The sequence below is a fragment of the Streptomyces sp. NPDC086835 genome (genome assembly GCF_044745705.1).
Classification (GTDB): Bacteria; Actinomycetota; Actinomycetes; order Streptomycetales; family Streptomycetaceae; genus Streptomyces.
In genome coordinates this window covers 215,015-271,459 of record NZ_JBIVAU010000006.1, presented here as the reverse complement: position 1 = coordinate 271,459, position 56,445 = coordinate 215,015, and the positions used below count along the sequence as shown (strand labels likewise).

Annotated in this window: 49 protein-coding genes and 1 pseudogene (1 of these 50 running past the window's edge); 17 read left to right on the top strand and 33 right to left on the bottom strand. The window is 71.5% G+C overall.

Features of this window, described 5'->3' with window-relative positions:
- Both ACIPJI_RS21295 and ACIPJI_RS21290 read left to right on the top strand, forming a co-directional pair.
- Positions 1 to 248, top strand: partial view of a hypothetical protein gene (locus tag ACIPJI_RS21295; protein ID WP_402247993.1) — the 3' portion only. It extends 523 nt beyond the left edge of the window; the window shows 248 of its 771 coding nt (coding positions 524-771); the start codon falls outside the window, past its left edge; its stop codon occupies positions 246 to 248.
- Positions 245 to 1,471: pseudogene (locus ACIPJI_RS21290) on the top strand (lytic transglycosylase domain-containing protein); the annotation flags it as partial. The gene ACIPJI_RS21295 and the pseudogene ACIPJI_RS21290, both read left to right, overlap by 4 nt.
- On the opposite strand, the gene ACIPJI_RS21285 reads toward ACIPJI_RS21290, so the two are convergent.
- Complete coding sequence (locus tag ACIPJI_RS21285) at positions 1,466 to 2,536, bottom strand: ATP-dependent DNA ligase (RefSeq protein ID WP_402247991.1); 1,071 nt, start codon at positions 2,534 to 2,536, stop codon at positions 1,466 to 1,468. The pseudogene ACIPJI_RS21290 and the gene ACIPJI_RS21285 sit on opposite strands and share 6 nt — an antisense overlap.
- Before the next feature lie 54 nt (positions 2,537 to 2,590).
- Here ACIPJI_RS21285 and ligD point away from each other — a divergent pair, with 54 nt between their 5' ends.
- Positions 2,591 to 3,604 (top strand): non-homologous end-joining DNA ligase, encoded by a 1,014-nt coding sequence (gene ligD / locus ACIPJI_RS21280; protein ID WP_356625402.1) that lies wholly within the window; start codon positions 2,591 to 2,593, stop codon positions 3,602 to 3,604.
- Between the two features lie 87 nt (positions 3,605 to 3,691).
- On the opposite strand, the gene ACIPJI_RS21275 is transcribed toward ligD, so the two are convergent.
- The 8 genes from ACIPJI_RS21275 to ACIPJI_RS21240 form a co-directional block, all read right to left on the bottom strand.
- Positions 3,692 to 4,603: an NAD-dependent epimerase/dehydratase family protein gene (locus ACIPJI_RS21275; protein ID WP_402247989.1), complete on the bottom strand. Its 912-nt coding sequence runs from the start codon at positions 4,601 to 4,603 to the stop codon at positions 3,692 to 3,694.
- On the bottom strand, positions 4,600 to 5,724 hold the full coding sequence (locus ACIPJI_RS21270) for a cytochrome P450 (RefSeq protein ID WP_402247987.1): 1,125 nt from the start codon (positions 5,722 to 5,724) through the stop codon (positions 4,600 to 4,602). The genes ACIPJI_RS21275 and ACIPJI_RS21270 overlap by 4 nt, the downstream gene beginning before the upstream one ends.
- On the bottom strand, positions 5,721 to 7,196 hold the full coding sequence (locus ACIPJI_RS21265) for a class I adenylate-forming enzyme family protein (protein ID WP_402247985.1): 1,476 nt from the start codon (positions 7,194 to 7,196) through the stop codon (positions 5,721 to 5,723). The genes ACIPJI_RS21270 and ACIPJI_RS21265 overlap by 4 nt, the downstream gene beginning before the upstream one ends.
- A 55-nt stretch (positions 7,197 to 7,251) precedes the next feature.
- Positions 7,252 to 8,007: a glycosyltransferase family A protein gene (locus ACIPJI_RS21260; RefSeq protein WP_307709539.1), complete on the bottom strand. Its 756-nt coding sequence runs from the start codon at positions 8,005 to 8,007 to the stop codon at positions 7,252 to 7,254.
- Entirely contained in the window at positions 8,004 to 9,026 is a 1,023-nt protein-coding gene (locus ACIPJI_RS21255; RefSeq protein ID WP_356625410.1) for a ketoacyl-ACP synthase III, read from the bottom strand. Before ACIPJI_RS21255 ends, ACIPJI_RS21260 begins: the two co-directional genes overlap by 4 nt.
- 125 nt (positions 9,027 to 9,151) lie before the next feature.
- The gene (locus ACIPJI_RS21250; RefSeq protein ID WP_356625411.1) at positions 9,152 to 9,841 is read right to left on the bottom strand and encodes a hypothetical protein; all 690 of its coding nucleotides are present in this window, start codon (positions 9,839 to 9,841) and stop codon (positions 9,152 to 9,154) included.
- A 197-nt stretch (positions 9,842 to 10,038) separates the two neighbouring features.
- Positions 10,039 to 12,204 carry an OmpL47-type beta-barrel domain-containing protein gene (locus ACIPJI_RS21245; protein ID WP_356625417.1) on the bottom strand — a complete coding sequence of 722 codons (2,166 nt, stop codon included), beginning with the start codon at positions 12,202 to 12,204 and terminating at the stop codon, positions 10,039 to 10,041.
- A 53-nt stretch (positions 12,205 to 12,257) separates the two neighbouring features.
- Positions 12,258 to 14,669: a ThuA domain-containing protein gene (locus ACIPJI_RS21240; protein ID WP_402247983.1), complete on the bottom strand. Its 2,412-nt coding sequence runs from the start codon at positions 14,667 to 14,669 to the stop codon at positions 12,258 to 12,260.
- Positions 14,670 to 14,945: 276 nt separating this feature from the next.
- Between ACIPJI_RS21240 and ACIPJI_RS21235 the strand changes: the two genes are divergently transcribed.
- Positions 14,946 to 15,947 (top strand): multicopper oxidase domain-containing protein, encoded by a 1,002-nt coding sequence (locus ACIPJI_RS21235; protein WP_402247981.1) that lies wholly within the window; start codon positions 14,946 to 14,948, stop codon positions 15,945 to 15,947.
- A 53-nt stretch (positions 15,948 to 16,000) separates the two neighbouring features.
- On the opposite strand, the gene ACIPJI_RS21230 is transcribed toward ACIPJI_RS21235, so the two are convergent.
- On the bottom strand, positions 16,001 to 16,870 hold the full coding sequence (locus ACIPJI_RS21230) for a hypothetical protein (RefSeq protein WP_307709544.1): 870 nt from the start codon (positions 16,868 to 16,870) through the stop codon (positions 16,001 to 16,003).
- Between the two features lie 454 nt (positions 16,871 to 17,324).
- On the opposite strand from ACIPJI_RS21230, the gene ACIPJI_RS21225 reads away from it, so the two are divergent.
- Complete coding sequence (locus tag ACIPJI_RS21225; protein ID WP_307709545.1) at positions 17,325 to 17,750, top strand: STAS domain-containing protein; 426 nt, start codon at positions 17,325 to 17,327, stop codon at positions 17,748 to 17,750.
- Between the two features lie 111 nt (positions 17,751 to 17,861).
- Here ACIPJI_RS21225 and ACIPJI_RS21220 read toward each other — a convergent pair whose 3' ends face one another.
- The 7 genes from ACIPJI_RS21220 to ACIPJI_RS21190 all read right to left on the bottom strand — a co-directional run bounded on the left by ACIPJI_RS21220 (position 17,862) and on the right by ACIPJI_RS21190 (position 23,045).
- Positions 17,862 to 19,208 carry a PP2C family protein-serine/threonine phosphatase gene (locus ACIPJI_RS21220; protein WP_402247978.1) on the bottom strand — a complete coding sequence of 449 codons (1,347 nt, stop codon included), beginning with the start codon at positions 19,206 to 19,208 and terminating at the stop codon, positions 17,862 to 17,864.
- Positions 19,205 to 20,212, bottom strand: a complete 1,008-nt coding sequence (locus tag ACIPJI_RS21215) for a SpoIIE family protein phosphatase (RefSeq protein ID WP_356623590.1) — start codon at positions 20,210 to 20,212, stop codon at positions 19,205 to 19,207. The genes ACIPJI_RS21220 and ACIPJI_RS21215 overlap by 4 nt, the downstream gene beginning before the upstream one ends.
- Positions 20,209 to 20,589 (bottom strand): ATP-binding protein, encoded by a 381-nt coding sequence (locus tag ACIPJI_RS21210; protein WP_373465363.1) that lies wholly within the window; start codon positions 20,587 to 20,589, stop codon positions 20,209 to 20,211. The genes ACIPJI_RS21215 and ACIPJI_RS21210 overlap by 4 nt, the downstream gene beginning before the upstream one ends.
- Positions 20,590 to 20,759: 170 nt before the next feature.
- The gene (locus ACIPJI_RS21205) at positions 20,760 to 21,176 is read right to left on the bottom strand and encodes an STAS domain-containing protein (RefSeq protein WP_307709548.1); all 417 of its coding nucleotides are present in this window, start codon (positions 21,174 to 21,176) and stop codon (positions 20,760 to 20,762) included.
- The gene (locus ACIPJI_RS21200; protein ID WP_356623591.1) at positions 21,173 to 22,081 is read right to left on the bottom strand and encodes an STAS domain-containing protein; all 909 of its coding nucleotides are present in this window, start codon (positions 22,079 to 22,081) and stop codon (positions 21,173 to 21,175) included. The genes ACIPJI_RS21205 and ACIPJI_RS21200 overlap by 4 nt, the downstream gene beginning before the upstream one ends.
- A 176-nt stretch (positions 22,082 to 22,257) precedes the next feature.
- Positions 22,258 to 22,521 (bottom strand): DUF5133 domain-containing protein, encoded by a 264-nt coding sequence (locus ACIPJI_RS21195; RefSeq protein WP_402247976.1) that lies wholly within the window; start codon positions 22,519 to 22,521, stop codon positions 22,258 to 22,260.
- 119 nt (positions 22,522 to 22,640) lie between these two features.
- Positions 22,641 to 23,045 (bottom strand): ATP-binding protein, encoded by a 405-nt coding sequence (locus ACIPJI_RS21190; protein ID WP_307709551.1) that lies wholly within the window; start codon positions 23,043 to 23,045, stop codon positions 22,641 to 22,643.
- A gap of 207 nt (positions 23,046 to 23,252) precedes the next feature.
- Between ACIPJI_RS21190 and ACIPJI_RS21185 the strand changes: the two genes are divergently transcribed.
- Positions 23,253 to 23,507: a WhiB family transcriptional regulator gene (locus ACIPJI_RS21185; RefSeq protein WP_356623593.1), complete on the top strand. Its 255-nt coding sequence runs from the start codon at positions 23,253 to 23,255 to the stop codon at positions 23,505 to 23,507.
- A 117-nt stretch (positions 23,508 to 23,624) separates the two neighbouring features.
- On the opposite strand, the gene ACIPJI_RS21180 is transcribed toward ACIPJI_RS21185, so the two are convergent.
- The 4 genes from ACIPJI_RS21180 to ACIPJI_RS21165 all read right to left on the bottom strand — a co-directional run bounded on the left by ACIPJI_RS21180 (position 23,625) and on the right by ACIPJI_RS21165 (position 28,486).
- Positions 23,625 to 24,536 (bottom strand): chitosanase, encoded by a 912-nt coding sequence (locus ACIPJI_RS21180; protein ID WP_402248244.1) that lies wholly within the window; start codon positions 24,534 to 24,536, stop codon positions 23,625 to 23,627.
- A 154-nt stretch (positions 24,537 to 24,690) separates the two neighbouring features.
- A complete protein-coding gene (locus ACIPJI_RS21175; RefSeq protein WP_189464809.1) occupies positions 24,691 to 25,665 on the bottom strand; it encodes an acyl-ACP desaturase in 975 nt (324 codons plus the stop codon).
- Positions 25,666 to 26,063: 398 nt separating this feature from the next.
- Positions 26,064 to 27,707, bottom strand: a complete 1,644-nt coding sequence (locus tag ACIPJI_RS21170; protein WP_402247974.1) for an ABC-F family ATP-binding cassette domain-containing protein — start codon at positions 27,705 to 27,707, stop codon at positions 26,064 to 26,066.
- A 362-nt stretch (positions 27,708 to 28,069) separates the two neighbouring features.
- The gene (locus ACIPJI_RS21165; protein ID WP_356623596.1) at positions 28,070 to 28,486 is read right to left on the bottom strand and encodes an SsgA family sporulation/cell division regulator; all 417 of its coding nucleotides are present in this window, start codon (positions 28,484 to 28,486) and stop codon (positions 28,070 to 28,072) included.
- 211 nt (positions 28,487 to 28,697) lie between these two features.
- Here ACIPJI_RS21165 and ACIPJI_RS21160 point away from each other — a divergent pair, with 211 nt between their 5' ends.
- Complete coding sequence (locus ACIPJI_RS21160; RefSeq protein WP_402247972.1) at positions 28,698 to 29,801, top strand: WD40/YVTN/BNR-like repeat-containing protein; 1,104 nt, start codon at positions 28,698 to 28,700, stop codon at positions 29,799 to 29,801.
- Positions 29,802 to 29,820: 19 nt separating this feature from the next.
- Here ACIPJI_RS21160 and ACIPJI_RS21155 read toward each other — a convergent pair whose 3' ends face one another.
- The gene (locus tag ACIPJI_RS21155) at positions 29,821 to 30,120 is read right to left on the bottom strand and encodes a YciI family protein (RefSeq protein ID WP_356623598.1); all 300 of its coding nucleotides are present in this window, start codon (positions 30,118 to 30,120) and stop codon (positions 29,821 to 29,823) included.
- A 72-nt stretch (positions 30,121 to 30,192) separates the two neighbouring features.
- On the opposite strand from ACIPJI_RS21155, the gene ACIPJI_RS21150 reads away from it, so the two are divergent.
- Complete coding sequence (locus tag ACIPJI_RS21150; protein WP_402247970.1) at positions 30,193 to 30,888, top strand: endonuclease V; 696 nt, start codon at positions 30,193 to 30,195, stop codon at positions 30,886 to 30,888.
- Between the two features lie 130 nt (positions 30,889 to 31,018).
- On the opposite strand, the gene ACIPJI_RS21145 is transcribed toward ACIPJI_RS21150, so the two are convergent.
- Positions 31,019 to 32,218, bottom strand: coding sequence for a saccharopine dehydrogenase family protein (locus tag ACIPJI_RS21145; protein ID WP_402247969.1), 1,200 nt, complete (start codon positions 32,216 to 32,218; stop codon positions 31,019 to 31,021).
- Between the two features lie 247 nt (positions 32,219 to 32,465).
- Here ACIPJI_RS21145 and ACIPJI_RS21140 point away from each other — a divergent pair, with 247 nt between their 5' ends.
- From ACIPJI_RS21140 to ACIPJI_RS21125, 4 genes are read left to right on the top strand one after another with little or no spacing between them, the layout of a single operon-like run.
- Positions 32,466 to 33,599 carry a CaiB/BaiF CoA transferase family protein gene (locus ACIPJI_RS21140; protein WP_402247967.1) on the top strand — a complete coding sequence of 378 codons (1,134 nt, stop codon included), beginning with the start codon at positions 32,466 to 32,468 and terminating at the stop codon, positions 33,597 to 33,599.
- Positions 33,596 to 34,738, top strand: coding sequence for an acyl-CoA dehydrogenase family protein (locus ACIPJI_RS21135; RefSeq protein ID WP_402247965.1), 1,143 nt, complete (start codon positions 33,596 to 33,598; stop codon positions 34,736 to 34,738). Before ACIPJI_RS21140 ends, ACIPJI_RS21135 begins: the two co-directional genes overlap by 4 nt.
- A gap of 20 nt (positions 34,739 to 34,758) precedes the next feature.
- On the top strand, positions 34,759 to 35,973 hold the full coding sequence (locus ACIPJI_RS21130; protein ID WP_307709560.1) for an acetyl-CoA C-acetyltransferase: 1,215 nt from the start codon (positions 34,759 to 34,761) through the stop codon (positions 35,971 to 35,973).
- A gap of 36 nt (positions 35,974 to 36,009) precedes the next feature.
- Complete coding sequence (locus tag ACIPJI_RS21125; RefSeq protein WP_402247963.1) at positions 36,010 to 38,211, top strand: 3-hydroxyacyl-CoA dehydrogenase NAD-binding domain-containing protein; 2,202 nt, start codon at positions 36,010 to 36,012, stop codon at positions 38,209 to 38,211.
- An 18-nt stretch (positions 38,212 to 38,229) separates the two neighbouring features.
- On the opposite strand, the gene ACIPJI_RS21120 is transcribed toward ACIPJI_RS21125, so the two are convergent.
- On the bottom strand, positions 38,230 to 38,505 hold the full coding sequence (locus ACIPJI_RS21120; protein WP_307709562.1) for a DUF2087 domain-containing protein: 276 nt from the start codon (positions 38,503 to 38,505) through the stop codon (positions 38,230 to 38,232).
- A 63-nt stretch (positions 38,506 to 38,568) separates the two neighbouring features.
- Positions 38,569 to 39,300, bottom strand: coding sequence for a MerR family transcriptional regulator (locus tag ACIPJI_RS21115; RefSeq protein ID WP_307709563.1), 732 nt, complete (start codon positions 39,298 to 39,300; stop codon positions 38,569 to 38,571).
- 116 nt (positions 39,301 to 39,416) lie between these two features.
- Between ACIPJI_RS21115 and ACIPJI_RS21110 the strand changes: the two genes are divergently transcribed.
- Complete coding sequence (locus tag ACIPJI_RS21110) at positions 39,417 to 39,896, top strand: macro domain-containing protein (protein WP_402247961.1); 480 nt, start codon at positions 39,417 to 39,419, stop codon at positions 39,894 to 39,896.
- A 206-nt stretch (positions 39,897 to 40,102) separates the two neighbouring features.
- Here ACIPJI_RS21110 and ACIPJI_RS21105 read toward each other — a convergent pair whose 3' ends face one another.
- From ACIPJI_RS21105 to ACIPJI_RS21095, 3 genes are all read right to left on the bottom strand, one after another.
- Positions 40,103 to 41,179, bottom strand: a complete 1,077-nt coding sequence (locus ACIPJI_RS21105) for a S1 family peptidase (RefSeq protein ID WP_402247959.1) — start codon at positions 41,177 to 41,179, stop codon at positions 40,103 to 40,105.
- A gap of 128 nt (positions 41,180 to 41,307) precedes the next feature.
- Positions 41,308 to 42,309, bottom strand: a complete 1,002-nt coding sequence (gene sph, locus ACIPJI_RS21100; RefSeq protein ID WP_402247958.1) for a sphingomyelin phosphodiesterase — start codon at positions 42,307 to 42,309, stop codon at positions 41,308 to 41,310.
- Between the two features lie 121 nt (positions 42,310 to 42,430).
- Positions 42,431 to 42,889, bottom strand: a complete 459-nt coding sequence (locus tag ACIPJI_RS21095) for a GNAT family N-acetyltransferase (RefSeq protein WP_402247957.1) — start codon at positions 42,887 to 42,889, stop codon at positions 42,431 to 42,433.
- Positions 42,890 to 43,080: 191 nt separating this feature from the next.
- Here ACIPJI_RS21095 and ACIPJI_RS21090 point away from each other — a divergent pair, with 191 nt between their 5' ends.
- Positions 43,081 to 43,950, top strand: coding sequence for an oxygenase MpaB family protein (locus ACIPJI_RS21090; RefSeq protein ID WP_402247955.1), 870 nt, complete (start codon positions 43,081 to 43,083; stop codon positions 43,948 to 43,950).
- On the opposite strand, the gene ACIPJI_RS21085 is transcribed toward ACIPJI_RS21090, so the two are convergent.
- The 4 genes from ACIPJI_RS21085 to ACIPJI_RS21070 form a co-directional block, all read right to left on the bottom strand.
- The gene (locus tag ACIPJI_RS21085; protein WP_402247953.1) at positions 43,925 to 45,325 is read right to left on the bottom strand and encodes a GH1 family beta-glucosidase; all 1,401 of its coding nucleotides are present in this window, start codon (positions 45,323 to 45,325) and stop codon (positions 43,925 to 43,927) included. The two genes, ACIPJI_RS21090 and ACIPJI_RS21085, sit on opposite strands and share 26 nt — an antisense overlap.
- A 50-nt stretch (positions 45,326 to 45,375) precedes the next feature.
- The gene (locus ACIPJI_RS21080) at positions 45,376 to 46,284 is read right to left on the bottom strand and encodes a carbohydrate ABC transporter permease (RefSeq protein ID WP_189464860.1); all 909 of its coding nucleotides are present in this window, start codon (positions 46,282 to 46,284) and stop codon (positions 45,376 to 45,378) included.
- A complete protein-coding gene (locus ACIPJI_RS21075; RefSeq protein ID WP_307709570.1) occupies positions 46,281 to 47,228 on the bottom strand; it encodes a carbohydrate ABC transporter permease in 948 nt (315 codons plus the stop codon). The genes ACIPJI_RS21080 and ACIPJI_RS21075 overlap by 4 nt, the downstream gene beginning before the upstream one ends.
- Before the next feature lie 108 nt (positions 47,229 to 47,336).
- Positions 47,337 to 48,641 (bottom strand): ABC transporter substrate-binding protein, encoded by a 1,305-nt coding sequence (locus ACIPJI_RS21070; protein WP_307709571.1) that lies wholly within the window; start codon positions 48,639 to 48,641, stop codon positions 47,337 to 47,339.
- Between the two features lie 241 nt (positions 48,642 to 48,882).
- Between ACIPJI_RS21070 and ACIPJI_RS21065 the strand changes: the two genes are divergently transcribed.
- Positions 48,883 to 51,654: a glycosyl hydrolase gene (locus tag ACIPJI_RS21065; protein ID WP_402247951.1), complete on the top strand. Its 2,772-nt coding sequence runs from the start codon at positions 48,883 to 48,885 to the stop codon at positions 51,652 to 51,654.
- A gap of 37 nt (positions 51,655 to 51,691) precedes the next feature.
- Here the strand turns inward: ACIPJI_RS21065 and ACIPJI_RS21060 are convergent, their stop codons facing one another.
- A complete protein-coding gene (locus ACIPJI_RS21060) occupies positions 51,692 to 52,717 on the bottom strand; it encodes a LacI family DNA-binding transcriptional regulator (RefSeq protein ID WP_356623620.1) in 1,026 nt (341 codons plus the stop codon).
- Positions 52,718 to 53,086: 369 nt separating this feature from the next.
- Between ACIPJI_RS21060 and ACIPJI_RS21055 the strand changes: the two genes are divergently transcribed.
- Together ACIPJI_RS21055 and ACIPJI_RS21050 are read left to right on the top strand one after the other, a co-directional pair.
- A complete protein-coding gene (locus tag ACIPJI_RS21055; RefSeq protein ID WP_402247950.1) occupies positions 53,087 to 54,373 on the top strand; it encodes a M14 family metallocarboxypeptidase in 1,287 nt (428 codons plus the stop codon).
- 79 nt (positions 54,374 to 54,452) lie between these two features.
- The gene (locus tag ACIPJI_RS21050; RefSeq protein ID WP_373465364.1) at positions 54,453 to 56,240 is read left to right on the top strand and encodes a BCCT family transporter; all 1,788 of its coding nucleotides are present in this window, start codon (positions 54,453 to 54,455) and stop codon (positions 56,238 to 56,240) included.
- The last annotated feature ends 205 nt before the right edge of the window (positions 56,241 to 56,445 follow it).

The following is a 56,445-nucleotide window of genomic DNA, read 5'->3' as shown; positions in this document are numbered from 1 at the left end:
TGCTCGCGGCCGTCGTCAAGGAAGGCCCGAAGCAGAAGCTGGTGCTGACCACCACCGTCACCGGGAGCGGCGTGGAACAGATCGACAATGACCGGGCCCGTGTCCTCGTCTACGCCGACCAGAGCAACACGCGCACCGCGACCAAGGAAGAGACCACGTACGCCGCCGCCATGCTCGCCGTGGACGCCGTCCACAAGGACGGCACGTGGCGCATCGCCGGCATCGACACCTTCGGATCCGGCTCATGAGGCCCCCCAGGAGGCGGCTGCGCCGGGGACTGGCCGGAACCGCGGCGGCCGTCGCCGCCATGACGGCGCTCACCGCCTCGCAGGCGCCCGGACTCGTACCGCCCCGTCCCGCCGCCGATGCCGACAACGCGGCGGACGCGGGTACTTGGCCCGTCACACCCAACGACGACTCGTACCACGTCGAGCTGCCCCCGCTGCCCGTACCGGTTCCGACCGCGCCGGTACCCGGCTCCGGACCGGCCGTGCGGGTGGACCCGGTCCGCGCCGAGTCGGGCATCCCGGCCACCGTCCTCGCCGCCTACCGCGGCGCGGAGGCACGGATGGGGCGCAGTGACCCGGGCTGCCGGCTGCCGTGGCAACTGCTCGCCGCCATCGGCAAGGTGGAGTCCGGGCAGGCCTCCGGCGGCCGTGTCGACGCCGCCGGTACCACGCTCTCGCCGATCCTGGGCCCGGTCCTCGACGGCAACGGCTTCGCGCACATCGCCGACACCGACGACGGCGCCTGGGACGGCGACACCCGGTACGACCGTGCGGTGGGGCCCATGCAGTTCATACCGTCCACCTGGGCGAACTGGGGGCAGGACGCGAACGGCGACGGCCGCAGGGACCCCAACAACATCCACGACGCCGCGCTCGCCGCCGGCCGCTATCTCTGCGCGGGCGAGCGGAGCCTCTCGCTCAAGGCCCACCTGGACCGGGCGATACTCAGCTACAACCACTCGCAGGAATACCTGCGCACGGTGCTCGCCTGGCTCGATTTCTACCGCAAGGGTGTCCACCCGGTGGCCGACGGCCGGGGCGTGCTTCCCACCAGCCCGGGCGCCGGCGGCGACACACCGGCCGAGCGGCCCGTCGGCGACGGCGGCGACGGTGGGGGAGGGGGCGGCGGCGAGATCATCATCGGGCCGCCGGGCGGCCCGCCCGCGCCGGTGCCCACGCCGACACGCGACCCGGTTCCCCGGCCGCGGCCGAGCGTGCCGGGTCCGGATCCGTCGCCGGATCCTTCGCCCGACCCGTCTCCCGATCCCTCACCGGACCCGTCCCCCGATCCGTCACCGGATCCCTCGCCGGACCCGTCCCCCGATCCTGGGCCCTCCGAGCCGGACTGCCCCACGCCGTCCCCGTCGCCGTCCGAGCCGCCGGGCGAGTCACCCACTCCGCCTGTCACGCCGCCACCCGGTCCCAGCGACGGCCCGGCTCCGGGCGCCGACCCCTGCTCACCCGCCTGGCGGCGGCAGCACCTGGGCCAGGTCGTAGCTCACCGGCTCCTCCAGCTGCGCGTACGTGCAACTGGAGGGGTCCCGGTCCGGGCGCCACCGCCGGAACTGCGCGGTGTGCCGGAAACGGTCGCCCTCCATGTGGTCGTAGGCCACCTCCACCACCCGCTCGGGCCGCAACGCCACCCAGGACAGGTCCTTCTTGCCCGACCAGCGGCTCGGCGCGCCGGGCAGCCGGGCGCTCGCATGGGCGCTCTCCTCCGCCCAGGCGGCCCAGGGATGATCGTCCACCGGGTCCATGAGCAGCGGCTCCAGTTCCGCCACTAGCTCCTCGCGCCGCTTCATCGAGAACGCCGCGCAGACGCCGACGTGCTGGAGCGCCCCCGAGTCGTCGAACAGCCCGAGCAGCAACGAACCGACGACCGGGCCGCTCTTGTGGAAGCGGTAGCCGGCGACGACGACATCGGCGGTGCGCTCGTGCTTGACCTTGTACATCAGCCGGGTGTCCGGCCGGTACGGCAGGTCCGGCGGCTTGGCGACGACGCCGTCGAGCCCCGCCCCCTCGTACTGGTCGAACCACTGCTGCGCGACCTCGGTGTCGGTGGTCGTCGGCGTGAGATGCACCGGCGGCCGGGTGTCCGCGAGGGCCTCCTCGAGCCGCTCCCGGCGCGCCCTGAACGGGGCGTCCATGAGCGACTCGTCGCCCAGCGCGAGCACGTCGAAGGCGACGAAGCTGGCCGGTGTCCGCTCGGCGAGCATCCGCACCCGGGAGTCCGCCGGGTGGATACGCTCCGTGAGCCGGTCGAAGTCCAGGCGCCCTTCGTGCGCGATGACGATCTCCCCGTCGATGACGCAGCGCGCGGGCAGATTGTCCGACAGCGAGGCCACCAGCTCCGGGAAATACCTGGTGAGAGGCTTGCCGGTGCGGGATCCGATGACCAGCTCGTCGCCGTCCCGGTGCACGATCGCCCGGAAGCCGTCCCATTTCGCCTCGTAGTGCATTCCCGGCGGAATCTTCTTCACGGCCTTGGCGAGCATCGGCTTCACGGGCGGCATCACGGGCAGATCCATGGGGCGATTCTGCCCGATATGCGGCACAACCGTGCTCGGCCTACCGTGGCCCACATGGGTGCAGCGGTGGAACTGGAAGCAGGCGGGCGGACCGTACGGCTGTCCAACCCGGACAAGATCTACTTCCCCGCGCGGGGGTTCACCAAGCTGGACGTGGCCCAGTACTACCTGTCCGTCGGGCCCGGCATCCTGCGCGCCCTGCGCGACCGGCCCACCACCCTCGAACGCTACCCGGAGGGCGTGGAGGGCGAGTCCTTCTTCCAGAAGCGCGCCCCCAAGTACCTCCCCGACTGGATCCCGACCGCCCACATCTCCTTCCCCAGCGGACGCACCGCGGACGAGATCTGCCCCACCGAGGTCGCCGCCGTGATCTGGGCCGCCAACCTCGGCACGCTGCCCTTCCACCCCTGGCCCGTGCGCAGGGACGCCGTCGACCACCCCGACGAGCTGCGCATCGACCTCGACCCGCAGCCGGGCACCGACTTCAAGGACGCCGTCAAGGCCGCCCTCGAACTGCGCCCCCTGCTGGAGGAGCACGGCCTGCGCGGCTGGCCCAAGACGTCCGGAGGCCGCGGCGTCCACGTCTTCGTGCCGATCGAACCCCGCTGGGAGTTCACCGGGGTGCGCCGCGCCGCCATCGCCGTGGCCAGAGAACTCGAGCGGCGGATGCCGGGGCGGGTCACCACGGCCTGGTGGAAGGAGGAGCGCGGCGAGCGGATCTTCGTCGACTACAACCAGACCGCCCGCGACCGCACGATCGCCTCCGCGTACTCCGTACGCCCGAACCCGAAGGCGCTCGTGTCCGCCCCGCTGCGCTGGGACGAACTCGAGGACGTGTCGCCCTTGGACTTCGACCTGGCCACGATGCCGGGGCGGTTCGCGGAACTGGGAGACGTGCACGCCGACATGGACGACCACGCGTTCTCGCTGGACAGCCTGCTGGAGCTGTCGCGCAAGGACGAGCGCGAGCACGGACTGAGCGACCTGCCGTACCCGCCGGACTATCCGAAGATGCCGGGGGAGCCGAAGCGGGTACAGCCGAGCCGGGCGAAGAAGCCGGCGGGCTGAGCGGTTGCGTGTCGCCCCTGGCGGGGCGGGCCGGTGTGTGTCGCCCCCGCGGGGCGGGCCGCCGGCGTTGTGGGTGGTGCGGGGGCGTCAGGCGGTAGGGCTCGCGAGGTAGTCGGGCAGGGAGCGGTGGGGGGTCCAGCCCTGGGTCCGGGCGCGGGACACGTCCAGGACGACCGTGTGGGCGAGCTGGTCCACCGCGTAGCGGCTGAGTGCCGGCTCCGTGCCGGCGCGGCGTGCGACCGCCTCCGCGGTCCGGGCCGCCACCTCGGCGAGGCCCAGAGGCAGATGCCGGAGACGGGCCGTCACCCCATGGGCGCGCAGGACCTGGTGCAGGGCGGCGTCCCGCGCGTAGGGCCGGGGGTCGGCGATGTTGTACGCGCCGGGAGGCCAGGTGTGCGCCGCGAGACACGCGTCGGCCAGGTTCTCGACCGCCGTGAGGCTCAGCCGTACGTCCGGCCCGGGGAGCAGGAGCGTGCCCGCCCTGACCCGGGACAGCAGACGCGGCAGGAGCTGGGTGTCACCCGGGCCGTACACGGCGCGTGGACGCAGCACCACGGCGCCCGCTCGGAGGGCGAGTTCCTCGCCGGCGGCCTTGGTGCGCCCGTACGCGTTGAGGTGCCCGGTCCGTGGATGGTCCTCGCGGACCAGGCCACGGTCGAGGCGCGGGTCGTAGACGCTGGCGCTGCTCACCCACACCACGGGACGGTCCCCGGCCGCCGCCAGCAGCCGTGCGGTGCCGTCCACGTTGACCGCGTGCATCCGTGCCTCCGCGCCGGAACCGGGCAGCGGGTCGCCCACCGCGGCCGCGCAGTGCACGACCCGGTCGACGCCGGACAGGTCCGGCGGGCCCGATGCGGCGTCCCAGAACCGGAATTCGCCCACCGGTCCCGGGCGGCGGCCGAGGCACACCACGTCGGCGCCCCGCGTCGCGGCGGCTCGTGCGACGTGGCCGCCGCAGAAGCCGGAGGCGCCGGTCACCGCGATACGAGGGCGGCTCATCGAGCCACCTCCACGGAGGAGCGGACGACCAGTTTCCGCCAGCTGGGCAGAGCGGCGCCGCGGTCCACGACGGCACTGACGACGACGGGGCGATGTGCCGACAACGCCGCCAGCACGTCGGCCAGTTGGAGGCGGGCGAGTCTGGCTCCCGGGCAGGTGTGCGGGCCGGCGCCGAAGACGAGATGGGCCAGGTCCGGGGCGGCGGGCCGCTCGGCGTCGGGGCCGCTGCCGTGGGCGTCCACCGCGTGACGGGCGACCAGCAGCAGACGGTCGCCCGAGCGCACGGGGCAGCCCGCCACCACCCCGTCCGCCGCGGCGACCCGCGGCAGCAGTGGGGACGGGGCCGTGACCCTCAGCAGTTCGTCCACCAAGGGCAGACGCAGTCGTTCGTCGGCGGCCTGGTCCCACAGTCCGGCGTCCGCGCACCAGGCCACCGCCCGGGGCAGCGCGGCGACGGTCGTGTTGACGGCCGCGACCGCCACCATCGCGGCCAGTGCGTCGTCCCCCTCGCCGAGCAACTGCCTCAGTCGCTGGGTGGCACGGGCCGACGCGGCGTGCGCTCCTGGCCGGCGGGGGCCGGGGAGTTCACCGCGGACGGAGGCGGCGGCCAGATCGGCAGCGGCGGCGGCCACCGCGGCCGGGGACGCGTCGGAACCGAGCAGCGCGCAGACGACCGTGCCCGACAGTTCGCCGGCGAGGGCGACGAGGTCCACCTCGCCACCCTCGGCCAGTGGTTCGAGCCGTCCGGCGAGCAACGGCCGCCACACGCCGCGCAGCTCCTCGACGCCGGCCGCGCCGAGCCCCTGAGCCAGGGCCCGTCGCCCGGCCCGGTGGCCCGCGCCCTCCTGGTCGAACAGCACTCCGGCGTCGTGGTGGCCCGCCGCGCGCAGCGCCGATCGCGCCGCGCCTCCCGTCGTCCCGGCGGCCGTACGGTCGAGGGGCAGGCCGGTCAGCACCTGGCGGTAGGCGTCAGCGTCGTGCACGAGCACCGTGCGGCCGATCCGGCGGACGGCGCGGCCGCGGGTGGCGGCGAGCAGGGCGAAGAGGAACGGGTGGGAGCGCAGATAGACCCGGCGGTCGCGGCGCCTCGCCCGCGCGAGTCCCGAGCGGGCAGCGGTCATCGGGCAGCCGCCTTCGCGTCGAGACGTTCCGCCGCGAGCAGTGCCGTCGCCGCCCGGTCCGGCTTGCGGGACCGGCCGGACAGCGGGACGTCCGCGAACACCACCGCGTCCGGGCGGGCGGAGCCCATCCTGTGCAGCGGCCCGGCGAGAGCGGAACGCAACTGTGCCTCCCCATGACCGGATCGGGGCTGGACGACGGCCACCAGTCGTTCGTCGCCGTCGCCCGCCGGGACGCCGACGAGTACCGCGAGCTCGACACCCGGCACCTGGAGGGCGGGCTCGTACAGGCCCGGGTAGATGTTCTCCGCACGCCGCAGCACCATGTCCTTGCAGCGGCCCTCCAGCACGATGCGGCCCGTGGCGTCGAGGTGCGCCCGGTCACCGGTGCGCACCCAGGGGTCGGGAGCCTCCCCGAGGTAGCGGTGCCTGGCCGCGGGACCGGTCAGCAGCAGCTCGCCGCCCTCCGTCCGCACCTCGACGCCCGGCAGCGGGGCCCCGACGAGATCCCCCGCCCCCTCGAAGGCCGCCTTGTCGCGCGACTCGACGGCCGCGGCGGGGAACAGTTCGGTGAGCGCGTACACCCCCCAGGCCTCCGCGGCGCCCGCGTCCCGTACCCGGCCCAGCAGTTCGGCACTCGCCGGCGCCGACCCCGTCCACACCCGTCCCGTGAACCGCGCCCCCGCGCGGAGGGCGTCCCGCAGCTGGGGCGGTGTCAGGTAGGTGTCCTGGGGGGACAGCCTTCGCAGCTGGCGCGCCAGGACCTTGGGCGAACGCGCGGGAAGCGCCACCGGCGCTCCCTGGGCGAGCGAGGGTACGAGGACGAAGAAGGTCCCCCCGACGACCGGTTCGCCCGGCCGGGCGCCGATCAGCGCGGAGACCGTCCCCATCCCTGCGGCGAGCCCGGAGCGGGTGTGCACCACGGCCCTCGGCCGTGAGGTCGTGCCGGAGGTGAAGACGATGACGGCGTCACCGTCGGCGTGCTCCCGCACGGGGACCCGGACATCGGCCCCGCCGAGCGCGGGTGCACAGCCGGGGAGCCTGCGGCCGACCGTCGCCACCGTGCCGAACTCGTGGAGGGCGGGCAGGGCGAGCCGTGCCCGCGCCGCCAGTGGCCGGGCCCACCCGGCGACCGCCTGCGCAGCGGCGTCGGCCAGCACGAGCGAGGGCCGGGCCGACGCGAGACGGGCGCGCAGCACATCGGGACCCGCGCCGGGATCGAGCACCGCGCCCCGCAGCCCGAGCCGCCACAGGGCGAGCAGGACGGCGAGCGCACGGGGGCCGGGGCGCACCGCGACACCGACGGTGTCGCCCGGGCGCAGCCCGCGCGCGTACAGCGAGGAGGCGTACGCGTCGGCCAGGCCCGCGAGTTCGCCTCGGGTGGCACGGACCCGGGGACGCCCGGTGCGCGTGGCGCCGAGCACGGCGGGCTTCTCCGGCGAGGAGCGCAGGGCGTGGTCGAGGAGGTCGAGCATCAGTGGCCATCCAGCGGTAGGTGACGGTACGTCGGGAGTCGCGGCGGGCGCCGCGTCAGCGGGGGTCGTCCCCGCGTCCGCCGCTGCCCTGGTCCAGATACCAGCGGGCCGTGCCCCGGATGCCGTACGCCCGGAGCCTGCGGGTGGAGTTCTCCACGACCATGGCCCGGCAGTGCACGATCCGGTCCGTCTGCCGCCGCACCCGGTTCAGGAACAGCCGGTCCGTCGGCGACGGCCGGCGGGGCATGCCGCCGCAGGCCAGATACAGGTCGGCGGTGACGGCCATGTTGTTCCCGGCGTGCATGCGGTACGGGGCGAGGTAGCCGTTCCTGCGGGCGTGCGCGGGCCGGAGCCTGCCGAACAGGGCGGCCAGCCGGACCAGGGCCGAGAATCCGGCGCGCCCGAGCGGGCCGTGCTCGTCGCGGCGGGCGACGATACGCCCGCACACCAGCGTCGGTCCCGGCCGGTCCGTCATCGCGGCGCGGGCGGCGGCCGTCCAGCCGGGCCGGGGAAGGCAGTCGGCGTCGGTGCGGGCGAGCAGGGTCGCACCCCGTTCGATGGCGTGGCGGAAACCGGAGTCCACGGCGCACCCCACACCCTTCTCCGGCTCGTCGATGACCTCCACGGGGAACGGCGCGTCCACTGCGAAGCGCCTGGCGATGGCGCCGGTACGGTCCGAAGAGGCGTTGTCGACCACGAGGAGCGTGAAGTCGCGGTCCCGCTGCGCCGCGAGCGCCCGCAGCGTGCCGGTGATCCGCTCCTCCTCCTGGTGCGCGGGCACGATCACCCAGAGGTCGCTGCCGCCGCTCATGACTTCTCCCAGATCATCGTCATGATGCTGATGCCGCCGCCGAGTCCGACGAACAGCACCCGGTCGCCGGCCGCCAGCTCCCCGTACACCCGCTCCAGTTGCACGCCGATGCTCGCGCTGGCGATGTTGCCCAGCTCGGGGACGGTGATCACGAGCTTGTCCGCGGGGGCGCCGGTCAGTTCGGCGAACCGCTCGAGGTACGGCACGGTCACCTGGTGCACCAGGACCCTGGCGAAGCCGTCCCAGTCGAGGCCTGCGCGGTGCAGTGTCCTTTCCACGACCGAGGCGCCCACCTTCTCGAAGACGCCGCGCAGTTCGTGGCCGTCGCCGCGGAAGTAGGTGTGCTCGTCGCCGCGCGGGTGCCGGGAACCACCGCCGGGGATGCCGCCGACCTCCCAGTGCTCGGAGTGCGTCTCGGTGTCCACGTCGAGGATGCCGCCGTGCTCCACCGCTTCCAGGACCACGGCCGCGCCGGCGTCGCCGAAGGTGTAGCCGGCGAAGCCGTCCCGGAATTCGGCGAAGTCGGCCGGTGAACGGCGTATCGCGCGGGTCGGGGTCTCGCCCGTGACGACCAGGGCGCGCCGCGCCCGGCCGGCCAGGATCGTGCTGCGGGCGACGTCGATGCCGTTGACGAAGCTGTTGCAGGCGTTGGTGACATCGAGGGCGTGGGCCTTCGAGCCGAGTTCGGCCTGCACGATGTGCGCCGTCGCGGGCTCCACCATGTCGCGTGAAGCGGAGGCGAACAGCAGGAGGTCGATGTCGTGCGGACCGAGCGACGCGTTCGCCAGCGCCCTGCGCGCGGCGCGCAGGGCGAGCGTCGAGGCGTACTCGTCGCCGGCCGCGACGTGCCGGCTCTCGATGCCGGTGGCCTGGGCGAGCAGCGTGCCGGGCAGGGACTTGGCGATGTGCCGGGTCGCCTCGCGCTGCAGGCTGTGCGATGTCAGCACCGCGTCGGGAAGAGCGCTGCCGACGCCGGTGATACCGACCCGCGGACGCGGATCGCTCGTTTGTTTGAGCATGCGGCGATGATTTCAGGCCGTGATCGGCGTGGCCTGAGTACCCCTGCTCAATTACGGGGAGCCCCGGCTGAGTAGTCGACACGCGACCTGGCGCTTCGGCCGGCCAGGCTCGACCCCGGGTGACCTCACACCTTGCGGGCGTCCCACGGGGTGCCGAGCCAGCCGTCGAAGGAACGGATCAGCGCCACCAGAGCGGCCCCCAGCCGCCAGTCCAGCCCTGGTGCGTACAGTCGCAGTTTGTCCCCGAACGCCTTGAACTCCAGCAGAAGGCGGCCGCTCGCACGCCACATGACGCGCCGAGGGCCGCGCGGCAGGTCGCCGCTGCCTTCGAACAGGGCGGCCACGAGGAGCACCGGCAGCAGAGGGGACAGGAGCCACCACACGAGCCACCAGAAGATCCGGCCCTTGTAGCCGACCGCTTCCGGCAGACCGGGCTGCCGCACCGTCCAGCGGGTCCGCACGCCCCAGCCTCGAAACGCCTTCTTGTGGACGAGCGTGCCGATGACCTCACCGTGCGCGCCGAGCACCTGGAACGTGGTGACTCCGCTGCGCGCGGACTCGGTCACCACGGTCGCCACCCGGCTCCCGCGGCGCTCGTCGGCCCACAGGACGAAGGAGCGGGTACCGCCGGCGCGCGCCGCGAGGTAGGCGGGTATGCCGCCCGGCGGAAGCTCGCGCTCCACATAGGCCACCGGCCGGGGCGGTCCAGAGCCGTCGGTGAACTCGACCACGTCACGGACACACGCGGGGAGGCCGCCGCCTTCCCTGTCCCTGAGCCTCACCGGCGGGGTCCTCATGGTCACAACCGCTGTCACCCTGCATGCTCCTTCGAAGTCCGTCCCGTCGGCGCGGAGACCGCGCCCGTTTCCTGCCGGGCCCGGCTTTGAACCCGCACCGGATCACCCGGGCGCTCCGACACACTAGCGGCGCGGGCGCAACGGCCGACTGCCCCACCGCCTTGGACGGTGGGGCAGTCGGTTCGGGGAAGCCGCGGCGGCTCACCCGGCGGGGATCAGAACTCCTTGATCCTGATGTTGCGGTAGGAGATCACGTCCGTGGTGCCGTGGACCTGGAGGCCGACGTAGCCGGTGGCGTAGCGGCGGCCGTCCGTGCCCGGGTCGTCCGACCGGGGCGGCTGGAAGACCTGACCGCCGGTGTTGTCGAACTCGTTGATCAGCTTGCCGTTGCGGTAGACCGAGTAGTGCTGGCCCTCCACCCGGATCTCGTAGTCGTTCCAGGTGCCCTTCGGCGTCACACCCGCGCCGCCGAGGCCGACGCGGTCGAAGCCGTAGATCGAGCCGGTCTTGTACATGTCGCCGTCGGGACGGTCCAGGATCTGCACCTCATGGCCGTACTTGATGGCGACCCACTCCGGGCGGGACTCCTCCGGGTTGTCGTGGACGTACGGGAAGCGTACGAAGACACCGCCGTTGGCGTTGCCGGCGCCGGGGGCGTCGTCCCGCCACTGGAGCTTCAGGGAGAAGTCGCCGTACTGCCGCTGCGGGAACCACAGCATGCCCATGCCCGGCACCGTGGTGCTGCTGGTCATGGCCCCGTCCTCGCTGAGCGAGAACTTGCCGCCGCCGACGTGCTGCCACTTGGCGAAGGTCTCCTCGGTGCCGTCGAAGATGTCGCGGTAGCCGCTTGTCTGCCCCGGCTTGCCGATGCCTGACTCCTTGGCCGCCCGGTAGATCGTCCGGTGTTCACGGCTGTCGATGACGCCTTCGTCGAGGAGCCGGTCGAGCACCTCGTCCACGTGCTTGAGGAACAGCGCGTGCGACGACCAGTCCTTCTCGTCCTCGATCAGCTCGTTGACGGTGCAGCGGCTGCCCGTCATGCGGTTCGGGACGCCGGTGTCGACCGTGCCCACGATGACCGTCGACCGCTCGTCGTACTCGGGGCACACGGGCGCGGGGACACCGCCGCCCTCCGCGACGGAGAACGCCAGGCTCTTGGCCTGCGAGGTGTTGCCGGCCTTGTCGGTGGCCCGGTAGAGGACCGTGTGGTAGCCGACCCGGTCGACGACGACCGGAGCCGTGTAGGCGAGGTAGGGGCCGCCGTCGAGGGAGTACTCGACCTTGTCGACGCCCGAGCCGCCGGAGTCGACCGCGACGACCGTCACGGTGGCCCGGCCGATGTAGGCGCCGTCGGAGTTCTGCTCGCCGGAGATCCCCGCCGTGGTCTGCGGCGGCTCCTTGTCCTCGACGGGCGGTGCGACGACCGTGAAGTCCACGGACTTCTCGGCCGCGGCGTTGCCCGCCTTGTCGGTGGCCCGGTATCTGACGGTGTGCGAGCCCGTCTCGTGGACCATCACCGGGGCGGTGTACGGCTGCCAGGCGCCGGTACCGACCGCGTACTCGACGGTGTTGACGCCGGAGCCCGTGTCGGAGGCGGTCACGGTGACCGTGGCCATCCCCACGTACCGTCCCTGGTCGTCCTGCTCGCCGCTCACCGTGGCCGAGGTCTCCGGCGCGGTGGTGTCGTCCGTGGGCGGCGGGGCGACGGTGAAGTCGACGGACTTCTCCGTCTCGACGTTGCCCGCCTTGTCGTACGCCCGGTAGCGGAGGGTGTGGGCCCCGACCTCGTCGACGACGACGGGCGCCGTGTACGGCTGCCACGGACCGTCGGTGCCGAGCGCGTACTCGATCTTGTCGACGCCGGCGCCCTCGTCGGTCGCCGCGAGAGTGACCGAGGCCTGGCCGATGTAGGCGCCGTCGGCGTTCCGGTCACCCTCCACCTTCGCCGTGGTCACGGGCGCGGTGGTGTCCTCGCCGCTGCCCGCGGTGACGGTCAGGATGCCCTGCATGGAGCCGTGGCCGGGGATGGTGCAGTGGTAGAAGTACCGGCCCTCGGTCAGGTTGACCTGGGCGGTGTGCTTGCCTCCCATGTCGTCGTTCGGGTTGGCCAGGAGGTTCAGCTGGACGTCGTTGTTGAACTCGACGTCGGAGACCGAGAACGTCAGGGTGTGCGGCATCCCGGTGGTGTTCCCGGTGGCCGTGCTGTTCTCGAACACGATCGTCGCGGGGCCGGCCACCGCGGTGGTCGGGAACGACAGGTAGCGGTCGATGGGGTCGCCCGCGGTCCAGGTCAGGACCTGTTCCGCGGCGGCCTGCGGGGCGTTCGTCCGGCCGTCGTCGCTCTTGCCGTACGCGGCGGCGGACATCAGCCCGACCACCATCGCCACGGCGGCCAGCAAAGCCGTCCACACGCTCGCGGTTCTGTGTCTCACGGTCACTGCGTCACCTTCCTCGCCAGCTGGTCCGCGGCCGGGGTCGCCCCGCCGCCCTTGTACGTCACGCGCCACAGCGCGGAGTTGGAGTCGGAGGTGAAGAAGCCGCGCCCGTAGTCCAGGACGTACAGCGACCCGTCGGGCGCGAACTTCCAGTCCATGAGGTTGCGGATACCGCCGGTGCCGGTCGGGATGATCTTCTTCAGCGACTCGGCGTGCACCGGGAGCCCGCCCTTGCCGACCGTCCTCGGATCGGTCAGCACCGCGTGCCGAGGCTGGTCGCCGTCGTAGAAGTCGCCGACGAACCACTTGCCGTCCCAATACGCGGGCCACTTGACCGCCGAGTCGCTCGCGGCGTCGAAGCGGTAGACGGGGCCGTTCATGGTGGCCTGGCCGCCGCCCTTGAGCCACGGCAGCAGCAGCTTCTGCTCCTCCTGCTTGTAGCTGGGCACGCCGTTCGCGTCACGCGGGTAGTCCACGCCGCCGCCCTGCGGCGAGTACCAGATGGTGTTGGGTGTGACGGGCGGCAGGTTCACCAGGCCGTCGTTGTTCGGCGACTCGTTCTTCGGCGCGTCGCAGTCGTACCAGCCGAGCGGCTGGGCCGGGTCGGGCAGATTGCGGTCGCGGTAGGGCTGGTTGTTGCCCATGCAGTACGGCCAGCCGTGGTTGCCGGCCTGCGTGATGGCGGCGAAGGTGTCGTACTTGGCCGGACCCCAGGTCGTCGAGGGGGCGCCTGCGTCCGGACCGACCCATCCCGCGTAGAGGATGTCGGTGCTCTTGTCGACGAAGATGCGTGCCGGGTTGCGCACGCCCATCACGTAGATCTCGCCGCGGGTCTTGCCGCCGCCCTCGGCCGTCTCCTCGCCCGTGAACAGGTTGCCCTCGGGGAGGGTGTACGTGCCGTCGTCCTCCGGGTGGATCCGCAGGATCTTGCCGTTGAGGTTGTTGGTGTTGCCCGCGGTGCGGCGCGCGTCGGCGAAGGACACGCCCTTGAAGTTCGGCTGGGGGTTGTTGCCCGAGTAGCCGCCGCTGAAGCCGGACGAGTTGTTGTCGCCGGTGGCGATGTAGAGGTTGCCCTTGGAGTCCCAGGCCATGCCGCCGCCCGAGTGGCAGCAGCTGTGGATCTGCACCGGCCAGTCGAGCAGCACCTTCTCGCTCGCCAGGTCCAGCCGGTTGGTGGCCAGGTCGAGCGTGAAGCGGGAGACCCGGCGCTCGGCCATGTGCGTCTCACGGTCGATCTCCGAGTGGGGTGTGTAGTGCAGATACACCCAGCCGTTGGTCATGAAGTCCGGGTCCAGCTCGATACCGAGCAGCCCCTCCTCGTTCTTGACCAGTTCGTCGCCGCCGCCCTTGTTGCCGAAGACCGTCAGCGCACCGGCCTTGGAGACCTTCTTGGTCTTCGGGTCGTAGACGTGGACCTCGCCCTGGCCCTTGCCGATGTCGGGGTTGTTCCAGTCGGTGACGACCGGGCGGGAGGAGTCGGCGCCGCCGCGACCGATGTACAGCACCCGGCCGTCGGGGGCGACGACCAGCCCGTGCGGCTCGCCGATCTGGTCGTTCTGGCCGGGCTGGTTGGCCTGGGTGACCCGCTCGGCCGTGTAGTTGGCGTCGATCGTCGCCTTGCAGTCGGCCTGGGAGAGCCGGGTCGTCCAGGCGAGCGCGCCGCGCAGGTGGTCGCGGAAGTCGGTCTCCGCGAAGCTGTCGGCCGTGCCGCCCATGCCGGTGTAGAAGGAGCGGCCGCCGTCGTAGTCACGGCACCAGGAGATCGGATGGTCCCAGCCGTTGCCCTTCGCGGCCGGCGTGTAGGAGTTCTCCTTCACCCGGGCCACCGTGTGCACCTTGCCCGACGGGTTCTCCGCCCAGTTGAACCACTTGTCGGGCCGCTTCCACTGCAGGGGCAGCGACTTGGTGGCCGGATGCGCACGGTCGCCCACCTCGACGACGGCGCGCTGGGTGCTGCTGGGCGCGCCCGTCGGCCGGGCACCGATCAGACCGGTGAACCAGTCGGAGTACGGCTCGGTGCGCGCGGCTTCGTGGATGCCGACGAACCCGCCGCCCGCCTCCAGATAGGCCTCGAGGCCCGCCTCCTGCTCGGGATCGAGCACATCGCCGCCGCCGGTCAGGAACACGACCGCGTTGAACCGGCCGAGCTGCCTGGCGTTGGTGAACACCGCCGGATCGTCGGTGGCTTCGGTCCTGAACCGGCTCGCGGCGGGTCCGGTCAGTCCGATCGTCTCGATCGCGGCGATACCGGCCTCGACGGCCGGTGACTCCGCCGTGGCGGAGCCGTGGAAGACGAGCACCTTCACGTTCGCGCCGCCGGGCGGCGACGGCAGGGACAACGTTGTCGCCGGTGGCCTAGGATACGGCTCGGCGCTGGCGGGGCTGCCGCCGCCGAGCAGCGACGCGGTCATGGCGCCGACACCAAGTGCCGCCGCCAGGAGGCGCTTTCGGGATCTCGTTCTTCCGGACCTGTGATGTGGTGCGCGCTGCATGGGTCACCCACCCCTCTGTGGTCACAACAACAGCCGTTGAAGCTAGACCTCTTTTTGCGGTTCGCCAATAGGTATGACTGCAATATGACGAACTTTGTCCTGACCGTGGATAAACGAGGATCCCCCGGCTACCGTGTGGCCGTCCCCGGGGTCACTTCGCCCCGTCAATCTCTGCCGACGACTGGAGAGTTCGACATGGACAGACGGAGCTTCAACCGGCGTCTGCTCGCGGGCGGCGCGGCAGCGGCGGCCACAGGCGTGACATCGTTGTCGATCACTTCCGCCTCCACCGCGGCGCCGGCCCCCGCGAAGGGCGCGCCCCGCACCGCCCCGGCCGGCGGCCAGGTACGACACCTCAAGATGTACGCCGAGAAACGGGCCGACGGATCGATGGGCTACGGCCTCGAGAAGGGCAAGGCGACCGTCCCCGGGCCGCTGATCGAACTCGTCGAAGGCGACACGCTGCACATCGAGTTCGAGAACTTGATGGACGTGCCCGTCAGCCTGCACCCGCACGGCGTCGACTACGACATCTCCAACGACGGCACCAAGATGAGCCGCAGTCATGTCGAACCCGGCGCCACCCGCACCTACACCTGGCGCACCCACGCACCCGGCCGCCGCGCCGACGGCACCTGGCGGCCCGGCAGTGCGGGCTACTGGCACTACCACGACCACGTCGTGGGCACCGATCACGGCACCGGCGGCATCCGCAAGGGCCTCTACGGACCGATGGTCGTGCGCAGGAAGGACGACATCCTTCCCGACAAGCAGTTCACCATCGTCTTCAACGACATGACCATCAACAACCGGCCCGCGGCCGACCCGCCCAACTTCCTCGCCACGGTGGGGGACCGCGTCGAGATCATCATGATCACGCACGGCGAGTACTACCACACGTTCCATATGCACGGTCACCGCTGGGCGGACAACCGGACGGGCCTGCTGTCCGGCCCCGAGGACGTCAGCCGGGTGATCGACAACAAGATCACCGGCCCGGCCGACTCCTTCGGCTTCCAGGTGATCGCCGGCGAACACGTGGGCCCGGGCGCGTGGATGTACCACTGCCACGTCCAGAGCCACTCGGACATGGGCATGGCCGGGCTGTTCCTCGTCGCCAAGGAGGACGGCACGATCCCGGGGTACGAGCCGCACCATCCGGCGGGCGGCGCGGGCGACGGGGGACACGCGCACTGACCGGATCCCGCATGCGACCCGTCCCTCCGCCGGACCACGTCCGCCGCCGCCTCTCAGGCGGCAGCGGCGAGGTCCCACGTCTCCCAAGCGGTGTACGGCTCGGCCTGCACGTACAGGCGTGGACCGCGGGCGAGGACGCGGCGGCTCCCGACGGGCGATCCGTCGGGCCGGACGAGCGTGCTGTGCAGATACGGCGCGGCAGTGCGCTCTGTCAGCGTGCACAGGACGAGCCGGTCCTTCTCCTGGCCGTAGCCGCCGAAGAAGGCGACACCACCGCTGTGGACGGCGGTCGCCCTCGCCCCGGCGACCGGTGAGTCCCACACGCGTACCGAGCCGTCGCCGCGGACACGGACCAGGGGGAAGTCGGTGTAGTAGTAGGCCCATGCCTCGCCCTGACACGTGTTGAGGGCGTAGCAGTCCGCCATGCACCCGTCGGCGGTGGACCGCGGCAGTTCCCACAGGGCCTCGCCCGTCGACGACCAGCGGCGCAACCCGGCGTGGCTGAGCGGGTCGTCGCCGAACACACCCTCGTCGAAGTATCCCAGCCACAGGTCGCCGGTCTCGTCGGCCAGCAGATGCTCGATCCCGTCGCCCACGGCGAACGACCAGGACGGCCTGCCAAGGGGGTCGAAGACCTGGACGTGGTCGCCGCCGCCGCGGCGGCGGGCGTCGGCCACGACGAAACCGCCGTCGGGCAGGGCGTCCAGCATCGGGTACCGCGCGGTCACGGCGCTGAGGCGGGTCTCCTCGATCCGGCCGGCGTCCACGGTGACGACCGTGGCGTCGTACGGGTTGTCACCGGGGGCGCGGTCGGTGAGCAGCCAGTGGGCGCGGCCGAAGGCGTCCACGGTGCTGTGCAGGACGTGCCGCTGGGCGTGGGCGTGCGGCAGCCGGGCGTAAGGGGTCAAGGATGTCGTGTGCATGCGGCGGTGCTCCTGGGCGGTGGTGGACGGACCTGGCGGACGGATCGGCCGGTCCGGCGGCGCGCGCGCCCAGGGCAGCGGCAGGCGGCTACGCGGCATGCGCCTTTCTGGTCGTCATGGACACGGATCCTGCCGGACAGCGCGGCGCCGCCGCAACGCGATTGCGCCGGGCTCAGCCGGATGCGGCAGCCCCGTGGCGGCGCCGGCGGCGCGCGGACGCTGCTGATGGTGCCGCTCGCGTGGACTGCCTGCGGTGGTGCTGAGGCACCGGAGCGGCAGGTGTGGACGGAGATCACGTCCGCGCGGACGTTTCCCGGGCGATCACAAGGGCAAGCGGCCGTCGGGGACACCCCGTCCCGGACCGGCACCCGGATGGAAACGCACCGAACACCACAACGCGAGGCCGGTCCGCCACCGGGCCGCTGCCGGAACCGACTCGCAGAAAGTGACTGACATGACTGCGCAACAGGAGACCCTGGACGTCGAGGTGGAGATCGTCGACCCCGGCACCGCGATCCTGATCGTCGGCGGCGAACTGGACGTGGACACCGCCACCCTTCTGCACCACCACCTGGCCAACCAGTTCCTGCACGGCCGCCGGCACCTGCTGCTCGACCTGTCGGCCCTGACGTTCATGGACTCGTCCGGGCTGAACGTCCTCATCAAGGGGGCCAGGGAGGCCCGGCAGTTGGCGGGCGACCTGCATCTGGTGGCGCCGACCCCCGCCGTGGGCCGGCTGCTGGAGATAACCGGACTGAATCTGACCACACCCCTGCACTCGGACGTGGACGAGGCGCTCGCCCACGTGCGGGGGTCCACGCAGCTCGTCCCCGTCGCGGGGGACGAGGACGACACGCCGAGTGACCGGTTGCCGACCTGACCGGCAACAGGAGCGGTGCCCGGCCCCTCGTGGCCGGGCACTACCGCCTGATCCCGCCCCCTCCGCGGACCGCGGGTCCGTTGCCGGGGGCCGTCGGCTCCGACCGGGCGGTCAGCCGATGCCTGCGCGGAGCCCGCGTGGGCCCCGCGCCGTGCCCCGGCCCGCAGCCGGGCCATGACCGGTACCTGCCTCGGCGCCGGCTCTCGCCGCCGCGCCCGCGCCCCCGTCCGCCCCTGTGTACCGCAGGGTGAGCGCCAGCGTGTCGTCGGCGTGCAGGACCACGGTGTGCATGTCCGCCGCAAGTGCCCCCGGGATCTCCTCGATGGGGGATCTCGCATGCATGGTGGCCGCGGAGATGAGGCGGCGCTCGCCCTCCAAGGGGTCTCTGCGGCTCTCGGTGAGACCATCCGTGTAGAGGACCACGAGGTCGCCCGGGGCGAGGTGGGTCGAAAGGACCTGTTCGCTCCCCGGCAGTGGGTAGCCGACGCCGCGGCCCCGGGCCTCCAGGAACTCGGCGCCGCCGTCGGCGCGTACGACCAGGGCGGGCGGGTGGCTTCCGTTGGCGAGCAGCATCTCGCCCGTCGCGGGGTCGATCCGGGCCAGGAGCACCGAGGCCATCAGATCGGGGTCGATGCCGTTGAGCACGTCGCTGGCCCGCCCGACGACGGACTTCAACGGGCAGCCGTCCAGCGCCAGCGTGCGTACGGCGTGGGTGACGTTCAGGGCGGAGCCCGTGCTGCGCACTCCGTGCCCGAGCGCGTCGACGATCGTGATGTGGACGCTGCCGTCGGGCAGGACGAACCAGTCGTACAGGTCGCCGCCGGTCGGCGCGTCGGTGTCGGCGGGGGCGTAGTGCACGGCGAGTTCGAGTCCCGGCACCCGCAGCGGCGCGGGACGCAGCGCGTCCTCGAGCGCGCGCAGCATCTGGCCGTGGGCACGGCGCAGTTGCTCGTCGCGTTCCTCGAGCTGGACGTAGAGGGCGAGCACCCCGCTGTTCGTCTCGTCCAGTTCGTCCTTGAGCCGCTGATGGTCGGCGGTGAGGGCGTCGGAGGCGGCCAGGACGGCGGCGAGCTCCTGCTCCGCCGGATCGTCGGTGACGTCGCCCGCGGCCGGGTCCTCGAACGCCGGTACGGAGAGCGGGATGTCCCACACCACCGCCCCGTCGTCCGCCGCCGCCGGCAAGGGGAGTTCCTCCGGCGGCGGCCCCGCCTCGGCGGCGTGGTCCAGCCGCACGCTGAGCATCCGCGGGCCGGACCGTCCGTCCCCGGGCACGTGCAGCGCCGTCAGTCGCACGGTACGGCCCAGGACCAGCGACGGCCGTGCCACCGCGGCGGCCGAGACGGCCAGCCTGGCGCGGGTCTCGACGGGCACGCCGTGAGCCGCGGCCAGGCCACGTACAGCCCGGCGCACGGCGGCAAGGTCCGCCAGCGGGCCACTTCGCCACACACGTTCGGTCATCGCAGTCCTGTCAGGCTGAGGGCGGAGGCATCGTCCCGTGACCGGCGGTAGCGATGCGCGAGGGCTGCCGGCAGAAGCTCGGCGGGGAGACGGAGGAGGAACGGCGACGGGGCGTGCGACCAGCGGGCCTCGATGCCGTCGGAGTGCAGGACGACCACCTGGTCAGGCGTCATCGGAGTGGACCGCACCTGCGGTGTCGGCAGGTTCCACCCGACGACTCCCGGCCGGCCGTCGAGCCGGCGCTGAGCGGCGTCCCGCGACAGCACGCACAGCCGGACGTTGCCGACCCCGCAGAACTCCGCGGCACCCGGCCGCAGCCGCAGCAGGCCGACGGCAGCGCCGCGGGTGTGCCGCAGCGCCCGGTGGAAGGCGTTCATGATCTCGGGCAGCGGCTGGTCGCACACGCCGTGGAAGGTGCGCAGCGCGCCGCGTGCGGCCCGTGCCGCCTCGACGCCGTGGCCGAGGCCGTCCACGACGACGGCCGTGCGTCCCGCGTCCGTGTCGAACACCGCGCAGCCGTCCCCGCACTCCTGCTCGCCGTCGGCAGGCAGGCACACCGCGCCGGCCCCCGGCGCCGGAGGGGCCTGGTCGGCGGCCGTGATCCGCGCCGCCGCCACGGTGCCGCCGGGCACCTGGGTACGGACGACGAAGACCGAGGCGACCCGTTTCACGGCCCCGAGTCCCGTACCGAGTGTGCCCGTTGTGGTGAATCCGTCGGCGAGGCAGCGCTCCAGGCGCTCCATGCCCGGCCCCCGGTCGACCGCGATGATCTCCAGTCCGGGGTCCAGGGCCAGTGGCTGCACGTAGACGATGCCGTCGGTCGCGTGCTTGTCGAGGTTGCTCGCCAACTCGCTCGCCACCGCGGCGGCCTTGTCGGGCAGCGCGCCCGTGAGACCGCAGTGGACCGCGGCTTCCCGGGCGCGCGTGGCGGCCAGGTGCACGGCGCTGTAGTGGTCGATCGGTATCTGCGCGGTAGGCAGCCGTGCGTACCCGTAGCTGCTCAACGGCCCGCCCATCGCACCGCGGTCACCGTGGTGCCCTGCCCTGGGGACGAGCGCACCTCGAACTCGTGCATGAGGCGCCGTGCTCCGCCCAGGCCGTGGCCGAGGCCCTCACCCGTGGTGAAACCGTCGGTGAGGGCTCCGTCGAGGTCCGCGATGCCGGGTCCCTCGTCCCGCACGACGAGCCGCAGGCCGACGCCCGCGGCCCCGTGGACGCACTCCAGCGACAACACGCCGCCGCCGCCGTGGACGAAGGCGTTGCGTGCGAGTTCGCTGGCCGCGGTGACCACACGGGTCTGGTCGACCAGGCTGAAACCCAGCTGCTGCGTGGCCGCCCGCACGGCGTGCCTGGCGCCCAGCAGGTCCTCCTCCGTGCGCACCGGGCATTCGGTACGCACAGAGGTCGCGGCTCCCGTGCGGCCAGGGCCGGTAGCGGCCCGGCCGGCGCCACGCTGGACTCCGACGGCAGGCCGCCCGACGACGAGCCCGCCGCCGTAATGCCCGACGGTGAGCGGCCCGTTCGGCCGTCGTCCCTCGGCGCTCATCTCTGCTATGCCCCATCCGCGGTTCGTGGTGCAGAGGGCTCCTGCCGCACGGGCGTCCGGGACCAGCCGAGGGCGGCCATCCCCTGCTCGGCGTTGAGCGCCGTCTCCACACCTTTGAGTTCGATACCCAGTTCCACGAGAGTGACGGCCACCGGCGGACTCATCCCGGCGACGATGACGCGCGCACCGAGCAACCGGGCCATCGTGCTGAGTTCCATCAGCGCGCGCGCCACGAACGAATCGATGATCTCCACCCGGGAGATGTCGATCAGCACGCCCCGCGCGCCTTCGGTCGCGATCCGGCTGGTCAGCTCGTCGGCCAGCGCGACGGCCGACGCGTCGTCCAACTCGCTGAGCAGCCCGGTGACCAGGGTGTCCCCGAGCCGAAGGATCGGCAGCTTGGTGGGTTCTCTCCCGTTCATCGGCCGTCCTGCACCTCGTCGCTCCATCCGGGGGCGATGCCCGGTTCCGATCGGAAGGCCTCCTGCTGGGTGAGACGCATGGACGTCTCGAGGGCGTCGGCGAGGGTCGCCCGGGTCAGGATGTCGGACAGGTCGATGCCGAGCTGCACGATCGTCTGCGCGATCGCCGGGCGGACCCCGCTGACGACGCACTCCGCGCCCATGAGGCGAACCGCCTTGACCGTCTGGATCAAGTGCTGGGCGACGGAGGTGTCCACGGTGGGGACACCGGTGATGTCGATGATCGCCACCAGCGTCCCGTTCTTCTGGATGGCTTCGAGCAGGTTCTCCATCACCACCTGGCTGCGGGCGGTGTCGAGGTTGCCGATCAGCGGTACCGCGAGAACGTGCCGCCACAGCCGGACCACCGGTGTGGACGCCTCCAGAAGTTGCCGGCTCTGCCTGCGGATGATCTCCTCACGGCCGTGGACGAACGTCTCGAAGCACAGGGCGCTCGCCGCGTCGAGCACGCGGTTCACCGCCAGAACGGTGACGTACAACTCTTCGGTGTCGAACGGCTCCTGACGGACCGCCTCCAGCACGGCCTCCTTCAGCGCGAACAGCGCCAGTGATGCCTCGGTGGGCGCCGCGCCGGCCCGTGCCCGGCGCATCGACATGTCCACCACCGCGTCGTTCAGTCCGGCGTGTTCGGTGGCCCGCGCGAGGGGGACGTCGCCGGCCAGGCAGGCGCGGACGGCTTCCACGAGCAGGTCCGCCTCCTCACGCCATTCAGCTTCCGCCAAGCTCTCTTGGCCGGTTCCGGTGCGCTCCTCCTGGAGCTGCACCCACCGGTCGGCGATCTCGGCGCCGCGTTGCGTCAGAACCTCGCTCAGACGTGCTCGTACGGCGGACTCGGGGGTACTCATGTTCGCCTCTCGCTGCGCTTTCTACGTGGGTGGGCGACCGGATCCACGGCCCGTCCCAGATGGTAACGGCCCCGGTCGGAGCGGACGGACGGCCGACGAAAGCCGGCGCGGAGCGCAACAGGCCCGGCGGGTACGGCCCCGAGTGGGCGCCCAAGTGGCAGGAGGACGGCGCCCGCTCAGGCGCTCCGCCGCAGCCGAGCGGGCCGGCGCGTGGCAGCCGGGCGTGCGCGCGTGGCCGTCACGTCCATGGCCTCCAGTTCCTGCCGCGCGGCGGCAAGGGCCGCCTCCGCGGTCCGCGCTCCCGTCGCCGCGCACAGGGCGTAGGCGGCGTCCTGCAGTTGGGCGTGTATCCGGCTCGAGCGCTCCGCCTCGTGCAGTGCGACGAGTTCTCGGTACTCCTCGACGACGTTCCGCAGGATGGCCGGGTGCGGTATCAGCACGTTGCTCCTCCTCCTTGGCGACCGGCCGACGTCGACGGGTCGGCATGATCCCGTTTGCCCCGCCCTCGCGCTCGCATTCGTCCGACAACCCCCCGGGTGGCACGGGTCACGTCGTGGCGTCAGTCGAGGCGGACGATCGCGTGGATCGTCTTGCCCTCCGCGGCAGAGGTGGTGGTCACCTCTTCGCTCAGCCTTTGGACGAGAGGCCAACCGTGTCCCCCGGGGACCAGAGGATCCGGGCCGCGTAGCGTGGTGGGCCGGACGGGGGAGCGGTCCGTGACACTCAGACGCAGCGCGCCCTCGGTGACGCAGAGGGTCAGGGCGGTCACCCCGCCGGCGTGCCGGATGGCATTCGTCACCAGTTCGGAGGCTACGAGGAGCGCGTCGGCGACGACAACGCTGTGCTCGGGACCCGGTGGCATGGGGCAGAACTCGTCCTCCAGCAGGCGGCGGACCTCGTCGCGCGCCTCTGCCGCAGAGAGGGGAAACACGGTGCGGTCGCGGCCGCTCCGGACCGTCGTCATGCGTCCTCCAACTCGTCTTCCATGGGCTCCGGCGCTGGTCCGTCTACCCGGGCAGCCGGATTGCACACCGCCCCTCCGGTAGGCCTGTGGGCGGATGTCAAGAGGGCGTGGACCGGAACGTCCCGCGGCGGCCCGAACCCGGGGAACACGCCTCCTGTTGATACGTCGTTGAGCCGGTGTTTATCGGCCATCGGCAAGGTGGTCCGTATGCCGATCAACACCACCATCCCCACCACCGAGCACGAACTCTCCTGGCAGGAGAGCGCGTTGTGCGCCCAGGCGGGCCCCGAGTTCTTCTTCCCGGCCCCCGGCTCCTCCACTCGCGAGGCCAAGCAGCTCTGCGGAGCGTGCGAGGGCCGGGTGGCCTGCCTCGAGTACGCGCTGACACACGACGAGAGGTTCGGCGTCTGGGGCGGCCTCTCGGAGAAGGAACGCCACCGCCTCAAGCGCACGGCCCGCTGACCCCGGGCGGCCCCGCCGCGCACAGGTGGCGTGGCAGGCGCGCGTGGTGGAAGCGCGGCTCACGAGGCCGAGTGCGGCGCCGGGCGACGCGGGCGGGTCACCGGGCGACGCGGCAACTCATGAGCCGATGCGGAACGTCTCTCCGTACACCCGCCAGGTGAGCGGCGTGTCCAGGTCCATGTTCCCTTCGCGCAGGAACACCCGCTGTGCGGTGTCGATCCGCGAGGAGTCCCTGGTCTGCTCGGTCTTCTGGCGGCCGATCACGGTCCGGCCGGCGTCGAGGAAGGCATTCAGGTAAGCCTTCTCGTCGCCGCCCTCCGCGGCGGTGTCGGCGGTCTTCATCGCCGCCTCGCGGATGCCGTAGAAGCCCTCCGGGCCGAGCCCCGGCCCGTGGAGCACCATCGCGTCGTAGTAGATGAACTGGCCGAGCGTGGACAGGCCGTCCATCTTGGCCAGCCGCACGGCCGGGTCGAAGTAGATCCGGTCGCGCATCACGTCCTGGGCCTTGCGGAATTCCGGGTCTTCCGCGGCCTTCGCCCACGCCGCCTCGAACGGCGCGCCCAGTCCCTCGTGCGAATCGCTGCCGTCGACCTCGCGGAGTGCGGGAAGGTACCCGACGAGCGGGTTGTCCGGGTGCTTGTCCGTGAAGTACTCGACGAGCTGGAGCATGTCGTTCGTACCCGAGCAGAAGCCGATGATCCCGGCCGTGTAGCCGTTGCCGTCGCCGATGTCCTCGATGGCGCCGTACCGGCTCTTCCAGTCCAGCGTCGAGTTCTCCGCGCTCGCCAGCAGTCGGGCGGCGGTCTCCTTCTTCGCGGGATCCGCGAGGCCCGGCGGCAGCGCGTCGATGCGGTCGTCCCGCTCGCGCTGCTGGGCCGGGCTGCCGGCCTTGAGCGGGTCGGGGGCGAAGGCGGTCGGGCTGACGCGCAGGCTCGGGTCGTCCTTGGGGCGTAGCGACTCGCCGCCCCCGCCGAAGTAGACGGAGACGGCAACAGCTATCGGGGCGCCGAAGAGGACGACGCGCGTCAGGGGTTTCACGCGGGACAGCGTACGGTGCCGCCCCGTGCCCCAGTAGCCCCGGGTTCGGCCCGCCCGTAGGGTCGCGGCCGGGCCCTGCCCACCGTCGGCGCGGGCCGTCGCCCCGGGCGACGGCCACCGGCGCCGGCGGTGCCGAGGGGACGCCCTATCCGGCGGCGCGCGCCGCCATCCGGGCCTTGCGGGCGGCGAGCTTCTCGTCGAACTTGAGCGCCTCCGCGTCCAGCCCGTTCATGTACAGGCCGAGCTCCTCCTGCGCCTTGAGGCCCTCGGGGCCCAGGCCGTCGATCTCCAGGACCTTGAGGAAGCGCAGCACCGGCTGGAGCACGTCGTCGTGGTGGATGCGCATGTTGTAGATCTCGCCGATGGCCATCTGCGCGGCGGCCCGCTCGAAACCGGGCATGCCGTGCCCCGGCATCCGGAAGTTCACGACCACGTCCCGCACGGCCTGCATGGTCAGGTCGGGGGCGATCTCGAAGGCCGCGCCCAGCAGGTTGCGGTAGAAGACCATGTGGAGGTTCTCGTCGGTGGCGATACGCGCCAGCATCCGGTCGCAGACGGGGTCGCCCGACTGGTGGCCGGTGTTGCGGTGCGACACGCGCGTCGCGAGCTCCTGGAAGGCGACGTACGCCACGGAGTGCAGCATCGAGTGGCGGTTGTCGGACTCGAAGCCCTCCGCCATGTGGGCCATCCGGAACTGCTCGAGCTTGTCCGGGTCCACGGCGCGCGAGGTGAGCAGGTAGTCCCGCATCACGATCCCGTGCCGGCCCTCCTCCGCGGTCCAGCGGTGCACCCATGTGCCCCAGGCGCCGTCGCGGCCGAAGAGCGTCGCGATCTCGTGGTGGTAGCTGGGGAGGTTGTCCTCGGTGAGCAGGTTCACCACCAGGGCGATCTTGCCGATGTCCGTGACCTTGGACTGGGCGGGGTCCCAGGCCTCTCCGTCCTCGAAGAAGCCCGGGAAGTTGCGGCCGTCGGAGAAGGGGACGTACTCGTGCGGCATCCAGTCCTTGGCGACCTTCAGATGGCGGTTGAGCTCCTTCTCCACGACCTCTTCCAGCGCGTACAGAAGTCGCGCGTCGGTCCACGCTTCCGAACTGCCGAGGTGGGGAGAGGTGATCGTCACGGGGGCTCCTGGGGGACGGGAGAGTTACCTACGTACTCGTAGGTTACGAAACCGTAGGTTAAGCACGTCATAAGCCCCAGTCCAAGCCCGGATCCGCGATGCCCGATTACGTACCGTTATAAGTGCAGCTCCAGCGGTGTACGGAGAGCTGTGTCACGGTCTCCCGCAGCTGCCTGAGCGGCCGGATATTTTTCTGTCCGCCCGCCGGGTCGGGGCAGGTGCACGGCGGGTCGACCCGTCCCCGGAGCGTCCCGCCGTTGCCCGCCGTGCGGCGCGGCGCGGCCGGGCGCGTCGGACCGGTCTCCCGGTGCCTCGCCGCCGGCCGCGCCGGACGTTCACCCCGATGGGGCCCACACCCGCCCGACGCGTCGGATGTCCACCCCGACGGGGCCGCACGCTCATCCCATCGGGAACGCCCCGTCCCGCAGTTCCTCCGCCGAGACGTCCCGCAGTTCGCCGTCGAGCAGCAGGCGCCGCGTGACGCCGATCGAATCGAGGAACGACGCGTCGTGACTGGCCACGATCAGGGCCCCCTGGTAGGACTCCAGCGCCGCCGTCAGGCTGCGCACGCTCGACATGTCGAGGTTGTTCGTCGGCTCGTCCAGCATGAGCAGCTGCGGCGCGGGCTCGGCGAGCAGCAGCGCCGCCAGTGCCGCACGGAACCGCTCGCCGCCCGACAGCGTCCCGGCCGGCTGGTCGGCCAGGGCGCCCCGGAAGAGGAAGCGCGCCAGCCGCGCCCTGATCTGGTTGTTCGTGGCGCCGGGTGCGAACCGGGCCACGTTCTCGACGACGCTCAGCCCGTCGTCGAGGAGGTCGAGGCGCTGTGGCAGGAAGCGGAGCGGGACATCGGGCACCGCCTCGCCCGCCACCGGCTCCAGCTCGCCGGCGATCGTGCGCAGCAGGGTCGTCTTGCCCGCGCCGTTGCGTCCCACGAGCGCGATCCGTTCGGGTCCGCGTACCTCGAACTCTCCCTTCACCTCTGCCCCGTACTGCAGCCGCAGGTCACGGAGCCGCAGCACCCCGCGGCCGGGGTGGACCTGGGTGCTGGGCAGCTCGATACGGATCTCGTCGTCGTCGCGCACCGCCTCCACGGCCTCGTCGAGGCGCTCCTTCGCCTCCGCGAGTTTCTCGGTGTGCATGATGCGGTGCTTCCCGGCGGACTCCTGGGCCGTGCGCTTGCGGGAGCGCATCACGATCCTCGGCTCCCGCTTGGTGTCGTACATCTTCTGGCCGTACCGCTTACGACGGGCCAGCTTGATGTGGGCGTCCGCCAGTTCGCGCTTCTGGCGCTGTACGTCGGCCTCCGCGACACGCACCATCCTTTCCGCCGCCTCCTGTTCCACGGCGAGCGCCTCCTCGTACGCGGAGAAGTTGCCGCCGTACCAGGCGACCTCGCCGTCGCGCAGATCGGCGATCTGGTCGACCAGTTCCAGCAGTTGACGGTCGTGGCTGACGACCACCAGCACACCGGACCACCGCGTCACCGCGTCGTACAGGCGCCGGCGGGCGAACAGGTCGAGGTTGTTGGTGGGTTCGTCGAGCAGCAGCACGTCGGGACGGGCCAGCAGCAGCGCCGCCAGCCGCAGCAGGACCGCCTCGCCGCCGGAGACCTCGCCGATGGTGCGGTCGAGACCGATGTGCCCGAGACCCAGCTGGTCCAGGGTGGCGTGCGCGCGCTCCTCGACGTCCCAGTCGTCGCCGACCGCGGTGAAGTTCTCCTCGCTCGGATCACCCGCCTCGATGGCGTGCAGCGCGGCGCGGGTCCCTGCGATGCCGAGGACCTCGTCCACCCGCATGCCGGTGTCGAGCACCACGTTCTGCGGCAGGTAGCCGATCTCACCCATGGCGCGGACCGACCCGGCGGACGGTACGAGTTCGCCGGCGAGCAGCCTCAACAAGGTTGATTTGCCTGAGCCGTTGAGGCCGATCAGGCCGGTGCGGCCCGGGCCGATCGCGAGGTGGAAGTCCTCGAAGACGACGCTGCCGTCCGGCCATGCGAAGCCGAGCGCGGAGCAGGTGAGATAGGTGGGGGAAGTAGACACGTGGCCTCCGGTTGCTGGGTACGGGCTGGGAGCAACGGTGGAGACACCTGTGCGACGTGACGGATGCCGGAATGGGCCGGGGAGATCCCAAAGACGCCGGGAAGAAAGGTCCCGGTCGGGGGAGCGGACGGCATGAGTCGTCGAGGTCGCACGCGAAGCGCACAGGCGTGAGCCGTGCTGCACGGTGTCTCAAGACCTCAGACGAGCAACGTCCTACTCCGATCGACGACGACAGAACCGTCATACACTGTATAGGGCCCCTGGGGTCGTGTCAACGGCATACGTGCGGCCCGGGGGAGCGGTGCCGTCGGGCGCGGCCGGCGGCACCGGGTCGCGGCGGGGGCGAGCAGCGGCGGAGGGTGTCAGGCGGCGTCGCGCAACAGCTCCGTCAGATCCTGGTCGAGCCCCAGGTACAGGTGCTCGAGCCCGGCCGGGACCGCCTCCTGCACGCGCTCGAGGAAGCGCCGCAGATCCCCGGTGCGGATGTGCACCATGGCCATGCCCTCCGGGGCGTGGAACTCCAGCACCGTCCGGTCGTAGCCGTACGGCCGCAACCGCACATCACCGAGGCCGGCCGGTTCATGGACCCCCTCGGCCAGCAACTCCCGCGAGAACGCCCAGGACACATCGGTGCCCTCCAGGGTGGCCGGTCCGGGGAAGTCGATACGGACGGCGAAAGGGTCACGGCGGTCGTAGTGCAGCGTCGCGGGAACGGACTCCATCTGGGGTGCGGACGCGACGAGTCGGGCCTGGACGGTCTGCTCGATGACGGTGGACAAGCCCCGCTCCTTCGTGTGCGGCTCGCTGGGTCCTGATGGCGCAGGTCTCCCTGATATCTCAGAAGACGTCGGAAGGACCGATTCCGTGCACCGGGGAAGAGAGTGACATGTGTCACCGCCCGCCGTCCGCCGCACACGCGGATCACCACCCGCGGGAGTCGGCGTCACGCACCCTGGACGGGTCCCGGCGCGTGGGCTAGCTTCCAGCGCCATGAGGTCCTTGGGGAAGACGAGACGAACGCTGTCCGTGGGGCTGTGCGCCATCGCGGTCGCGGCCGCGACGGCCGCACCGGCGCACGCGGAACAGGCGGCAACGGTGGCGGACCGGCCCGCGGCGGCCGGTACCCCCGGCTGGAGCCTGAAGGACACCGGGACCGATGTGCGGCTGCGAGGGCTGGCACCCGTCAGCCGGAAGACCGCATGGGTGGCCGGCTCCAAGGGCACCGTGCTGCGCACCACCGACGGCGGCCGCAGCTGGCTGGACGTCTCACCGACCGGGGCCGGCGCGCTCGAGTTCCGTGACGTCGAGGCGTTCGACGGCCGGCGGGCGGTGGTCCTCGCCATCGGCGAGGGAGAGGCGTCCCGGGTGCTGCGGACCGAGGACGGCGGGGCGAGCTGGACCGAGTCGTTCCGCAACACCGACGCCAAGGCGTTCTACGACTGCATCACGTTCTTCGACAGCCGGCACGGCCTGGCCATGAGCGATCCCGTGGACGGGAAGTACCGCATCTTGTCCACCGGCGACGGCGGGCGGTCCTGGAAGGTCCTCCCCGACGCCGGCATGCCGCCCGCCCTGCCGGGCGAAGCGGGCTTCGCCGCGAGCGGCCAGTGCCTCGTCAGCTCCGGTCCTAAAGACGTCTGGCTGGCCACCGGAGGTGGCGCCACGGCGCGCGTGCTGCACTCGGCCGACCGCGGGCTGAACTGGACCGTCGCGGAGTCGACGATCCCGGCCGGGGACCCGGCGCGCGGCGTCTTCGCGCTCGCGTTCCGCGACCGGAAGCACGGCCTCGCGGTCGGCGGCGACTACCGAGCCGACCAGGCATCGCCCCGGGCCGCGGCCGTCACGGGCGACGGCGGCGGCAGCTGGCGGCGGGCGCAGACCCCGCCGCCCGCGTACCGCTCCGGTGTGACCTGGCTCCCGCACAGCAGGTCCGCCGCCCTCGCCGTCGGACCCACCGGCACGGACCTGACGACGGACGGCGGCCGGACCTGGCGCACGGTCGACACCGGCTCGTTCGACACCGTCGACTGCACCCCCGACTTCGGCTGCTGGGCCTCGGGGGAGAAGGGCCGGGTCGCGCGTCTGGAGTTCTGAGGCGGGGACGGTCGGGCCGTCAGGTTGTCGGCTGCCGGCGGTAGGGGGCCAGCTCGGGCGCCGTCTTGGTCGCGATGAACTCGGTGATCCGGTAGGTGCACACAGCGCCGACGACGAAGGGGTCGGTCGCCGCGATCTTCTCGATACCGGCGCGGTCGTCCCCGACCGCGAGGATGATCCCGCCGTCGCGCGGCTTCTTCCTGCCCGACGCGATGAAGACGCCCTCCTCGTACAGGCCGTCCAGCCATGCCACATGGGCTTCCATCAGCGGTTCGACGCGCTCGACCGGCGCGGTGTAGGTCAGTTCCATCACAAACATGACCGCGAGGCTACCGGGCCCGTGTCACCGGGCGGGGGTCGCTTCGGGGCAGGCCATAAAGTGGGCGGCACCATGAAGATCGTCGAAGCGCCCTCCGGCTGGCCCGTGAACGAAGAAGAGGCCCTGGCCGTCCAGGACGAACTGCGCACCCGCGTCGTCCTGGACGAGCCGGGCCCACCGGTCGGCACCGGGCTGGTGACCGGCGTCGACGTGGCGTACGACGACGAACGCGATGTCGTCGCCGCGGCGGCGGTCGTGCTGGACGCGGCGACGCTGACCGTGGTGGAGGAGGCCACGGCGATCGGCCGGATCACCTTCCCCTACGTGCCCGGGCTGCTCGCCTTCCGCGAGATCCCGACCGTGCTGGCCGCGCTCGAGTCGCTCACGGCCGGGCCCGGCCTGGTCGTCTGCGACGGCTACGGCCGCGCGCACCCCCGGCGGTTCGGGCTGGCGAGCCACCTCGGGGTGCTGACCGGGCTGCCCTCGATCGGCGTCGCGAAGAACCCGTTCGTCTTCACCTACGGCGAACTCGGGGACGAAAGAGGCGACTTCGCGCCCCTTCTCGCCGACGACGGCGAGGAGGTCGGCAGGGCGCTGCGCACCCAGCGGGGCGTGAAGCCGGTCTTCGTCTCCGCGGGTCACCGGGTGACGCTCGGCGCGGCGTGTTCCCACACGCTGCGGCTGGCACCTGAGTTCCGGGTCCCGGAGACGACGCGGCGCGCGGACGCCCTGTGCCGGAGGGCGCTTTCGGAGGCGACAGGAGTGTGACGGCTGCGGCATCCGCGTCGGGTGAGGCCCCGTCACGGAGGTGACGGGCCTCACCCTTGGTCAGGCGGCCTTGCCGCCGTCGACCGACGCCGAGTACCCGAAGGCGGACACGGGGCTGCGGCAGCGTCGGCTACCGGGTGTGTGCCACCCGGAAGTGGATGCCCGCCCGCTGAAGCCGTGTCAGCAGCGCGTCGCCCATCGCCACCGCCGGCGTCACCTGCCCGGAAGTCCTCGGCAGCGTGTCGCCGGCAAGGCACATCGCCGATTCCGCAAGGATCTTCGCCGTCTCGTCGTAACCCGGGTCGCCGCCCTTCACCTCGGTGAAGACCTGGCGCCCGCCGCCCTCGCCGACGAAGCGGACCGAGAACCAGCTCTCCGCGCGGCGCTTGGCGCTGGGGCCGTCGCCCGGGGCATAACGGCCCGTCAGCCATCGCCGGGCGGCCGGGATCTGCGCGAGGGCGAAGCCCGCTCCGACGGCCGCAGGGCCGCCGAGTGCCATCGGCAGGGTCTTGACCGCCGCGTAGTGGCGGTAGCGGAAGTCGGGGCCGTAGCGTTCCAGCGCGCGCGCCGAACGGACCACGACCTGCGGGTCGATCGTCGGCAGGGGCAGGGCCCACGCCCCGGTCTCCCGGCTGAAGCGCGGCCCGCCGAGGGGGGCCTGCGCCCGGCGTCCGACCAACCGCGGTTCGTGGAGCCGGCGTTCGCGTGCGGCGCGCAGCGTTTCGCGGCCGCGGCCCATCGCGGTGAGCGCGGAGGCCAGCGTGCCGCCGGAGAACATCGCGTTGGAGCGGACGAAGCCGTCGATGGTGAGCGGCACCCCTTCAGGGAGCTGCCGCACGGTGAAGAACACGCCGAGGTCGTGCGGGACCGAGTCGAAGCCGCACGCGTGGATGAGGCGTGCGCCGGTCTCGCGGGCCCGCGCGTCGTGCCGCACGTACATCAGGTCGACGAACTCGGGCTCCCCGGTGAGGTCGACGTAGTCCGTCCCGGCGTCGGCGCATGCTGCGACCAGGCCTTCGCCGTACCAGACGTACGGTCCGACCGTCGTGGCGACGACCCTGGCGGAGCCGGCGAGCTCCCGTATCGACGCGGCGTCGGCGGTGTCGGCCTCGATCAGCGCCAGGGCGGCGCACGCCGGGTCGATGACGGCCAGTTGCTCCCTCAGGTGCTCGAGCTTGTCGCGACTGCGTCCCGCGACGGCCCAGCGGCAGCCCTCGGGCGCGTGCCGCGCGAGATACTCGGCGGTCAGGCGCCCGGTGAATCCGGTGGCCCCGAAGAGCACGATGTCGTACGGGCGCTGTGCGCGGTCCGTCACGTTCTGGCTGTTCACTGGCTCCTCCGCCGTCAGGCTGTCCCGGCGGATCAGGGCGGCAGACCCTGCCCCACGCCGTTGTCGGTGGCTGAGGCTAGCGCGCGGAGCGGCCGCGCAGAAGATCCGGTTTCCTTTGGTGATCCACCGGTGATCCAGCGGGTTCGAGTCGTCTAAGCGCTTGCTCGGCCCAAACCCTTGTCATAACTGGAACGCGTTCTTACCATCACTGGTGTTACATCAGTTGTGTCACATAGCTGGGGGCTGGATGACAGCGTCAGGGAACGGCCCGCTGGCCGGGGTACGAGTGGTGGAGCTGGCCGGCATCGGGCCCGGCCCGTTCGCCGCGATGCTGCTCGGCGACCTAGGGGCCGATGTCGTGCGCGTCGACCGCCCCGGCGGTGCCGGGCTGGCCATCGACCCGGCGTACGACCTCACCAACCGCAACAAGCGCTCCGTGCTCATCGACCTCAAGTCGGCCGACGGCCCGGCCCGGGTCCTCGATCTCGTCGAGCGCGCCGACGTCCTCATCGAGGGGTTCCGGCCCGGCGTCGCCGAGCGCCTCGGCGTCGGCCCCGACGAGTGTCTCGCCCGCAACCCACGCCTGGTCTACGGGCGGATGACCGGCTGGGGCCAGCAGGGCCCGCTCGCCCAGCGTGCCGGCCACGACATCGACTACATCGCCCTGACCGGCACTCTCTCCATGATCGGCAGTTCCGGCGAGCCGCCCACCGTCCCCGCCAACCTCGTCGGCGACTACGCCGGCGGGGCCCTCTACCTGGTCATCGGCGTGCTCGCGGCCCTCCAGCACGCCCGCGCCGAGGGCGGCAGCGGACAGGTCGTCGACGCGGCCATCGTCGACGGCGCCACGCACCTCGCCACGATGATCCACGGGATGATGGCCGCCGGCGGCTGGCAGGACCGGCGCGGCGCGAACCTCCTCGACGGTGGCTGCCCCTTCTACGGCACCTACGAGACCGCCGACGGTCAGTACATGGCGGTCGGCGCGCTGGAGCAGCAGTTCTACGACCAGTTCGTCGAACTGCTCGGCATCAAGGACGACATCCCGGCCCGCAAGGACTTCGACCGCTGGGGCGAGCTGCGCCAGGCGGTCGCCGACCGGTTCAGGTCCCGCACCCGCGCCGAGTGGACCGCCGTGTTCGAAGGCACCGACGCCTGCGTCGCCCCCGTGCTCTCGCTCCGCGAGGCCCCCGGCCACCCGCACCTCGCCGCCCGTGGGACGTACGTCGACCACGGCGGCATCACCCAGCCCGCCCCCGCGCCCCGCTTCTCCGCCACCCCCACGTCCGTGGGCCGGGGGCCCGCCCAGCCCGGCGCGGACACCGCGGAGGTCGCCAGGGACTGGGACGTGCCCGCGATCCGGCCCCAGGAGGACCGTTGAAGCGCCAGATCTTCACCGCCGAGCACGAGGTGTTCCGCCGGTCCGTGCGCACCTTCCTCACCAAGGAGGTTCAGCCGCACTACGAGCAGTGGGAGAAGGACGGGATCGTCAGCCGCGACGCGTGGCTGGCCGCGGGCCGCCAAGGGCTGCTGGGACTCGCTGTTCCCGAGGAGTACGGCGGCGGCGGCAACGATGACTTCCGGTACGCCGCGGTGCTCCACGAGGAGTTCACCCGCGCGGGCGCGCCCGGCCTGGCCATCGGCCTGCACAACGACATCATCGGCCCCTACCTCACCTCCCTCGCCACCGACGAGCAGAAGCGGCGCTGGCTGCCGGGCTTCTGCAGCGGCGAGATCATCACCGCGATCGCCATGACCGAGCCGGGCGCGGGCTCCGACCTCCAGGGCATCCGCACCACGGCCGAGGACCGCGGCGACCACTGGCTGCTGAACGGCTCCAAGACCTTCATCTCCAACGGCATCCTCGCCGACCTGGTGATCGTCGTCGCGAAGACCACCCCGGAGGGCGGCGCGCACGGACTGTCGCTGCTGGTCGTCGAGCGGGGAGCGGAGGGATTCGAGCGCGGACGCAACCTCGACAAGATCGGCCAGAAGTCGCAGGACACCGCCGAACTGTTCTTCAACGACGTCCGCGTCCCCAAGGAGAACCTGCTCGGTGAGCTCAACGGCGCCTTCATCCATCTGATGACCAACCTCGCGCAGGAGCGGATGGCGATCGCCGTCGCCGGCATCGCCGCGGCCGAGCATCTGCTGGAGATCACCACCGAGTACGTCAAGGAGCGCGAGGCCTTCGGCCGGCCGCTCGCCAAGCTCCAGCACATCCGCTTCGAGATCGCGGAGCTGGCGACGGAATGCGCGGTCACCCGTGCCTTCCTCGACCGCTGCATCACCGACCACACCAACGGGGAGCTGGACGCCGTCCACGCCTCGATGGCCAAGTGGTGGGCGACCGAACTCCAAAAGCGCGCCGCCGACCGCTGCCTCCAGCTCCACGGCGGGTACGGCTACATGAACGAGTACCGCGTCGCCAGGGCATTCACGGACGGACGCATCCAGACCATCTACGGCGGCACGACCGAGATCATGAAGGAGATCATCGGTCGTTCCCTGCTCGGCTAACCCTCTTGAAAGGCTGACCAGTGAGCACCGAAGCGTACGTGTACGACGCGATCCGCACCCCGCGCGGTCGCGGCAAGGCCAACGGGGCCCTGCACGGCACCAAGCCGATCGATCTCGTCGTCGGACTGATCCACGAGATCCAGGCCCGGTTCCCCGACCTGGACCCCGCCGCCGTCGACGACATCGTGCTCGGCGTCGTCGGACCGGTCGGCGACCAGGGGTCCGACATCGCCCGGATCGCGGCCATCGCCGCAGGGCTCCCCGACACGGTCGCCGGCGTACAGGAGAACCGCTTCTGTGCCTCGGGCCTCGAGGCCGTCAACATGGCCGCGATGAAGGTCCGCTCCGGCTGGGAGGACCTGGTCCTCGCCGGCGGTGTCGAGTCGATGTCGCGCGTGCCGATGGCCTCCGACGGCGGTGCCTGGTTCGCCGACCCGATGACCAACTTCGAGACCAACTTCGTCCCGCAGGGCATCGGCGCGGACCTGATCGCCACCCTCGGCGGCTGGTCTCGCCGCGACGTCGACGAGTACGCGGCGATGTCGCAGGAGCGGGCCGCCGCCGCGTGGAAGGACGGACGCTTCGACCGCTCGGTGGTCCCCGTCCGCGACCGCAACGGCCTCGTCGTCCTCGACCACGACGAGCACATGCGCCCCGGCACCACCGCGGACTCCCTCGCGTCCCTCAAGCCGTCCTTCGCGGGCATCGGGGACATCGGCGGCTTCGACGCCGTCGCCCTGCAGAAGTACCACTGGGTCGAGAAGATCGACCACGTCCACCACGCCGGGAACTCGTCCGGCATCGTCGACGGCGCCGCCCTCGTCGCCATCGGCAGCAAGGAGGTGGGCGAGCGCCACGGGCTCACCCCGCGCGCCCGGATCGTCTCCGCCGCGGTCTCCGGCTCCGAACCGACGATCATGCTCACCGGTCCGGCGCCCGCGACCCGCAAGGCACTCGCCAAGGCCGGGCTGACCATCGACGACATCGACCTCGTCGAGATCAACGAGGCCTTCGCCGGCGTCGTCCTGCGCTTCGCCCAGGACATGGGCCTTTCGCTCGACAAGGTCAACGTCAACGGCGGCGCCATCGCCATGGGCCACCCGCTGGGTGCGACGGGGGCGATGATCCTCGGCACCCTCATCGACGAACTGGAACGCCAGGACAAGCGGTACGGCCTCGCCACCCTCTGCGTGGGCGGCGGCATGGGCATCGCCACCGTCGTCGAGCGTCTCTGACCCCCGTCCTCACCCGCCATACGGAGCAGCCAGACCATGAGCGAGTCCACCACCATCCGCTGGGAACAGGACGAGACCGGCATCGTCACGCTCGTCCTCGACGACCCGAACCAGTCCGCCAACACCATGAACCAGGCCTTCAAGGCCTCGATCGCCGCGATCGCCGACCGTGTGGAGGCCGAGCAGGAGTCCATCCGCGGCATCATCTTCACCTCCGCGAAGAAGACCTTCTTCGCGGGCGGCGACCTCAAGGAGATGATCAAGGCCGGGCCACAGGACGCACAGTTCGTCTTCGAGGCGGGCATGGGCATCAAGCGCGCCCTGCGCCGCATCGAGACCATCGGCAAGCCCGTCGTCGCCGCCATCAACGGCGCGGCGCTCGGCGGCGGTTACGAGATCGCCCTCGCCTGCCACCACCGCATCGCGCTCGACGCGCCGGGCTCGAAGATCGGCCTGCCCGAGGTCACCCTCGGCCTGCTGCCGGCCGGCGGCGGCGTCACCCGCACCGTACGGCTCATGGGCATCGCGGACGCGCTGCTGAAGGTGCTGCTCCAGGGCACCCAGTACAGCCCGCAGCGCGCCCTGGAGAACGGCCTGGTCCACGAAGTGGCCGCCACCCCGGACGAGATGCTGGCCAAGGCCCGCGCCTTCATCGACGCGAACCCGTCCTCGCAGCAGCCCTGGGACGTCAAGGGCTACAAGATCCCCGGCGGAACCCCGTCCAACCCGAAGTTCGCCGCCAACCTTCCCGCGTTCCCCGCGAACCTGCGGAAGCAGACGGCGGGCGCCCCCTACCCGGCGCCGCGCAACATCCTCGCGGCCGCCGTCGAGGGCTCGCAGGTCGACTTCGAGACGGCGCAGGTCATCGAGGCGCGCTACTTCACCGAGCTGGTCACCGGCCGGATCGCCAAGAACATGATGCAGGCCTTCTTCTTCGACCTGCAGGCCGTCAACTCCGGCGCCAGCAGGCCGAAGGGAATCGAGCCGCGGCCCGTCCGCAAGGTGGCCGTCCTCGGCGCCGGCATGATGGGCGCCGGCATCGCGTACTCCTGCGCGCGGGCCGGCATGGAGGTCGTCCTCAAGGACGTCAGCGCCGAGGCCGCCGCCAAGGGCAAGGGCTACTCGGAGAAGCTGTGCGCCAAGGCCGTGTCGCGCGGCCGCACCACCCAGGAGAAGGCCGACGCGCTGCTCGCCCGGATCACCCCGACCGCCGACGCCGGGGACCTCGCGGGCTGCGACGCGGTGATCGAGGCCGTCTTCGAGGACACCGCGCTCAAGCACAAGGTCTTCCAGGAGATCCAGGACGTCGTCGACGCGGACGCTCCCCCGAACTCCGTCCGGGGGTACCCCCTGCTCTGCTCCAACACCTCCACCCTGCCGATCACCGTGCTCGCCGAAGGCGTCTCGCGGCCCGACGACTTCATCGGTCTGCACTTCTTCTCGCCCGTCGACAAGATGCCGCTGGTGGAGATCATCAAGGGCGAGCGCACCGGTGACGAGGCGCTGGCCCGCGCCTTCGACCTGGTCCGGCAGATCAACAAGACGCCGATCGTCGTCAACGACTCCCGCGGCTTCTTCACCTCCCGGGTCATCGGCCAGTTCATCAACGAGGGCGTGGCGATGGTCGGCGAGGGCGTCGACCCCGTCTCCGTCGAGCAGGCGGCCGCGCAGGCCGGCTACCCGGCGAAGGTGCTCTCCCTGATGGACGAGCTGACCCTGACCCTGCCGCGCAAGATCCGCAACGAGACGCAGCGCGCCGTCGAGGAGGCGGGCGGCACCTGGGCCGGCCACCCGTCGGACACCGTGATCGACCGGATGGTCGACGAGTTCGGCCGCACCGGCCGCAGCGGCGGTGCGGGCTTCTACGACTACGACGAGGACGGCAAGCGCGCCGGTCTCTGGCCGGGGCTGCGTGAACACTTCACCAAGCCGGGCACCGACATCCCGTTCGACGACATGAAGGAGCGGATGCTCTTCTCCGAGGCACTGGACACGGTCCGCTGCCTCGAGGAGAACGTCCTGCTCACGGTCGCCGACGCCAACATCGGCTCCATCATGGGCATCGGCTTCCCGGCCTGGACGGGCGGCGCCCTGCAGTACATCAACGGCTACGAGGGCGGCCTGACGGGCTTCGTGGCCCGCGCCCGCGAGCTGGCCGAGCGCTACGGCGACCGGTTCCAGCCGCCGGCGCTGCTGGTCGAGAAGGCGGAGCGGGGCGAGGTCTTCACCGACGCGTGACCACAACGGCGGCGGCAGTCACCGGCCCCGCCGGTAGCTGCCGCCGTCCTTCGTGCGGGTCAGCAGACCTGCCACGACCAGATAGCGGCGCAGCGCCGCGCAGTCGTCGTGCACGGTGCGCAGGGCGTCGTTGACCTCGCGTTCGGTGTAGTCGCGGTCCCCCTCGAAGAGGGTCCCCGCGAGGTGCTCGAGCAGCTGCCGGCGGCGGGCCGGTTTGCGGGGGATCGCGGTCAGCCGGCCGTGGGAGAACAGCGCGTGCACGCTGTGAGCGGTGTTGGTTCCTTGATCGGACATGGCCGGAAGCCTCCTGCACCACCGTGCCCCGGGCAACTTGTTTACGTCGGGCCGGGCAACCGTCTACGTCGCCTCCGTGTCGAACGCTGCCCGCAGCTCCTCCCGCAGCGAACGCTGGAACGCCGTCACCAGTGCCTGGATCACCATCGGCTGCATATGGGCGGACAGCGACTTCATCGCCGCCACATGGTCCGGGTCCGACTCGCGTTCGCGGTAGGGGCCCCAGACCTCGTCACGGAACAGCCGGCTCAGGTCCTGCGCGGCGGACCGTGCGTGCTCCAGCAGCACGGTGCGCGACGCGAGGATCGTCTCGTGTGCGATCGGCACGTCGAGCAGCTCCACGCCGAGCCGCAGCAGACCGCCGTCCAGGCGGTAGGTGTCCGGCGTGGACCGGTCCAGCACACCCATAGCGGCCAGTCGGCCGACGTCCTGGTCGGACAGCGCCCTGCCCGCCCTGCGCTCCAGCTCCTCCCGGGTGACCTCCTCCGCCGACTCCGGGGCCCACGAGGCGACCAGCGCACGGTGGATCGCCAGGTCCTGCGCGCTCAGGTCCGGCGGCAGCTGCTCCAGGTAGCGTTCGATCGCGGCGAGGGTCATGCCCTGGTGCTGCAACTCCTCGATGAGGGCCAGCCGGGACAGGTGGTCCGTGCCGTAGTGCCCGACCCGGCGGGGGCCGATCACGGGCGGGGGCAGCAGGCCGCGCGTGCTGTAGAAGCGGATGGTGCGCACCGTGACCCCGGCGCGCGCGGCCAGTTCGTCGACGGTGAGCGTCGGCTCCTCGGTCCCGGTCGCCATGAGGCCTCCTTCTGCTGAACCACACCGGTGCAACAGTATTGCTGTCTCACCGGTGTTGTGAAAGCGGTGGGACCGGCCGAAGATCCGTTGTCGGTGGTGGACCGTACGGTTGGGTCATGTCGGGGATCAGATATGCCCGGGGGGACGCCACCGCGCCGCAGGCGAAAGGCGTCAAACTGATCGTGCACGTGTGCAACGACCTGGGCGGGTGGGGCAAGGGATTCGTCCTGGCCCTCTCCCGCCGCTGGCCCGAGCCGGAGGCGGCGTTCCGCCGCTGGCACCGGGAGCGCGCGGGCAACGACTTCGCGCTGGGCGCCGCGCAGTTCGTCCAGGTCGACCGGCATGTGTGGGTGGGCAACATGGTGGGCCAGCGGGGGATACGCACAGGCAGCCAAGGCGTTCCCGTGCGCTACGAGGCGATCGACAAGGCGCTCGCGCAGGTGGCCGACAAGGCTCTGGAGCTCGGCGCGTCCGTCCATATGCCGCGGATCGGGTGCGGGCTCGCGGGCGGCAAGTGGTCCCGTGTCGAACCGCTGATAGCCGAGCGCCTGACGGCCCGCGGCATCGCGGTCACGGTGTACGACCACGGCGACTGACCGCTCGTCCCCACGCCGGCCGCTGCCCCGGCCGCCGACTCACGGACGGCCGGCCCGCCGATGGTCGGCCGCTTGACCGCCCGCTCACCGACAGTCGGCCCGACGACCGCCCGCTCACCGGCCCGCCGTCCCACCGGCCGGCACGTCGGACGTGGCAAGGGCGTGCCCCGCCGGTGCGGGGCACGCCCTGGGACTGAATCAAAGGGTCAGTAGACGGCGACCCCGTAGGCGCTGAGCGCCTCCTTCACCGGCTGGTGGAGGGCGGAGCCGCTCGATCCCGTGCAGCCCGCGCTGCCGGAGTGGATGCCCAGCGCCGTCGAGCCGGAGAAGTGGGCGCCGCCGCTGTCGCCGCCCGCGGAGCAGGCGGTGGTGCGGACGAGGTTGTACACCGGCCCGTCGCCGTAGTTCACGGTGACGTTCACAGCGGTCACCGTGCCGCTGGTGAGCCGGGTGGTGGAGCCGCTCTTGCGGATGGACTGGCCGACGATCGCGTCCGCCGCGGAGGTGATGTCCTGGTGGCTGCCGTTGTACAGGTTGACGTTCCCCGCGGGCTGGGAGCCGTTGGTGTAGCGGACGATGCCGTAGTCGTTGGTCGGGAAGCTGGTGCCCTCCCGGGTGCCGATCGAGGGTCCGCCGGAGGTGGCGGACCAGCTGCTCGCCGAGTTGGTGCAGTGTCCGGCGGTCAGGAAGTAACGGGTCGTCGCCTTGGACACGTTGAAGGCGGCGGAGCAGCGGTAGCCGCCGCCGTAGATCGCGTCGCCGCCCGCCACCTCCTTCTTGAACGCGCCGGCGACGCGCTTGATGCTCACGGCGTCCCCGAGCCGGGCGGCGACGCCCCGCAGCTTCGCCATGGAGGCCGCGGACACGGTGCTGTCGGCCTCGACCGCGACCTTGTTGGTCGACGGGTCGATTCCCCACGACGTTCCGGTGATCTTCGCCTTGGACTCCAAGGTGTCCATGGCGGCGCCCAGCTGGGCCATGCTCCGGGTGACGAGCTCGGCGCGGGCCCCGGTCGCCCGCACCTCCTCCGCGGCCGCGGCGTCGGTGACGGTCACGACGAGTTCGCCGCTGGCGGCGTCGAGGTACGAGCCGGCGGTGCGGTCGCCGAGATCGCGTTCGAGAGCGGTGTGCAGGCTGTACTGGGCGGGTGAGGCGGCGACGCCGGGGCTCGGGTTCCCGGCGGCCTCGGCCTCGGCGGCGCCGGCCGTTCCGGAGCCGAGGCCGACGGCGGTCAGGGCCAGCAGGGCGGGAAGGCAGATGCGCGCGCGGAGCGTGCGTCTCATGGGGGGCTTCTCCTTCATTCGAGTCCGTGGGGGTGCCTGACGGCAAAGTGGACTGGACCAGTCCGGAGTGCGGACTCAATGTGGCATGGCCCTGACACGGGCACAAGACCGTCGTCAGCGGCTTGCGCCTACTGGCCGGAGGCAATCACCGGATAGTGGTCGCTGAGGTTCGTGTACGTGTACGTGGTCCCCCAGCTGGAGACGGACCACGGCACGCTGACCTCCTTGATCACCTCATTGGTCCAGCCGGAGGGCCTGGCGTGCCCCGCGCGGTGCAGCACGTGGTCGAGGTCCTCCCGCGGGTCGTCGGGGTAGCGCTCCGCCGCGATCGAGTTCTCCTCGGTGTCGAAGGAGTACGGGTGTCCGGTCCGCGCGTCCGCCCCGGCCAGGCCGGCGTCGGCGAGCATCGAAGGGTACTCGGCCGAGTGGAAGTCCACGTTGAAGTCGCCCGCCACGACGACCTGTTCGGACGCCGGGATGTTCTTGGCGTCCAGGAAGGCGTCCATCGCCCGGAACTGACGGCTGCGCACCTCGGCCGCCTCGCCCGCGTCACAGCCGGGGTCGGTGGACTGCGCGTGCGTGCCCACCACGTGCACCCTGGTGCCGTTCACATCGAGGACGGTGTAGACGAAGCCCTTGTTCGACCACCAGTCGGCGCCGCACGCGTCCTTGTAGACGTACTGCTCCTTGCGGATGATCGGCCACTTGCTGAGGACCGCGACCCCGCCGTCCTCCGGGGTGGTCGACGAGTACGAGCCGCCGGTCGCGTCCCAACCGTCCTTGCCCCGGCCCATCACCGGCGTACGGTGCGGGTACTGGGCGGCGGCGCCCCGCAGCAGCGCGTCGGACGAGGAGTTGTCGAACGCCTCCTGGAGCACGACGACGTCGTTGCCCTGGAAGAAGGCCGCCGCCGGTATGGCGGCGGCCCGGTGGTCCTGGCCCCAGTTCGGGTAGAGGGACTTGCTGAACAGGAACGCGTTGTACGTGAGGACCTTCAGGCGCGGTGTCGCCTCGGCCGGCGCGGCCGAGGCCGTGGGCGCCGCGCCGGCCAGGGCGGTGGCGGCGAGCACGGCGGACAGGGCGGCGGACAAGGCGGCGCCGGGGACACGGCGGAGCTCGGAGTGCGGCACAGAATCTCCCGTTCAATGGTGGGGGGTTCCACCGGTCGACGGACCGGCGCCGCACATCAAAGCAGCCGTAGTTACCTTCTGGTAATGGGTAGGTGCCCGGTTTCTGTCTCCCGCCCGACGGTCAGGGGGTGAGCGGGAGCTTGAAGCCCACGTGCGAGCCGGTGAAGCCGAGTTGTTCGTAGAAGCGGTGGGCGTCGGGGCGGGCCGCGTCCGAGGTCAGCTGGACCAGTTGGCAGCCCTGCTTGCGGGATTCCTCGATCGCCCACTCGATCAGCTGCCGGCCGAGACCCTGGCCGCGCTCCGAGGTGTGGACGCGCACGCCCTCGATGATCGAGCGGGTGCTGCCGCGCCGGGACAGGCCGGGAACGACGGTCAACTGGAGGGTGCCGACGACGGTGTCACCGCGCTCGGCCACCATCAGCAGCTGGTTCGGGTCGGTCCGCAGCCGTTCGTACGCCGTCAGGTACGGGCTCAGGTCGTCGGGCGACTCACGCGTCGCTCCCAGGGCGTCGTCGGCGAGCATGGCCACGATGGCAGGGATGTCGTCCGCGACGGCGGACCTGATCACGATATCCGTCATGAGCCGGATGCTATCCGCACGCGCGTTCGCCACCGGCTACGGCCGAGAAGCAGCTGGGGGAGGAGGACCTGCCGGAGGTCATGGGCGTGGGCGGGGGCAGGGGCCGGGCCTGAGGCTCGTGGGGCCGGTGATCCACACGGCGCATACTGGGAGGTGACAGGCGGGCCGAGCAGAGAGCAGCGTGGAAACAGATGAGCAGGGCAGCCGCGGACGAGCCCCAGCCACCACCGCCGGGCGGAGTTCTGTGGAGCCTCACCGGTGACATCCGCACGCTGCTGATGCTGCCCGCCGCCCTCACCCTGCAGGTCGCCCGCCCGGCCGTCGGCGCCGGTGTCGACGACCACTCCGTCTTCCGCACCGACCCCTGGGGCCGCGGTGAACGTTCCCTGCGCTCGCTCCAGCTGTGGGTCTACGGCGGTGAGGCGGCGGCCCAGGAGGGCAGGAGGCTCCGGGAACTGCACCGCACGATTCAAGGCACCGACGCGCACGGCCGCAGCTACCACGCGCTCACCCCCGCCCACTACGCCTGGGTCCACGCCACCGGCTTCCCCGTGTTCCGGCACGCCGCGCGCTATCTGGTGCGCGAACTGACCGAGGCCGAGGAGCGGCAACTGTACGGGGAGTGGCTCCAGGTCGGCCGGGTCCTGGGCATCCACGACAGGGACATGCCGCAGACCGTCGAGGAGTTCTGGCCGTACTACCGCAAGATGCTGGCCGACGAGGTGGAGGCCACCGTCGTCGTCCGCGAACTGGTGGACGTGGACCAGCCCGTCCCGCCGCCGGACCGTGGGCCGCTGCCGGCCCGGTTGGTGCTGCGGGTGCTGTGGCCGCTGCTGCGCGGGCCGTTCGCCCGCGTCCGCCGGTTCATGACGATCGGGCTGATGCCACCGGACGCCCGAGAGGCCATCGGACTGCCGTGGACGGACGCGCAGGAACGCCGGCTGCGGCGCGTCGGCCGGGTCGTACGGGCCGTGGTGCCCGTACTTCCCGAACGCCTGCGCTATCTGCCGCTCGCCCGCGAGGCCCGGGCCAGGGTCAGACCAGGCCTCCACGCTCGATGACCGACGCGTACCAGCGCGCACTGTCCTTGAACGTGCGGCGCTGGGTGGCGAAGTCGACGTGCACGATGCCGAACCGCTTGCTGTAGCCGTACGCCCACTCGAAGTTGTCGAGCAGCGACCACAGGAAGTAGCCGCGTACGTCGGCGCCGTCCGCGATCGCCCGGTGCACGGCGGACAGGTGCGCGTGCAGGTAGGCGACCCGCTCGGGGTCCTTCACCTCGCCGGAGGGGTCGGCGTAGTCGTCGTACGCGGCGCCGTTCTCGGTGATCACCAGGGGTACGCCCGGCAGGTCGTCGCGCAGCCGGATCAGCAGCTCGTGCAGCCCGTCGGCGTCGACCGGCCAGTCCATCGCGGTGCGCGGACCGGGCGCGGGCAGGAACCGTACGTGCTGCTCGGCGCCGGCCCACGGGGAGGGGGCCGCCGCGCCGGAACCCGCGGCGACGACGGTGGGGGAGTAGTAGTTGATGCCCAGCGAGTCGATCGGCGTGGAGGTCACGTCCAGGTCCCCGTCGAGGACGAACGACCAGTCGGTGACCGGCGCCGTGTCCCTGACGAGGTCCTCGGGCAGCCGGCCGCGGAAGACCGGGTCGAGGAAGATGCGGTTGCCGACGGCGTCGATACGGCGGGCCGCGTCCAGGTCGGCGGGCGAGTCGGAGTGCGCCCGCACGGCATGGAGGTTGAGCGTCAGCGACACCTCGGCGGACGGCGGCAGCTCGGCGCGCAGCCCCTGCGCGGCCCAGCCGTGCGCCATGTTCAGGTGGTGCGCGGCGCGCAGCGACGCCAGGGGAGAGGTGCGGCCGGGGGCGTGTTCCCCGCTGCCGTAGCCGAGGAAGGCGGCACACCACGGCTCGTTGAGCGTCGTCCAGGTCGCGACCCGGTCGCCCAGAGCCTCGGCCATGATTCCCGCGTACTCGCCGAAGCGCTGCGCGGTCTCCCGCTGCGGCCAGCCGCCCGCGTCCTCCAGCTCCTGCGGCAGGTCCCAGTGGTAGAGCGTGGCCACCGGCCGGATGCCGGCGCCGCGCAGCTCGTCGACGAGCCGGCGGTAGAAGTCGAGGCCCTTCTGCACGGCGGGACCGCGGCCGGTGGGCTGGACCCGCGGCCAGGCGATCGAGAACCGGTAGTCGGTGACGCCGAGGCGGCGCATGAGGGCGACGTCCTCGTGCATCCGGTGGTAGTGGTCGGCGGCGATGTCGCCGGTGTCGCCGTTGCGGACCTTGCCGGGGGTACGGCTGAACGTGTCCCAGATGGAGGGGGTACGGCCGTCCTCGGCGGCCGCGCCCTCGATCTGGTACGCGGCGGTGGCGGTGCCCCAGCGGAACCCGGCGGGGAACCGGAGTGTCGTCGTGGCGTCGGGGCGTGCGTCGAGCGCGGTCATGAGGTGGAACTCCCAAGGAGTGAGACGTCGGTGCGGAGGCGGTGGATCGGTCAGCCCTTGACCGCGCCCTGCATGATGCCGCCGACGATCTGGCGGCCGAGCAGGCCGAAGACCAGCAGCACCGGGAGCGTGCCCAGCAGGGTGCCCGCCATGATCACGGACTGGTCGTGGACGTAGCCGCCGCCGAGCTGGCGCAGCGCCACCTGGACGGTCGGTTCCTGCGAGGAGAGCGCGACGATCGGCCAGAAGAAGTCGTTCCAGGCGGCCATGAAGGTCAGCATGCCGAGCACGGCCATACCGGGTCGCGCGATCGGCACCACGATCGACCAGAAGATCCTGGCGGTGGATGCGCCGTCCACGCGGGCCGCCTCGATCAGTTCGTCCGGCAGCGACTGCACGAGGTACTGGCGCATGAAGAAGACACCGAAGGCGGACACCAGCCCGGGCAGGATCACCGCCTGGAGCTGGTTCACCCACTGGAGTTCGGCGATCAGCATGAACAGCGGGATGACGCCCAGCTGCGGCGGGATCATCATGGTGCCGACCGTGATCGCGAGCAGTGCGCCACGGCCGCGGAAGCGCAGTTTGGCGAACGCGAATCCGGCGAGCGTGCAGCACAGAACGGTGCCGACGGTGATGGAGCCGGAGACGATGAAGGAGTTGACCAGCGCCTTGCCGATGTCCGCCTCCTCCATCACCGCCTCGAAGTTGCGGATCAGGTTGGGGCCGGGCAGCAGGGTCGGTGGGACCTTCGCCAGGTCGGCGTTGGAACGGCTGGCGGCGACGATCGTCCAGTAGAACGGGAAGGCGGAGACCAGCACGGCGGCGATCAGGATGGCGTAGGCGAGCTTGCCGCCCTTCATCGTGCGGCCCGCGCCCGACTTCCGCCTGCGGCGCCCCGGCACCTGCGCCTTCTCGGTGGCCGGCTGCTTCGTCGGCGGTGCGGCGAGCGCGGTCATCGGCCGGCCTCCTTGCGGGAACGGCGGCGCGCGATCAGGGCGTTGGCCCCGACGAGCACCAGGATCAGCAGGAACATCACCCAGGCGATGGCGGCGGCACGGCCCAGGTGGAAGAAGCCCCAGCCCTGCTCGTACATGTACAGGCCGAGCGTCTGGTACTGGTGCGAGATGCCGCCGGAGATGGAACCCTCGAAGAGCAGCGGCTCACCGAAGAGCTGGGTGGCGCCGATCGTGGAGACGACCACGGTGAACAGGATCGTGGGGCGCAGTCCCGGGAGCGTGACGTGGAAGAACTGCCGCCACCGTGAGGCGCCGTCCACCTCCGCCGCCTCGTACAGCTCGGTCGGGATGGACTGCATGCCCGCCAGATAGATCAGCGCGTTGTAGCCGGTCCAGCGCCAGATGACGATGGTGGAGACGGCGATCTGCGAGGCGACCGTGCCGGTCTGCCAGTCGACCGGGCCGAAACCGACCAGTTGCAGCACATAGTTGATGAGCCCGAAGTCGCGGCCGAACAGCTGGGCGAAGACCAGCGTGGCGGCGGCCACGGAGGTGGCGTACGGCAGGAGCATCGCGGTCCGCAGGAAGGTGCGGCCGCGCAGCCGGTAGTTGAGCAGATGGGCCAGGCCCAGGGCCATCACCAGCTGCGGCACGGTGGAGATCACACCGATGGTGAACGTGTTGCGCAGCGCGGTCCAGAAGAACTCGTCGCCGAAAAGCGCGGTGTAGTTGCCGAGCCCGCGCCACTCCATGTCGCCCGGCGTCTGCAGCTCCACCCGGTAGAGCGAGACGAACGCCGTGTAGATCAGCGGGAAGAGCCCGAAGGCGGCGAACAGCGTGAAGAACGGGGCTATGTAGGCGTACGGCGAGACCTTGCGCCAGGCGCGCCGCACGGCCGGCGGCCGGGGCGGCGCGACCGGCTTCGCGGAAGCGGTGAGGGTCACGGTGCGGCCCTTCGAGGATGAGTCGGTACGGGGCGGGGGCCTTCGGGCCGGGCCGGTGCGGGGAGTGGTCGGGATGCGGACCGGCCCGAAGGAGCTGCTCGGCGGGCGTCAGCCGATGGTGTTCTCGACGCCCTTCTTCGCGTTCCCCCACGCCTTCTCGGACGAGATGCCCTTGCGCTCGACCTCGCTCAGCGCGTTGGTGATCTGCTGGTTGACGTTCTGGTCGTGCACACCGAGGACCTGGACCGGGGCCGCCTTGGCCGCGTCACCGAAGATCTGCCCGATCGGCGCGCCGGAGAAGTAGGGGTCGGTGGCGCCGGCGACCTTCTCGATCGCGCCGGTGGAGGAGGGGAAGTTGCCCTGCTTCTGGAAGAGCTTGGCCTGCTGCTCAGGGGCGGTGAGCCACTGGATCAGCTCGTACGCCTCCTTCTTGTGCTTGGCCGCGCGCGGCACGGAGAGGTAGGAGCCGCCCCAGTTGCCCGCGCCGCCGGGCAGCTTCGCGATGTCCCACTTGCCCTTGCCCGCGTCACCGGCCTGGCCCTTGATGTAGCCGAGCATCCAGGCGGGGCAGGGGATGGTGGCGAAGGAACCGGCCGCGAAGGCCTGGTTCCACTGCGGTGACCACTGGTCGAGCTTGGCGCTCAGGTCGCTCTCCGCCGCCTTGACGGAGGTGTCCCAGGCGGTCTTCAGGGCCGGGTTGGTCTCCCAGATCAGCTTTCCGGACGCGTCGTAGTAACGCTCCTCCTCCTGGCCGATCATGATGGAGAAGAGGCTTCCGACGCTGTCCAGCCAGGCGCTCTTGGCGGGTGCCTTGGCCTTGTACTGCTTGCCCAGCTCGAGGTAGCCGTCCCAGGTCGACCACTTCTTCGCGAGTTCCTCGCGGTCGGTCGGCAGCCCGGCCTGCTTGAACAGGTCGGTGCGGTAGCACATGGCCTCGGGGCCGACGTCCGTGCCGAGACCGAGGACGGCGCCGTCCTTGGTCGTCGCTGCGGCCCACTTGGCGTCCGCGAACTGGCTCTTCAGCTTGTCCGCGCCGTACTTCTTCAGGTCCTCGAACTTGTCGGCCTGCTGCTGGGTGACCGAGGCGATCCGGCCGACCTCGATGCCCTGGACGTCCGCGAGACCGCCGCCGCCGGCCAGCCGGGTCTGCAGCGACTTCCAGTAGTCGGCCTCGTCCTCGGTGTCGGTCTGCTTGATCGTGATGTTCGGGTGCAGCTTCTGGTACTCCGCGTAGAGGCCGGCCTCCTTGTAGCCGAAGGAACCGAAGAGGTCGACGGTGAGCGTGACCTTCCCGCCCTCGCCGTCGGAGGCCGTGTCCGAGGAGCCGGACCCGCAGGCGGCGAGCAGGGCCCCGGCGAGCGCGACCGCACCCAGGCGGACGGCGGCCCTTTTGGCGGCTCTGGCTATGGGCATGGGAAGCCTCCCTTGGCTTCGGGGTGGGACGAGAGCGGTTGAGAGCGCTCTCAAATATGCGCTTGGAGCGTGCCCTCCGGTGACTCTTCGCGTCAAGACTCGAAGACATAACGGTCTGGACTCGGGTATCAACTCCCCGCTGTGTTCGGTCTATTGACACGTGTGTTTCGGGGGTTTTACGTTTCGGCCATCTGAGAGCGCTCTCAGCCACCCCTACCCGTGATGACTTGAGGTGCCGTTCATGCCAGCCCCCCGCACCAGGCCGGCCGCCGCGCTGGTCCTGGCCTCAGCCCTGGCCGCTGTCGGCCTGGGCCCGGCCGCCGCACCCGCGGCCGCCGCCACCGTCCCCATAGGCTCCGGCAGCTACTCCGACACCCGCCCCGCCGGAACGTCCGGACCGACCACCAACACCGGAGCGCCGGTCACCCCCAAGGTGACCGCCGCGGCCAAGAGCCGGCCGGTGCCCACCAACGACTGGTGGTCCTCCCTCGCCTTCCAGCGCTACGGCGACAACCCGTACTCGACCCCCATGTACGGGCACCCCCTCACCTACCAGGCCACCGCCGGCGGGCTCGACGTGGGCTACCCCACGACCCCCGCGATCGTCGGCGACGGCCGGCAGTACGAGTTCGCCCACAAGCGCGACCTCACCATCGGCCTGACCGGCCTCAACTCGCCCGACACCAAGGCCGACGACTGGTCCGACTGGACCGTCACCCCCTACTGGTCCGACGGCACCCGCACCCTGCGGACCACCATCGGCCACGGCATGCCGTTCGTATACGCCAAGGGCTCCGGCGGGAACGCCCAGATCACCACCGCCGCCGCGCCCGCCGTCTTCGCCGACCAGGGCAACGTCCTCGGCATCACCGTGGCCGGACACCACTACGCCCTCTTCGCCCCGACCGGCAGCGACTGGAACGTCTCCGGATCCACCGTCACCGCGGGCCTCGGCTCCAAGGACTACTTCTCCGTGGCCGTCCTGCCCTCGACGGGGGCGCTCGCGACGTACAGGAAATACGCCTACAGCTTCGTCACCGGCTCCCGGACCGCGTGGAGCTACACCGGCGGCACGGTCAAGGCCACGTACACGCTCACCACGGAGGCCAAGGAGGGCACCGAGCGCGGCACGCTCCAGGCCCTCTACCGCCACCAGTGGCTGAACACGACGGACCCGCTCACGACCCACACCTACGTCTCGCCGCGCGGCACCATGAAGGTGCGGGAGTCCGCCTCCTTCACCACCAGCCAGAAGGCCTCCCCGGTGCTGCCGGCCCTGCCGAAGTCCGACGCCGTCGACACGGCCCGGCTGCGCGGCTATCTGAACGAGGTCGCGAACGCCTCCGATCCGTTCTCCGGCGCCACCGACACGTACTGGACCGGCAAGGCGCTCGGCCGTCTCGCCCAGCTCGTGCCCGTGGCCGAGCAGATCGGTGAGACCGGCACCCGCGACAAGCTCCTCGGCCTGATCAAGGCCAGGCTCCAGGACTGGTTCACCGCGGGCGGCGCGAACGAGTTCAGCTACGACAGGGACTGGAAGACCCTCACCGGCTACCCGGCGTCCTACGGCAGCGACACCGAGCTCAACGACCACCACTTCCACTACAGCTACTACGTGTACGCCGCGGCGATCGTCGCCCAGTACGACCAGGCCTGGGCCGCCGACTCCGCCTGGGGCGGGATGGTCAAGACCCTGGTGCGGGACGCCGCCAACGCGAGCCGCACCGACACGGCCTTCCCCTTCCTGCGCGGCTTCGACGTCTACGCCGGGCACAGCTGGGCCTCCGGCCACCAGGGGTTCGCCGCAGGCAACAACCAGGAGTCCTCTTCCGAGTCCACCAACCTCAGCGCCGCCCTGGTCCTGTGGGGTTCGGCCACCGGTGACACCGCGCTCCGCGATCTCGGCACATATCTGCTGACCACGGAGGCGGAGTCGATCGCCCAGTACTGGTTCGACGCCGACGAGCAGGTCTTCCCGTCCTCCTTCGGCCACGACACGGTCGGCATGGTCTGGGGCAGCGGCGCCGCCTACGCCACCTGGTGGACCGCCAACCCCGAGGAGATCCACGGCATCAACGTCCTGCCCGTGACCGGCGGTTCTCTCCACCTCGGCGGGGAGAAGGCCGCGATCCGGCGCAACATCGCCGAGATGGAGCGCGAGAACGGCGGCCCGGCCGTCGAATGGCGCGACATCCTCTGGGAGTTCCAGTCGCTGGCCGACCCCGCCGCGGCCAAGGCCAAATGGGACGCGGGCCACGCCGGCTACACCCCTGAGCAGGGCGAGTCCAAGGCCCACACGTACCACTGGATCTCCACGCTCGACCGGCTGGGCGCGCCCGACCCCACGGTGACCGGCGACATCCCGACGTCCGCCGTCTTCACCAAGGGCACCACACGGATCTACGCCGCGCACAACCACGGCGCCACGACCCGCACAGTGACCTTCTCCGACGGCAAGACCCTCTCCGTGCCCGCCCGTTCCACCGCGACGGGCACCGGGACCGGCGGCGGCGATCCCGACCCGGAGCCGCCGACCGGCAACAGCTTCCAGCTGCGCAGCGGAGGCGCGCTGACCACGGCCACCGGCGGGACGGCGGGCAGCGACACCATCGCCTCTGCCGGCGGCGCCAACCACGACGGCACCCCGCACCAGCCGCTCGTCTACGAGATCCGGGGCGTCAACGGCACCCTCACGCCGGGCGCTTCCACCGCCTTCCGTCTCCAGGTCGACGCGGGCAGCACGGTCGGACTCGGCCAGCAGGCGCGCATCAGCTACGACCTCACCGGTGACGGCACCTTCGAGCGGACGGAGACGTACCACTACTTCGCGACCGACCCGGTCACCGGCTGGGAGGAGTACGCACACTCCCGCGGCCTCAAGGCCTCCACCGGGACGCTCGGCAACCTCAACGGCGGCACCGTACGCCTCGAGGTGTGGAGCGCCATCGGCAACGGCACCGCCAAGCTCCAGACCGGCACCGACAGGTCGGTGCTGGTGATCCCCTACAGCTGAACCGCTCCCCCCACAGGAACGCGGCGGGCGTCGGAGGTCAGGCCGATGCCCGCCGCACCAGTGTGGTCGGGGTGATGACGGACGCGGGGGCGTCGCCGCCCGCCTCGTTCAGCAGCCGCATCAGCAGCCGGACCATGAGCCTGCCCATGCCCTCGACGTCCTGGCGCACCGTGGTCATGGCCGGCTCCGTCGTCCCGACGACGGAGGCCATGTCGTCGAACCCGACCAGGGCCACGTCCTCCGGCACCCGGATGCCGCGCTCACGCAGGGTGCGCAGCGCGCCCGACGCCATCAGGTCGTTGGAGACGAAGACGCCGTCCACGTCCGGGCGGCGGTCGAGCAGTTCGGCCATCGCCCGGGCGCCGCTCTCCTCGGTGAAGTCGCCCTGGCAGAAGAGACCGGGGTCGGCGTCCACCAGGACGTCGTGGTAGCCGTCTATGCGGTCCAGCGCGGAGGTCTGGTCGCGGGGGCCGGCGATGTGCGCGATGTTTCTGCGGCCCAGCGAGACCAGATGGCGCACCGCCTCCCGGGCGCCGCCGCGGTTGTCGGCGTCCACGTAGGGCACGGCGAGGTCGGAACCGGCGGCGGGGCGCCCGCCGAAGACCGTGGGGATCTTCGTCCTGCTGATGAGCGCGGGCAACTGGTCGTCGTTGTGGAGGGAGAAGGCGAGCGCGCCGTCGACGTGCCCGCCGCCGAGGTAGCGGGCGATCCGGTCATGGTCCCCGGGGCCCTCCACCCACAGCAGCACCAGCTGGGAGTCGTGCGCCGTGAGCTCCCGGCTGATGCCCCGGACCTGCTGCTCGAAGAACGGGTCGGAGAAGATCCGGAACTCCGGCTCCGCGATGATCACCGCCACCGCGCCGTTGCGCCGGGTGACCAGGGTGCGCGCCGCGTGGTTCGGTACGTACCCGAGCTCCTCGACCGCCTTGCGCACCTTGTCGACCAGGGGTGCGCGCACGCCGGCACCGCCGTTGACGACCCGGGAGGCCGTGGCACGGGAGACGCCGGCGCGCGCCGCGACGGCTTCCAGGGTGGGGCGGGACCCCGTGGTCTGCTCGGTCAAGGCGGGCGCTCCTCGTCTGCTCCGGTGCTCCGGCACGCCGGTCGGTGGCATGATCCGAATACCGACAGGATATCCGCCCTGGCCGACAGCTTGAGAGCGCTCCCAGCGTCGGCGCCTGCCCAGGTCCGCGGACGGGCCGGTTCGGCGGCACGGTGAACCGGCCCGGCGTGGATCCGGCCACACCGTGCCAAGACATGCAGACTGTGTCCGGACGGGACATCTGCCGCGAGCCGGACGAGCCGGCCGTCCCCAAGCACACCGCGAGCAGCCGACGTTGACCGCCCCCTGTCGCGGCGCGGCCGGCCGGAGTACGTTTCCGGGGCCATGCCGATACGTGTACCGGACCGGATCCCCGGAGGCAGTGTCCGAATGACGACCCGAATCCGTGTCCGCACGCTCGCCCTGACGGCAGCCGCCGCAGCACTCGCGGTGCCCCTGGTCACCGGCCCCGCCGAAGCGGCGTACACCCCACCCCGTACGGGCTTCGAGAACAGCGGCGGCGCCCGCTGGACCGGCGAGGAGGAGGAACGGGACTTCCTCGCCGCCGTCGACCGGGCCGGCAAACGGATGTCCGTCGAGCAGATCGGCACGACCGGACAGGGCCGTCCGCTGCGGCTCGTCCACCTCGGGAACGAGACCTCCGCGCACACCGTGCTGCTGATCTGCAGTCAGCACGGGGACGAGCCGTCGGGCCGTGAAGCCTGTCTGACCACGGTCCGCGATCTCGCGTTCGCCCGCGACGACGGGACCCGCCGGTTGCTGGCCCACACACATCTGCTCGTCCTGCCCACCGCCAACCCCGACGGCCTTGCCGCCGGCACCCGGGGCAACGCCGACGGGGTCGACGTCAACCGCGACCACATCGCGCTGCGGACCGCGGAAGGGCGGGCCGTCGCGGCCGTCGTCCGTGACCGGCAGCCCGACATCGTCTACGACCTGCACGAGTACGGCGCCACACCGCCCTATTACGACAAGGACCTGTTCGACCTGTGGCCCCGGAACCTCAACACCGACGCCGCCGTGCACCACGAGGCGCGGACGCTGTCCGGCACGTACGTCCGGCCGGCCGCGAACCGTGCGGGCCACTCGACCGGCACGTACGGCATCTGGACGGACCCCGTCACCGGCGAGCCGCTCAGGCAGACCGCGGGCGACGGACAGGAGCGCATCCTGCGCAACGCCGGCGGCGTCAAGCACGCGGTGGGACTGCTGATCGAGAGCCGCGTCGACGCGCTGACCCCGCAGGAGAAGGCCGACCCGGCACTCAATCACCGCCGCCGGGTCAACAGCCAGCTCGCCGCTCTGGGCGGGCTGTTCACCTACAGCGCCGAGCGGCTCGGCCGGATCGAGGCCGCCACCGGGGCGGCCCGGCGCGCGGGCTTCGCGGACCGCGGGCCGGTGTACCTCGGCGGGGCCGACAACGACCCGGCGGGAGCGGACGAGACGATCGAGGACCCGCCGTGCGCCTACCGTCTGGACGCCGGCCAGTACGCCGAGGTGAAGGACGAGCTGGCCCTTCACGGGGTCTTCGCCCGGCCCGTCGCCGACGGTGCCGTCGTACCGCTGCGGCAGTCCCTGCGAAAACTGGTCCCGCTGCTGCTCGACACTCGTGCGGCCTATCGCATCACCACGGGAGAACCGGTGGAAGCCTGTTGATACCGGGAGGAGAGTGACCCCTGTGGTAGGGGGTAGCGGGGAGTGAAATCAGGCTCCGCGGAATCATGAAAGGTGCCCCGTGTCGCGCGACGTAGAAAAGCCGGGCAAACGGCTGTGGTATCCCGTCAAGGCGGCACTACCCGGCCGCCATCCGCACGAAGACAGAGCACCCGTCACGGACCGGGTGGTGTTCGGCGTGACGGCGGTGCTCACACTCGCCTTCGTGTTCTGGGGCTCGGTGTTCACGGAGACGCTGGAGAGCGCCTCGGACACGTTGCTGAACGGCCTGATGCACAACGGCGGCTGGGCGTTCGTCCTGGCCGCGTCGGGTTTCGTCGTCTTCGCCCTCTGGCTCGCCGTCAGCCGCTACGGCCGGATCCCGCTCGGACAGGAGCACGAGGGACCGGAGTTCCGTACCGTCTCATGGGTCGCGATGATGTTCAGCGCGGGCATGGGCATCGGCCTGATGTTCTACGGAGTGAGCGAACCGCTCGCGCACTACACGACGCCGCCGCCGGGCACCGACCCGATCGACTCGGCGGACGCCATGCAGACCGCCCTCGCCACCACTCTCTTCCACTGGACCCTGCATCCGTGGGCGATCTACGCGGTGGTCGGCCTCGCCATCGCCTACAGCACGTTCCGGCGCCGCAGGCGGCAGAACATCAGCGCCGTCTTCGAGCCGCTGATGGGCAAGAAGCGCGCCGAGGGGGCGCCGGGCCGGGTGATCGACGTGCTGGCGATCTTCGCGACGCTCTTCGGCTCGGCGACGTCGCTGGGCCTCGGCGCCTTGCAGATCGGCAGCGGGTTCCGGGAGCTCGGCTGGATGGAGAAGGCCGGTACGGGGCTGCTCATCTCCATCATCGGAGTGCTGACCGTGTGCTTCGTGTTCTCGGCCGTGTCGGGTGTGGAGCGGGGCATCCAGTGGCTGTCCAACACCAACATGGTGCTGGCGATCGTGCTCGCCCTGTTCGTCTTCGTCGCCGGACCCACCATCCTCGTACTGGATCTGATTCCCACCTCGCTCGCCTCCTACTTCGACGAACTGCCGCAGCTGGCGGGCCGGACGGAGGCGGCGACGGGCGGCGGTGACGTGGCCGACTGGCTGAGCAGTTGGACGGTCTTCTACTGGGCCTGGTGGATCTCGTGGACACCGTTCGTCGGCATGTTCATCGCACGCATCAGCCGGGGCCGCACCATCCGTCAGTTCGTCGGCGGCGTCATCCTGGTGCCGAGCACGGTCAGCCTGATCTGGTTCGCGGTCTTCGGCGGCACCGCGATGAAGCTTCAGGAACAGCGCAGGCTGGGCGACGAGACGACGCCGGAGGGGCAGCTCTTCGGCGTGCTCCAGGAGTTTCCGATCGCCTCGGTGATGAGCCTCCTGGTGATGATCCTCGTCGGCATCTTCTTCGTGTCGGGCGCCGACGCGGCCTCGATCGTGATGGGCACGCTCTCCCAGAAGGGCACCTTCGAGCCGGCGCGGGTCGTCGTCATCTTCTGGGGCGTCGTGACCGGCGCGGTGGCCGCCGTGATGCTGCTCGTCGGTGAGGGCAAGGGCGACGCGCTCGCCGGCCTTCAGCATCTGACGATCCTTGTCGCGGCGCCGTTCGTGCTGGTGATGATCGGCATGTGTGTGGCCCTCATGCGCGACCTGCGCCAGGACCCGCTGATCGTCCGGGGCGAGATCGCCGAGGAGGCGGTGGAGACCGCGGTGATCGCGGGACACGAGAAGTACGCGGGCGAGTTCGAGATCCGCATCGGCCCGGGAACCGGCCCGGAGGCGGGCCAGATCCCGGTGGAGGAGGAGACCCCGCCGGAGCCGGACGAGGACCCGGAACGACGCAAGGACGGCCCGGGTCAGGCCTGACGGATCGGGGATGAGGAAGAGTCACCGGCCCGAGGGGGAACACCGTCGGGCCGACGAGGAAGGCCGTGGGGGGGGGGGGGGGGGGCCCGCCCCCCCCCCCCCCCCCCGCCCCCCGGCCCCCCCCCCCCCCCCCCCCCCCCCCCCCCCCCCCACGCCCGGATACACGGTGACGAGTTCGGCCATGAAAGACGTGTGCCGCCAGGAA

Coding starts and splice junctions, on each gene's coding strand:
- ACIPJI_RS21230 (WP_307709544.1), bottom strand. CDS start 16,870: ATGCACACGACATCCTTGACCCCTTACGCCCGGCTGCCGCACGCCCAC.
- ACIPJI_RS21125 (WP_402247963.1), top strand. CDS start 36,010: ATGAGCGAGTCCACCACCATCCGCTGGGAACAGGACGAGACCGGCATC.
- ACIPJI_RS21080 (WP_189464860.1), bottom strand. CDS start 46,284: ATGACCGCGCTCGCCGCACCGCCGACGAAGCAGCCGGCCACCGAGAAG.
- ACIPJI_RS21255 (WP_356625410.1), bottom strand. CDS start 9,026: ATGCTCAAACAAACGAGCGATCCGCGTCCGCGGGTCGGTATCACCGGC.
- ACIPJI_RS21160 (WP_402247972.1), top strand. CDS start 28,698: ATGAGGTCCTTGGGGAAGACGAGACGAACGCTGTCCGTGGGGCTGTGC.
- ACIPJI_RS21155 (WP_356623598.1), bottom strand. CDS start 30,120: ATGTTTGTGATGGAACTGACCTACACCGCGCCGGTCGAGCGCGTCGAA.
- ACIPJI_RS21270 (WP_402247987.1), bottom strand. CDS start 5,724: ATGACCGCTGCCCGCTCGGGACTCGCGCGGGCGAGGCGCCGCGACCGC.
- ACIPJI_RS21110 (WP_402247961.1), top strand. CDS start 39,417: ATGTCGGGGATCAGATATGCCCGGGGGGACGCCACCGCGCCGCAGGCG.
- ACIPJI_RS21285 (WP_402247991.1), bottom strand. CDS start 2,536: ATGGATCTGCCCGTGATGCCGCCCGTGAAGCCGATGCTCGCCAAGGCC.
- ACIPJI_RS21235 (WP_402247981.1), top strand. CDS start 14,946: ATGGACAGACGGAGCTTCAACCGGCGTCTGCTCGCGGGCGGCGCGGCA.
- ACIPJI_RS21085 (WP_402247953.1), bottom strand. CDS start 45,325: ATGACCGCGCTCGACGCACGCCCCGACGCCACGACGACACTCCGGTTC.
- ACIPJI_RS21090 (WP_402247955.1), top strand. CDS start 43,081: ATGAGCAGGGCAGCCGCGGACGAGCCCCAGCCACCACCGCCGGGCGGA.
- ACIPJI_RS21260 (WP_307709539.1), bottom strand. CDS start 8,007: ATGAGCGGCGGCAGCGACCTCTGGGTGATCGTGCCCGCGCACCAGGAG.
- ACIPJI_RS21115 (WP_307709563.1), bottom strand. CDS start 39,300: ATGGCGACCGGGACCGAGGAGCCGACGCTCACCGTCGACGAACTGGCC.
- ACIPJI_RS21150 (WP_402247970.1), top strand. CDS start 30,193: ATGAAGATCGTCGAAGCGCCCTCCGGCTGGCCCGTGAACGAAGAAGAG.
- ACIPJI_RS21225 (WP_307709545.1), top strand. CDS start 17,325: ATGACTGCGCAACAGGAGACCCTGGACGTCGAGGTGGAGATCGTCGAC.
- ACIPJI_RS21140 (WP_402247967.1), top strand. CDS start 32,466: ATGACAGCGTCAGGGAACGGCCCGCTGGCCGGGGTACGAGTGGTGGAG.
- ACIPJI_RS21240 (WP_402247983.1), bottom strand. CDS start 14,669: ATGACCGCGTCGCTGCTCGGCGGCGGCAGCCCCGCCAGCGCCGAGCCG.
- ACIPJI_RS21055 (WP_402247950.1), top strand. CDS start 53,087: ATGACGACCCGAATCCGTGTCCGCACGCTCGCCCTGACGGCAGCCGCC.
- ACIPJI_RS21220 (WP_402247978.1), bottom strand. CDS start 19,208: ATGACCGAACGTGTGTGGCGAAGTGGCCCGCTGGCGGACCTTGCCGCC.
- ACIPJI_RS21200 (WP_356623591.1), bottom strand. CDS start 22,081: ATGAGTACCCCCGAGTCCGCCGTACGAGCACGTCTGAGCGAGGTTCTG.
- ACIPJI_RS21120 (WP_307709562.1), bottom strand. CDS start 38,505: ATGTCCGATCAAGGAACCAACACCGCTCACAGCGTGCACGCGCTGTTC.
- ACIPJI_RS21185 (WP_356623593.1), top strand. CDS start 23,253: ATGCCGATCAACACCACCATCCCCACCACCGAGCACGAACTCTCCTGG.
- ACIPJI_RS21095 (WP_402247957.1), bottom strand. CDS start 42,889: ATGACGGATATCGTGATCAGGTCCGCCGTCGCGGACGACATCCCTGCC.
- ligD (WP_356625402.1), top strand. CDS start 2,591: ATGGGTGCAGCGGTGGAACTGGAAGCAGGCGGGCGGACCGTACGGCTG.
- ACIPJI_RS21105 (WP_402247959.1), bottom strand. CDS start 41,179: ATGAGACGCACGCTCCGCGCGCGCATCTGCCTTCCCGCCCTGCTGGCC.
- ACIPJI_RS21065 (WP_402247951.1), top strand. CDS start 48,883: ATGCCAGCCCCCCGCACCAGGCCGGCCGCCGCGCTGGTCCTGGCCTCA.
- ACIPJI_RS21070 (WP_307709571.1), bottom strand. CDS start 48,641: ATGCCCATAGCCAGAGCCGCCAAAAGGGCCGCCGTCCGCCTGGGTGCG.
- ACIPJI_RS21190 (WP_307709551.1), bottom strand. CDS start 23,045: ATGACGACGGTCCGGAGCGGCCGCGACCGCACCGTGTTTCCCCTCTCT.
- ACIPJI_RS21205 (WP_307709548.1), bottom strand. CDS start 21,176: ATGAACGGGAGAGAACCCACCAAGCTGCCGATCCTTCGGCTCGGGGAC.
- ACIPJI_RS21275 (WP_402247989.1), bottom strand. CDS start 4,603: ATGAGCCGCCCTCGTATCGCGGTGACCGGCGCCTCCGGCTTCTGCGGC.
- ACIPJI_RS21265 (WP_402247985.1), bottom strand. CDS start 7,196: ATGCTCGACCTCCTCGACCACGCCCTGCGCTCCTCGCCGGAGAAGCCC.
- ACIPJI_RS21245 (WP_356625417.1), bottom strand. CDS start 12,204: ATGGTGGTCGGGCTGATGTCCGCCGCCGCGTACGGCAAGAGCGACGAC.